At 46.5% G+C, this 57005-nt stretch carries 45 protein-coding genes and 1 other annotated feature; of the genes, 3 read left to right on the forward strand and 42 right to left on the reverse strand.

Annotation, left to right across the window (positions count from 1 at the left end):
* Nucleotides 1-110: 110 nt before the first annotated feature.
* The 5 genes from ACKX14_RS10295 to ACKX14_RS10315 form a co-directional block, all read right to left on the reverse strand.
* Nucleotides 111-1619 carry a xylulokinase gene (locus tag ACKX14_RS10295; RefSeq protein ID WP_422447290.1) on the reverse strand — a complete coding sequence of 503 codons (1509 nt, stop codon included), beginning with the start codon at nt 1617-1619 and terminating at the stop codon, nt 111-113.
* A gap of 27 nt (nt 1620-1646) precedes the next feature.
* Nucleotides 1647-2696 (reverse strand): alcohol dehydrogenase catalytic domain-containing protein, encoded by a 1050-nt coding sequence (locus ACKX14_RS10300; RefSeq protein WP_422447292.1) that lies wholly within the window; start codon nt 2694-2696, stop codon nt 1647-1649.
* A 12-nt stretch (nt 2697-2708) separates the two neighbouring features.
* Entirely contained in the window at nt 2709-3326 is a 618-nt protein-coding gene (locus ACKX14_RS10305; RefSeq protein ID WP_422447294.1) for a class II aldolase/adducin family protein, read from the reverse strand.
* 147 nt (nt 3327-3473) lie between these two features.
* Nucleotides 3474-4619: a glycerate kinase gene (locus ACKX14_RS10310; RefSeq protein WP_422447296.1), complete on the reverse strand. Its 1146-nt coding sequence runs from the start codon at nt 4617-4619 to the stop codon at nt 3474-3476.
* 315 nt (nt 4620-4934) lie between these two features.
* Nucleotides 4935-5900: a polyprenyl synthetase family protein gene (locus ACKX14_RS10315; protein WP_422447298.1), complete on the reverse strand. Its 966-nt coding sequence runs from the start codon at nt 5898-5900 to the stop codon at nt 4935-4937.
* 335 nt (nt 5901-6235) lie between these two features.
* On the opposite strand from ACKX14_RS10315, the gene ACKX14_RS10320 reads away from it, so the two are divergent.
* The 3 genes from ACKX14_RS10320 to ACKX14_RS10330 are packed head-to-tail and all read left to right on the forward strand — an operon-like array spanning nt 6236 to nt 10047.
* Nucleotides 6236-6925 (forward strand): ABC transporter ATP-binding protein, encoded by a 690-nt coding sequence (locus tag ACKX14_RS10320; RefSeq protein WP_422447300.1) that lies wholly within the window; start codon nt 6236-6238, stop codon nt 6923-6925.
* A gap of 31 nt (nt 6926-6956) precedes the next feature.
* Nucleotides 6957-8681: an efflux RND transporter periplasmic adaptor subunit gene (locus ACKX14_RS10325; RefSeq protein ID WP_422447302.1), complete on the forward strand. Its 1725-nt coding sequence runs from the start codon at nt 6957-6959 to the stop codon at nt 8679-8681.
* Nucleotides 8682-8694: 13 nt separating this feature from the next.
* The gene (locus tag ACKX14_RS10330) at nt 8695-10047 is read left to right on the forward strand and encodes an ABC transporter permease (RefSeq protein WP_422447304.1); all 1353 of its coding nucleotides are present in this window, start codon (nt 8695-8697) and stop codon (nt 10045-10047) included.
* Between the two features lie 96 nt (nt 10048-10143).
* Here ACKX14_RS10330 and ACKX14_RS10335 read toward each other — a convergent pair whose 3' ends face one another.
* The 37 genes from ACKX14_RS10335 to ACKX14_RS10515 form a co-directional block, all read right to left on the reverse strand.
* A complete protein-coding gene (locus tag ACKX14_RS10335) occupies nt 10144-10428 on the reverse strand; it encodes a DUF2508 family protein (protein ID WP_422447306.1) in 285 nt (94 codons plus the stop codon).
* Between the two features lie 66 nt (nt 10429-10494).
* The gene (locus ACKX14_RS10340) at nt 10495-11886 is read right to left on the reverse strand and encodes a bifunctional folylpolyglutamate synthase/dihydrofolate synthase (RefSeq protein WP_422447308.1); all 1392 of its coding nucleotides are present in this window, start codon (nt 11884-11886) and stop codon (nt 10495-10497) included.
* Nucleotides 11887-11919: 33 nt separating this feature from the next.
* Nucleotides 11920-14565 (reverse strand): valine--tRNA ligase, encoded by a 2646-nt coding sequence (locus ACKX14_RS10345; protein ID WP_422447310.1) that lies wholly within the window; start codon nt 14563-14565, stop codon nt 11920-11922.
* Nucleotides 14566-14605: 40 nt separating this feature from the next.
* Nucleotides 14606-14813, reverse strand: a binding site (T-box leader).
* Between the two features lie 67 nt (nt 14814-14880).
* Nucleotides 14881-15690, reverse strand: a complete 810-nt coding sequence (locus ACKX14_RS10350; RefSeq protein ID WP_422447312.1) for an undecaprenyl-diphosphate phosphatase — start codon at nt 15688-15690, stop codon at nt 14881-14883.
* A gap of 27 nt (nt 15691-15717) precedes the next feature.
* The gene (locus ACKX14_RS10355) at nt 15718-16692 is read right to left on the reverse strand and encodes a 2-hydroxyacid dehydrogenase (RefSeq protein ID WP_422447314.1); all 975 of its coding nucleotides are present in this window, start codon (nt 16690-16692) and stop codon (nt 15718-15720) included.
* Nucleotides 16682-17251, reverse strand: coding sequence for an SGNH/GDSL hydrolase family protein (locus ACKX14_RS10360; protein ID WP_422447316.1), 570 nt, complete (start codon nt 17249-17251; stop codon nt 16682-16684). Before ACKX14_RS10360 ends, ACKX14_RS10355 begins: the two co-directional genes overlap by 11 nt.
* Before the next feature lie 101 nt (nt 17252-17352).
* Nucleotides 17353-18639, reverse strand: a complete 1287-nt coding sequence (locus ACKX14_RS10365) for a [Fe-Fe] hydrogenase large subunit C-terminal domain-containing protein (RefSeq protein ID WP_422447318.1) — start codon at nt 18637-18639, stop codon at nt 17353-17355.
* A 226-nt stretch (nt 18640-18865) separates the two neighbouring features.
* Nucleotides 18866-19036 (reverse strand): hypothetical protein, encoded by a 171-nt coding sequence (locus tag ACKX14_RS10370; RefSeq protein ID WP_422447320.1) that lies wholly within the window; start codon nt 19034-19036, stop codon nt 18866-18868.
* A 154-nt stretch (nt 19037-19190) separates the two neighbouring features.
* Nucleotides 19191-19388: a sulfur carrier protein ThiS gene (thiS, locus tag ACKX14_RS10375; RefSeq protein WP_422447322.1), complete on the reverse strand. Its 198-nt coding sequence runs from the start codon at nt 19386-19388 to the stop codon at nt 19191-19193.
* A 25-nt stretch (nt 19389-19413) separates the two neighbouring features.
* Entirely contained in the window at nt 19414-21573 is a 2160-nt protein-coding gene (locus ACKX14_RS10380) for an aldehyde ferredoxin oxidoreductase family protein (RefSeq protein ID WP_422447324.1), read from the reverse strand.
* Between the two features lie 25 nt (nt 21574-21598).
* Entirely contained in the window at nt 21599-21994 is a 396-nt protein-coding gene (locus ACKX14_RS10385) for a 4Fe-4S binding protein (protein WP_422447326.1), read from the reverse strand.
* Between the two features lie 524 nt (nt 21995-22518).
* The gene (locus tag ACKX14_RS10390) at nt 22519-23154 is read right to left on the reverse strand and encodes a cyclodeaminase/cyclohydrolase family protein (protein ID WP_422447328.1); all 636 of its coding nucleotides are present in this window, start codon (nt 23152-23154) and stop codon (nt 22519-22521) included.
* Between the two features lie 48 nt (nt 23155-23202).
* The gene (locus tag ACKX14_RS10395) at nt 23203-24876 is read right to left on the reverse strand and encodes a formate--tetrahydrofolate ligase (protein ID WP_422447330.1); all 1674 of its coding nucleotides are present in this window, start codon (nt 24874-24876) and stop codon (nt 23203-23205) included.
* 3 nt (nt 24877-24879) lie between these two features.
* Nucleotides 24880-26151 (reverse strand): imidazolonepropionase, encoded by a 1272-nt coding sequence (gene hutI / locus ACKX14_RS10400; protein WP_422447332.1) that lies wholly within the window; start codon nt 26149-26151, stop codon nt 24880-24882.
* Nucleotides 26152-26437: 286 nt separating this feature from the next.
* A complete protein-coding gene (gene ftcD / locus ACKX14_RS10405) occupies nt 26438-27340 on the reverse strand; it encodes a glutamate formimidoyltransferase (protein WP_422447334.1) in 903 nt (300 codons plus the stop codon).
* Between the two features lie 110 nt (nt 27341-27450).
* Complete coding sequence (locus ACKX14_RS10410; RefSeq protein WP_422447336.1) at nt 27451-29484, reverse strand: urocanate hydratase; 2034 nt, start codon at nt 29482-29484, stop codon at nt 27451-27453.
* Between the two features lie 75 nt (nt 29485-29559).
* Nucleotides 29560-31206, reverse strand: a complete 1647-nt coding sequence (gene hutU / locus ACKX14_RS10415) for a urocanate hydratase (RefSeq protein ID WP_422447338.1) — start codon at nt 31204-31206, stop codon at nt 29560-29562.
* A 78-nt stretch (nt 31207-31284) separates the two neighbouring features.
* Nucleotides 31285-32529, reverse strand: a complete 1245-nt coding sequence (locus ACKX14_RS10420; RefSeq protein ID WP_422447340.1) for a helix-turn-helix domain-containing protein — start codon at nt 32527-32529, stop codon at nt 31285-31287.
* A 12-nt stretch (nt 32530-32541) separates the two neighbouring features.
* Nucleotides 32542-34185, reverse strand: a complete 1644-nt coding sequence (gene hutU, locus ACKX14_RS10425; RefSeq protein ID WP_422447342.1) for a urocanate hydratase — start codon at nt 34183-34185, stop codon at nt 32542-32544.
* Between the two features lie 29 nt (nt 34186-34214).
* On the reverse strand, nt 34215-35501 hold the full coding sequence (locus tag ACKX14_RS10430; RefSeq protein ID WP_422447344.1) for a YjiH family protein: 1287 nt from the start codon (nt 35499-35501) through the stop codon (nt 34215-34217).
* A 154-nt stretch (nt 35502-35655) separates the two neighbouring features.
* The gene (locus tag ACKX14_RS10435; protein ID WP_422447346.1) at nt 35656-36450 is read right to left on the reverse strand and encodes a histidine racemase CntK family protein; all 795 of its coding nucleotides are present in this window, start codon (nt 36448-36450) and stop codon (nt 35656-35658) included.
* Nucleotides 36451-36498: 48 nt separating this feature from the next.
* The gene (hutH, locus tag ACKX14_RS10440; protein WP_422447348.1) at nt 36499-38034 is read right to left on the reverse strand and encodes a histidine ammonia-lyase; all 1536 of its coding nucleotides are present in this window, start codon (nt 38032-38034) and stop codon (nt 36499-36501) included.
* Nucleotides 38035-38260: 226 nt separating this feature from the next.
* Complete coding sequence (locus ACKX14_RS10445) at nt 38261-39664, reverse strand: sodium:solute symporter family protein (RefSeq protein ID WP_422447350.1); 1404 nt, start codon at nt 39662-39664, stop codon at nt 38261-38263.
* Between the two features lie 252 nt (nt 39665-39916).
* On the reverse strand, nt 39917-40582 hold the full coding sequence (locus tag ACKX14_RS10450) for an AroM family protein (RefSeq protein ID WP_422447352.1): 666 nt from the start codon (nt 40580-40582) through the stop codon (nt 39917-39919).
* A gap of 100 nt (nt 40583-40682) precedes the next feature.
* Nucleotides 40683-41630 carry an aminopeptidase gene (locus tag ACKX14_RS10455; protein ID WP_422447378.1) on the reverse strand — a complete coding sequence of 316 codons (948 nt, stop codon included), beginning with the start codon at nt 41628-41630 and terminating at the stop codon, nt 40683-40685.
* Entirely contained in the window at nt 41630-42568 is a 939-nt protein-coding gene (locus ACKX14_RS10460; protein ID WP_422447354.1) for a DUF1177 domain-containing protein, read from the reverse strand. Before ACKX14_RS10460 ends, ACKX14_RS10455 begins: the two co-directional genes overlap by 1 nt.
* Before the next feature lie 22 nt (nt 42569-42590).
* The gene (locus tag ACKX14_RS10465; RefSeq protein WP_422447356.1) at nt 42591-43667 is read right to left on the reverse strand and encodes a DUF917 domain-containing protein; all 1077 of its coding nucleotides are present in this window, start codon (nt 43665-43667) and stop codon (nt 42591-42593) included.
* Nucleotides 43668-43686: 19 nt separating this feature from the next.
* Nucleotides 43687-44334, reverse strand: coding sequence for an aspartate/glutamate racemase family protein (locus ACKX14_RS10470; protein ID WP_422447358.1), 648 nt, complete (start codon nt 44332-44334; stop codon nt 43687-43689).
* A 73-nt stretch (nt 44335-44407) separates the two neighbouring features.
* Nucleotides 44408-46072: an OPT/YSL family transporter gene (locus ACKX14_RS10475; protein ID WP_422447360.1), complete on the reverse strand. Its 1665-nt coding sequence runs from the start codon at nt 46070-46072 to the stop codon at nt 44408-44410.
* A gap of 173 nt (nt 46073-46245) precedes the next feature.
* Nucleotides 46246-47310: an aminopeptidase gene (locus tag ACKX14_RS10480; protein WP_422447362.1), complete on the reverse strand. Its 1065-nt coding sequence runs from the start codon at nt 47308-47310 to the stop codon at nt 46246-46248.
* A 127-nt stretch (nt 47311-47437) separates the two neighbouring features.
* Complete coding sequence (locus ACKX14_RS10485) at nt 47438-48502, reverse strand: aminopeptidase (protein WP_422447364.1); 1065 nt, start codon at nt 48500-48502, stop codon at nt 47438-47440.
* A 66-nt stretch (nt 48503-48568) separates the two neighbouring features.
* A complete protein-coding gene (pepV, locus tag ACKX14_RS10490) occupies nt 48569-49966 on the reverse strand; it encodes a dipeptidase PepV (RefSeq protein ID WP_422447366.1) in 1398 nt (465 codons plus the stop codon).
* 186 nt (nt 49967-50152) lie between these two features.
* On the reverse strand, nt 50153-51805 hold the full coding sequence (locus ACKX14_RS10495) for a PucR family transcriptional regulator (RefSeq protein WP_422447368.1): 1653 nt from the start codon (nt 51803-51805) through the stop codon (nt 50153-50155).
* Nucleotides 51806-51886: 81 nt separating this feature from the next.
* On the reverse strand, nt 51887-53512 hold the full coding sequence (locus ACKX14_RS10500; protein WP_422447370.1) for a putative manganese-dependent inorganic diphosphatase: 1626 nt from the start codon (nt 53510-53512) through the stop codon (nt 51887-51889).
* Between the two features lie 25 nt (nt 53513-53537).
* The gene (locus tag ACKX14_RS10505) at nt 53538-54971 is read right to left on the reverse strand and encodes an RtcB family protein (protein WP_422447372.1); all 1434 of its coding nucleotides are present in this window, start codon (nt 54969-54971) and stop codon (nt 53538-53540) included.
* Nucleotides 54972-55284: 313 nt separating this feature from the next.
* A complete protein-coding gene (locus ACKX14_RS10510) occupies nt 55285-56388 on the reverse strand; it encodes a sodium ion-translocating decarboxylase subunit beta (RefSeq protein ID WP_422447374.1) in 1104 nt (367 codons plus the stop codon).
* Nucleotides 56389-56647: 259 nt separating this feature from the next.
* The gene (locus ACKX14_RS10515; RefSeq protein ID WP_422447376.1) at nt 56648-56851 is read right to left on the reverse strand and encodes a hypothetical protein; all 204 of its coding nucleotides are present in this window, start codon (nt 56849-56851) and stop codon (nt 56648-56650) included.
* Nucleotides 56852-57005 lie beyond the last annotated feature (154 nt).

Consider the following 57005-nt stretch of genomic DNA (forward strand, 5'->3'; position numbering starts at 1 on the left):
CTTTCCAAAACATTCCTTATGAAATTTTCAAGGTTCGGGAAAAGAAGTAAAAAAGTAGGGTTTCTACACTAGAATCATTGACATTAATTTTATCAACTCCCTCTGCCTCCTTAATTTTTATAAATCCTTTCCCATATTTCTTTATACAACTTATAAAACCTTTGGTAATTCTTTGTTTTTTCTACATCAGGCTCTATTATCGTTTTATTTGAATCTATCATATTTTTCGCTGCACTCGATAGGTCTTCATAAAAACCTACTCCAACACTAGTAATAATAGCACTTCCCAACATTTCGCTTTCTACCACTTTAGGTATTATCAATTTCTTTCCCAATACATTTGCAATTATTTCACGCCAAATCCTGCTTAACATCCCCCCTCCACCAGAATATATTTCTTCAGAATTCAAGTTAAGAAAATTTTCTATTATATCTAAATTTAATTTCAGTGAGAAGGATACCCCTTCCATAATTGCTCTTATAAAATCACTTTTTTTTGTATTAATAGTAATTCCTGTAAATGTTCCTTTAACATCAGTTCTCCATATGGGCGATCTCTCTCCTGTCAGGTATGGGAAATACATCAGACCTTTGCTTCCTTCTGGTGCCAATTCGGCTTCCATATCCAAAAGTGAATATACATTCACTCCAGTATTATTAGATAAGGCTATTTCTTTTTCACAAAAGTTGTCCTTGAACCATCTCATGGAAAGGCCGCCCGCATTGACTGGTGCCATAATCAACCACGGAATCTCCCTCGTAAAACATACATTCATAAATCGTTTATCGAATTCCGGTATATCTATTGGGTAGCATATCCTCCCCACTGTACCAACTATCAAATATGGATTATTTTTTTGCTTTACTCCTAGCCCCAGCCCGGCTGAGACGGTATCCATACAGCCTGCTATAACTGGTGTTCCTTCTTTTAAGCCTGTGATCTTTGCAGCCTCTTTGCTTACAAATCCTACTATTTCCTCTGGAAAAAACAAATCCGGCAATTTATCAGCATCAATTCCTAAGGCATTGCATAGCTCTATGGACCAGTTGCGATTATAAATATCCATCAAAAGCGTTGTGCTGCCCCTTGTCACATCCATCGTAAACTTATTTGTAAGCTTATAAACCAAATAGCCGGTCGGTGTTAGGAACTTATAAATTTTTTTATATAAATCCGGGAAATTATTTTTTATCCATAATATTACCGGAGCTGAATAAGAACCAGGAAAAACCCTATTTCCGGTTATACTGAAAACCTTTTTTTCCCCTACAAGGTCTTTAATGTAATCTACTTCATTATTCGCTCGTCTGTCTAATTGCATTATCGCATTAAGAAGAGGCTTCCCTTCTTTATCAACGCAAACAGTGGCATTAGTACAACTAATCCCTATGCCTATTGGTGTCTTTGTGCTTACTAGCGATTCTCTGCAAGTTATCACTTCTCTTATTCCTTCCACTATATTTTGCCACCATTCTTCGGGATTCTGCTCAGCTTGTCCAGGTTCACGAGAAATAAGGTTATAGTTGCGATAACTTTGCTTAATCAATTTCCCGGTTGTATCGAACAGCCCTATTTTACAACCCGTTGTCCCAATATCAATTCCCAAAATTTTTTTCATAAAAACTCCTACTTTTAAATATTAGAATTATTGTAATTTTATAAGAGTTTTTAGGGCCAGGTAATTTTCTTTCATTTCAAAAGCTTTTTTCCAATCATCCAGGGATACCACTTCAGTTAGTAATCTCCTCGCATTTATTTTTTTCGAAGCAATCATATTCAGAACTTCTCTTTGTTCATCGGGAACAGCGGCGGAAGAACCGGTAAAATTAATTTCCCTGTAATGTATCCAATTGGGGTCAATGGATATTCTTGAGCTTTCAGGGGAACCAGCGAAAAGCAACAGTGTTCCACCTTTTTTTACACATGTCAGGGCTTCTTCTATAACGGTGGGGATACCAACGTCTACGATGGCCACATCAACCCCTTCACCGTTAGTAAAATCTAAAATTTCCTCTTTAGTGTGATTTAAGGTGGGATCGATTAGCAAGTCTGCTCCTAACTCTCTGGCCAGAACCCTTTTCTCTTCTTTAGGCTCAATCACAATAATGCTTTCAGGGCCAATCATACGTGCCAGTTGAATATGACAAAGCCCAATAAAACCGGCTCCAAAAATAGCCAGTTTTTGTCCCTTTTTTAAATTACTTCTCTTAATGCCGTGATATGCCGCAGTCACAGGCTCTGACAATGCTGCTTCCAGATAATCTATTTCTGCAGGCAATTTGATAACATTACCTTTTTCTATGGCGTCTTTTGGAACTTTCACATATTCCGCAAAGCCCCCATCGATTTCATACCCGATGGTCTTCCGGTTTACACATATATTTTTCCTGTCATCCCTACAGCAGTAGCATTGCCCACATGGTATCATTGGATAGACAGTTACCCGGTCTCCTGCTTGAAATTGTTGAACTCTTTCTCCAACTTGTACAACTTCACCGGAAAATTCATGGCCAATTATTTTCGGGCTAGGTATTCTTTTTGCCCCTTTATATATCCTTACATCGGTTCCGCAAACCCCGGCATATTTAACTTTAACCAGGATTTCTTCATCATTTATTTCAGGTACACACACTTCTTCTATCGATATATGACCTGGACCATGAAAAACCAGTGCTTTCATCTTTTTATTTAACACCATAAGTCACCCCTAATTTTTTACACCTAATAACTCTTTTATACTTTCCTCAGATAGAGGTTGCCCCTTACCATTGAGTAAAATATGCAGTTTTGCATTTGCCTCTACATCTTCCGCTATATTAAATGCTTCTTCTAAGTTTTGTCCAATAGTAATTAACCCGTGATTTTTCATTATAACAGCTTTCTTACCCTTAATGGTTTCTGAAACAGCATCCGCTAGTTCCTTTGAACCGGGTTTAAAATAAGGTACCAATGCCACCGGACCAACCTTACTCGCAAAACCAGGAGTGTAAAAAGGTATGATTTCACTATCTTTTTCGGTTAAGATGCCAACACATATGGAATATAATGAGTGGACATGAATTATGGCATTTACTGACGGCATCTTTTTATAAATGCTGAGGTGTAAACCAATTTCCTTAGAAGGTTTTTCTCCTTCGATTAAATTTCCATCTAAATCTACTACTGATATTTCATTTTCTCTAATTCTACCAAGCGAATACCCAGTTGGTGTAATTAAAACTCTTTCATTTACCCTTAAGCTTATATTTCCACCCGAACCTGTGACCATTCCCTTACTATATACATTTCGACAATATTCGACTAATTCTCTTTTTTCCACATTCATTTTAATGTTTCCTACCTCCGTATTTAATACATAATATATAATTCTAAAGTGTTGTATTTGACATTTCATTTGATAATTATTTCTCTTTTTTTGAAAAGATAACCTTGTATAATATATATAAATTTATTTAGAAAATAAAATTTTAAATTATGCATTTTGCATATTTATCAAAATTATTCTCATCACTCGCTCAGCAGCTCTTTCGACGAATATGTCTGCCTTTTTAAAAGCCTCTTCTAGTGACATAGGTTTTTCTATGATACACTCTATGCCATCTATTATTCCTTCATCGAAAAGTTCATAGGCATCATCGTGGATACTTCCAACAATGGCCACAACAGGTATTCCGTGTTTTTTGGCAATCTTCGATATACCATAAATAGTTTTGCCATTTAAAATCTGTTTATCAATACGTCCCTCACCGGTTATTAATAACGATGCGTCTTTAATGTACTTTTCAAATTGTGTAACATCAATAATTATGTCAATACCCCTTTTTAATTCGGCATTTAAAAAGGCCACAAGACCGGCTCCCAATCCTCCGGCGGCACCTGCTCCAGGAAAATCTATAATGTCTATACCCAAATTATCTTTAATTACATTAGCCAAATGTTCTAGATTTTTATCGAGTATTTCGATCATTTTTATATCTGCACCTTTTTGAGGACCGTAAATACATGATGCCCCGTTCGGGCCACACAACGGATTGCTGACATCACATGCTACTTCTATTTTTGTCGTTTTTATTCTTTTATCTAAGTTACTCATATCTATTCTGATAATTCTATTAAGTTGACCCCCACCAAAACCAATTTCTTCCCCTTTTTCGTCTAAGAATTTTATTCCCAACGCCTGAGCCATTCCGACTCCACCATCATTTGTAGCACTACCGCCCAGGCCGATAATAATCTTATCACATCCCAAATCTAGGGCTTTCTTTATCATCTGTCCCGTTCCATATGATGTAGTAATTAAAGGATTTCTTTTTTCAGGTGGAACCAATGCAAGTCCCGAAGCATTGGCCACTTCAATAATAGCTGTTTTCCCATCATCAAGAATTCCGAAAAACGAATTAACTTCTTCCCCCAAGGGACCGATAACTTTTGTTTCAATAATTTTCCCTCCGACCACTGAAATTAGCGTTTCTACAGTACCTTCTCCGCCGTCGGCCATGGGAATCTTGACAATTTCAACATTCTTTAATATTTTCCTGATTCCTCTTTCGATGGCATTGGCAACTTCCTTTGACGTAAGGCTTTCCTTGAAAGAATCAGGTGCAATTACTACCTTCATGAAAATAATCCTCCTAAAAAATTAAGCATTAAAAGTTTTAACTGAATGGCTTCAAACAAATATTAAGAAATCCAAATTTATTATATGTAGGTATGCACTTTTATGTAATTAATTAAATGCATAAAAAAATCTTTTTGTTAAAACTATTTTTTATGCACTTTTACACTTAATATTCTATTAATATCAAATGTTTATTCGCCTTTAAGAATTGATATAAAAAAAGACCTGCCAAAGGCAGGTTTTAAAAAGGGTATTTTAGTATTAAATTCACAACATCTCTTTTAAACAAATTAGTGAAAAATTTCGCTTAGAAAATTAATGATTTTTACTATATATAAAATCCGCGACATCAAAAAGAAGTTTTTTCATTCCTATTTCCGGCAGTTTCTCTATAGCCTTTTTCGCCTTTTCTATATACCGCTTCGCCACCCGCTCGGCAAACTCCACTCCCCCGGACTCTTTTATTATGCTCAATGCCAGGTTTACTTCTTCCCTGTCCAGACTGCCCTTATCTAAAATGCGTTTGAGCTCGCCCCTTCGTGGGGAATGATTTAGCGCAAAAATCGCCGGGAGGGTTATAACCCCTTCTCTGATGTCCACTCCAGCTGGTTTGCCCAGCTTTTCTTTATCTCCGGTCACATCCAGCAGGTCGTCGATTATCTGGAAAGCGGTGCCGAGTCTAATACCGTATTGATAAAGGGTGCTGACCACCTTCTCCGGAGCTTTCGCCGCCATGGCTCCCAGCTTGCAACTCAGGGCGAACAAAAGAGCGGTCTTTCTCTGGATCCTGTAGAGGTAATTCCTTACGGTTATGCCGGTATTGAAAAGGTCTTCCCTCTGTTTTATCTCTCCCTCGCAAATTCTGTACACCACTTTTGACGTGCTTTGAAGTATATCAAAATCCTTAAATGACGCCAGCAGCTCAAAAACCCGGCAAAAAATAAAATCCCCCGCGAAGACCGCTACATCTTTTCCCAGCCGGGACTGAATACTGGGAACCCCTCTGCGCAGAGGGGAGTCGTCAATAATATCGTCGTGCACCAGTGTGGCTGTATGGATCAACTCTATCGCCACCGCCAGTGGCTTAACCTTTTCAAAATCGTAGTCCCCAAATCTTGCCGCTGCCAGCACCATCGCCGGCCTCAACCTTTTCCCTCCGGAGTTTATCATGTCTTCCAGAGGTTTTTTTATAAGGCTTACGCGGGTATAAACCGCCTTTTTTAAATCTTCATCCAATATCGAAAGTTCTTCTTCCAGTTCCCCCAGTATTTCTCTATTCACCTTATCACCAACCTTAAAATTTCGCAAAAGACACTTTTTATATCATAAGTATAAACATTTTGTTTAAAAAAGTCTACATTTTTTAAAGAACATGCGGATGTTCGTGCATTTGTCTCGTTTAAATGTCTATCATTCAATATATCATGCTCAATTTTTAATACAGTAACAAACTTGATGCGGCAATGCACAAAAAAGGATATCCCGGGACCGATGAAGAAATAAATATAAAAATATAAATCATTTTTAATAAATTTTTATTATAAAATATGGAACTTTTTTAAAAAAAATACGTCCAGGTAATGTGAACTTCATTTACAAAGACAGGGGGTGTTTGTTTGCCGCTTTTGGAATTAAAAGGCATATCCAGGGTGTACAGAAACGGGCAGGTGATGATTGAAGCCCTTAAGAATGTTGATTTGTGTATTGAAGAAGGGGACTTCATCTCCATAATGGGGCCGTCTGGCTCTGGAAAGTCCACCCTTCTCAATATAATGGGCTGCCTGGACCAGCCCACGGAGGGCACTTATGAAATCGCCGGCCGGAGGGTGGAAAAAATGAGCGACAGCCAGCTGGCCGATATCCGCAATCAGTTCATAGGGTTTGTATTTCAGGGATTCCACCTTCTGCCGGATCTGGACGCTCAGGCCAACGTAGAACTGCCGCTCATTTACCGGGGTGTAGGAGGCAAAGAACGCCGGCGCATGGCTATCCGGGCTCTGGAGTCCGTAGGTCTTGAAGACAGGCTCCATCACCTGCCATCCCAGCTTTCGGGCGGAGAACAACAGAGGGTGGCCATCGCCAGAGCCATAGTCGGAGAACCCAAAGTCCTTCTCGCCGACGAACCCACCGGCGCCCTTGATTCTCGCACCGGTGAAATCATCATGGCCATTTTCCGGCGATTGAACAGGGAAATGGGGATAACCATTGTCCAGGTAACCCATGAAGAAAACATCGCCCGGCATGGCAAACGGGTATTTCACCTCCTCGACGGTGAAATAGACCGTATTGAAGAGTTTGCTCAATAAACGACAGGGAATTCAGGGAGGTACATAAAAAATGATCCAACGCACCGTGATGATTGCCTTGATTATAGTAATCGTCCTGGGGGGAGGTTTCTATGCATACAGGGAACTGGTACCGCCACCGGAAGTAAAGGCCAAAGGTCCGGTTTACTCCACCAAACCGGTGATCCGTGGGGATATTACCGTGGGGGTTGAGGCAACGGGTCCATTAAATCCCTCCAGGAGCGGAGGAATACAGGCACCCGGAGGCTTTCGCGACTCGTCAACGACGTCCGTTCAATACACAATAAGCGAATACCTAGCGGAAGAAGGCAGTGAAGTTAAGCAGGGGCAGCTCATCGCCAGGCTTGAAGCGCCGGACCTTGAAATACAGATCGAAAATTTGAGAGACGAACTGGAGAGTGAAAAAAATTTTCTTGCCGATCTGACGGGTATTTCGCCGGAGAATTTATACGAAATCAACCCATCCCAGGGGGTAACCCTCAGAGCACCCATTGACGGCAGGGTTACGGGACTCGGCGTGAAGGAAGGCGATGAAATCAAACAGGGTCAGATTGTGGCACGGGTGGTGGACGACTCAAAATTCAAGATAAATGCAAAGCTGTACTCCAATGAGTTCAAACTGGTTAAAAAAGGCCAGAGGCTGGCTCTGCAGTTTTCCATATTTGACGGCGTTTACGACGGTTACATAACCGACATCAATCCCAACCCCGTTCCGGACGGCGGCGAAAACGGCCGGGCAACGGGATTTGTTTACTGGATTACCGTTGAGGGAAAAAATCCCGGCCTGGTAACCCCGGGAGTTGAAGTAAGCCTTGGCATACCGTCGGAAGACAATGACGATACAAAAGTGCGGTGGTTTGCAAACAATGCTAAAGTTGAAAGTTTTGTAAATGAAGAGCAGGTCCTGTCAACGGTGGAGGCCCTGGCCACCAGAGTTCACGTAAAAGAGATGGATGTTGTGAAAAAAGGAGACCCGCTTATCTCTCTGGCCGGCAGTGACGTCCAGCGGACCATTGAAGAAAAACTGGATAAGATACGCGACAAGGAATCGGAACTGATGCAGCTTTTATCCAGAGCCGGTCAGATGGAAGTTCGTGCGCCGATGGACGGCGTCGTGGCAAGATGGGAGAAGCAGCCCGGTGAAACGGTACGGCCCGGAGAATGGATGGGGTATATTTTCAATACGTCCGATATGGGAATGTGGGTGCAGGTCGACGACGTGGACGTACTGATGGTCAAACAGGGAGCCCCGGTAAGGATAACTGTGGACGCTCTCCCCGGAGAGGTCTTTGAAGGAGAAGTAATGCAGGTGGCCACTATGGGGCAGGATGTCAACGGGATTCCGCAGTTTGGCGTAGATATACGTGTCAAAGGCGGGCCAAAACTCAGGCCGGGCATGCAGGCCCACGCCTACATAGACGCCGGTAGCGCCAAAAACGTACTGCTGGTGCCGCTGGAAGCCATTTTTGAAGAAGACGGCACTCCAAAAGTGGAAATTCTCAACAAGGACGGGACCACAAAGGTGGTGGCCGTAAAACTCGGGCTTATGAACGACAGAGTAGCGGAAGTGAAAAGCGGGGTCAGCGAAGGAGAACTGGTTATTACGGGAAGCAGCGCAGACCTCCTGCCCAGTCAGCACATAGGCTCCCAGGACACCCTGCTGCCGCAGAACAATAATAAAGACGGCAGCGGTGCCGGTGAAGGCCAGAACAGCTCAAAACAAGGCGGCACCAGTCCCACCGCTCCATCCAATTAAGGAGGGGGTAACAATGTTTAATGCAAAATACATACACTCCTTCCTTATAAGATTCGTGTTTGCCGCAAAGATGGCTGCCCACGGCATTCTGGCCCACCCCCTGCGCTCAGCCCTGACCATACTGGGGGTTGCCATAGGCGTGACATCGGTGGTCAGCCTCATGGGAATCGGCGAAGGCGCCAGGCGGGCGGTGGTGGCTCAGTTTGAAAGCCTGGGGTCCAATGTGATAGCCATAAAGGCCAACGACCCTTCCGTGGTTTTTAAACCCGAAGAGGCGGCGGAACTGGTCGAGCGGGTGGAAGGTCTTGAGATGGCCACTCCCGTGGTCAATACCAAGGCGGTTATGAAGTGGAGAAGAGCCAGAGGTACCGTCAACATAGTGGGGGTTAACGGCGATTTTCCTTTGATCAGAGATCATGGCATAATTGCGGGGCATTTCTTTACAAAATGGCATGTCGATCAGCGCTCCCCCGTAGCCGTCCTGGGATATAACATGGGCACCGGTTTAATGGGAGGCCGCAGCCCCGTGGGCCAGACCATAACCTTAAACGGTGATACTTTCCGGATAATCGGCGTGCTTGCGGAAAAAGGACCCGGCAGGGCCGATGGCGTCGACGATAAAATCATCATCCCGTACACCACGGCGCTAAAAATAGCGGGCAAGAAGACGGTGGAAGAAATCTGGGCGAAGGCCGCTTCGCCTCAGGACGCGGACCTGGCGGTGGTCCAGCTGGGAAGGATTTTTAAGCGCAAGCTGGGCCTTGACCAGAACGCCCCTACCATTATTCCAACGGGCAACGGGGGTGACCGGCCGGCAGGCCCCATCGAGGGAGCCCCCCACACAAAAATGTCACAAAAGGTCGTCCCCGCCGGGACTCCTGGTGAAAACCCCCCGGATAAACCCGCAATTCCGGGCAGCGAAGCTTTAATCACCATCACCAGTTTAAACCAGCTGGTGAAAGAAGCGGACCGCGCCAACCGTGTGATGACACTCCTGCTGGGCGGAATTGCGGCGGTCTCTCTGCTGGTGGGTGGCCTCGGCATTATGAACATAATGCTGGTGGCGGTGACGGAGAGGACTGAAGAAATCGGGGTAAGAAGGGCGCTTGGCGCCAAGCAGAGCGACCTTTTGATACAATTTCTGCTGGAAGCCCTTTTTGTGAGCGGCATTGGCGCCGTAGCCGGTACGGCCGGAGGCATATGGGGTCTCAACATCTTTGAGCGCTACGGTTTTGAAACGGCGGTAAGCTTCCATGCCATAAAAATCGCAGTCATAGTCGCCCTCGGGTCGGGTCTTTTGTTTGGGATTTACCCGGCAATATCGGCATCATCAGTTCCGCCCATTCAGGCTTTAAGAAGGCAGTAATAGGGTTCATACCGGGCGTTACTATAAAACAGGGAAGGGATGTCAGAAATTCGGAGACATCCCTTCTCTTCCAGCTTTCAATTTCGGCTTTTATTTTCAATATTTGAAGTTCCATGAAATTTCATCTTTCTGTTTCAGCAATTTTTCATACATAGCCTTTTTGTCGACCGCAATTCCCATTTCCTTGGCCTGCTTAATCAGAAAATTGTAGCGATCTATGGCAGCCTCAATCCTGGAAACTGCCGCATCCACCGCGTCGGGGTCGTTTTTGACCCATTGAAAAGCTCTCTCGGCCAGATTTATTTCCTCCCGGGCCTTTTCTACCTCATCAATAAAACTTTCATTCCACTTGTTGTGGTTTCTGTCAAGACTTTCAGTCATGACAGCTCCCCTCCAGAAAAATCTATATAATATGTTTATGCAGCGAGGGGAGAAAAAATGTGAAGATTATTTCAGCAGTGTTCTCACACTTCCTATCATGTATAAAGATCCCGCAAAAACTATTACGTCTTCTGGCAAGGCCAGTTCAAAGGCGAGATTAACCGCGTCGGCTATTTTATCCCTTGAAAATATATTTATCTTATAGCTGCTTGAATCGGTTTCACCGACACACCTCTCCCTAAAGCCTTCGCGGTCGCCCCACCTCGACACCTGCCGCGATACCCTGGCCATAGCTTCAGCCAGTTCTTCCGCCGGGAGGGCTCTGGGGCTGTCCGGTAAGGTGGCAATGGCTGTATCAACATGTGGAATTATCTGTGCAATCATATCTTCGTAATCTTTATCTTTCAAGACACCCATGACCAGGATTTTTCTCCTGCCGTGAAAATATTTTTCCAGGGCGTACACCAGGGTTTTTACGCCGGCTATGTTGTGGGCACCGTCTATCAAAACCGTCGGCTCTCTTCTCAGAATCTCGAGCCTGCCGGGCCACCTTGCATCCCGCAGGCCGGAATAGACGGCTTCCCGGCTTATATGGACCCCGTAAAGGCTGAGAGCTTCAACGGCCCCTACCGCCGCCGCAGCATTGTCGAACTGGTGGGCGCCCATGAGTTTTATTTCAAGCCGTCTGTAAACGCTTTTTGGCGTCTCAAGGTCAAAAACAAGGCCGTCCTGTTCATCGCGCAGCACCTTATAGCTTATTTCATTACCGGTCTTTTCAATTCCCGGCTTAACCACCCTTACCAGCGAGCATCTTCGGGCTTTGCATGTTTCCTCTATAACCTCCATGGCCTCCGGTTCCTGTGGACCCGTCACCACGGGGACACCTTCTTTTATTATCCCGCATTTTTCCCGGGCAATGTCAGCCAGGGTGTTGCCCAGATACTGCTGGTGATCATAACTTATGGGGGTTATGACGCTCACCATGGGAGTGGCCACATTGGTGGCGTCCAGCCTGCCGCCCATCCCCACTTCCAGCACCAAAAAATCCACGGCCTGTTCTCTGAAATATAAAAAGCCTATGGCGGTGACCACCTCAAATTCCGTCGGAGAACCGATGCCCTGTTCTCTCATGTAGAAAACCGCATCCCGGACTTTCTCCGCAATCCTTACCAGATCCAGGTCGGTAATATTTTGCCCGTTGACCCTCATCCTTTCGTTAAAAACCTCAAGGTAGGGCGATGTGTAAAGCCCTACCTTGTATCCGGCCGCTCTCAGAATGGAGTCGAGCATGGCACAGGTGGAACCCTTGCCATTGGTCCCGGCCACATGGATTATGTTCATGCCCCTGTGGGGTTTGCCCAGTATGTCAAGAAGACTTGTGATGTTATCCAGCCCAAGTTTTACACCGAATTTATTCAGGCCATGAATGAAATTTAAAGCCTCTTCATAGTTTAACATATATATCCCTTCTGTAAATTTAAATTATCATATTTACCTTAATTCGCTCATCATCCGGAGCCTTTGCTCAACTTTTTGCAGCATATCCCTGTAGTCCCTTTGTTTCTGCCGTTCCTTGTCCACCACATCGGCCGGAGCCTTGGCCAGAAATCCCTGGTTGCCCAGCTTCTTTTCAACCCTTTCGATCTCCTTTTTAAGATTATCTTGCTCCTTTTTGAGTCTCGCGATCTCTGTTTCGATATCCACCAGGCCTTCCATGGGCACGAAGATTTCGGCGCCCTTAATGACACATGTCACCGCTTTATGAGGCGCCGGCGCATCCTGGGGTAAAAATTCCATGTTCTCCACTTTGGCAAGGCTGTAAATGACATTTACATTTTCCTTCAGGATATTCAACACCCCCGGATCGCCGACCCTGGCAAAAACCCTGGCTTTCTTTGCCGGGGGCACATTCATTTCCGCCCTGATGTTCCTGATACCCCTTACGGCGTCCATAATTATTTCCATATCCTTCGCATCTTCAAAATCCCAATCCGGATTGAATTTGGGCCAATCGGAAACCATTATGCTTTTGCCCAGATGGGGGATATTCTGCCATATCTCCTCGGTAATGAAAGGCATAAAGGGGTGCAGCAGCTTCAATGCCCTTTCAAGGGTGGTCCACAGCACCGCTCGGGTTCGCTGTTTTGCCTCTTCATCGCCGCCGTACAGGTCTATCTTGGCCATCTCGATGTACCAGTCGCAAAACTCGCTCCAGAAAAAGTCGTAAATTTTTTGAGCGGCCATACCTATTTCAAATTCATCGAGTGATTCTGTCACATCCCTGGTAACGTCATTTATCCTCTTCAAAATCCACCGGTCTTTCAATGTGAGCTGGGTTGTGTCTATTTCCCCGGACTCAAAACCCTCAAGGTTCATCATGACAAAACGGGAGGCGTTCCATATCTTGTTGGCAAAGTTGCGGCTTGACTCAACTTTCTCCCAGTAAAATCTCATATCGTTGCCGGGAGCATTGCCGGTGCTCAGGGTAAACCTAAGGGTATCGGCACCGTATTTATCGATAACCTCCAGGGGGTCTATGCCGTTGCCGAGGGATTTGCTCATCTTGCGGCCCAGGGCGTCTCTCACAAGGCCTGTTATGACCACATACTTGAAAGGCTCCCGCTTCATGAATTCCATGGCGGAGAATATCATCCTGGCCACCCAGAAAAATATTATGTCATAACCGGTGACCAGCACCGTGGTGGGATAAAAGTATTTGAGGTCCTCGGTATCGTCGGGCCATCCCAGGGTGGAGAAAGGCCACAGAGCCGAGCTGAACCAGGTATCCAGCACATCCGGGTCCTGCTCCAGGCGGTGACTGCCGCATTTCGGGCACACGGTCAGGTCTTGCCGGGAAACCGTCATTTCCCCGCAATCATTGCAGTACCATGCCGGAATCCTGTGCCCCCACCAGAGCTGGCGGGAGATGCACCAGTCGTGGATGTTTTCCAGCCAGTTCAGGTATATTTTCGTGAATCTCTCGGGTACAAATCTTACCCTGCCCTGCTTGACGACCTCTATGGCAGGCCCCGCCAGGGGCTTCATCCTGACAAACCACTGCTTGGAAACCATTGGCTCCACCGTGGTATGACATCTGTAACAATGGCCCACGCTGTGGGTCAAATCTTCTATCTTCTCCAGATGCCCTTTTTCATCCAGTTCTTTTATTATAAGTTTACGGCACTCATAGCGGTCCATGCCGGCATATTTTCCGGCATTTTCATTCATGCGGCCGTTCTCATCCATCACATTAATTACCGGAAGGTCGTGCCGCAGGCCCATTTCAAAGTCGTTGGGGTCATGGCCGGGCGTGACCTTCACAGCACCGGTGCCGAATTCCATGTCCACATAAGAATCGGCTATAACCGGGATCTCTCTGCCCACCACAGGAAGAATCAGGATTTTTCCGATAAGGTTCGCATAGCGCTCATCTTCGGGATTTACGGCGACGGCGGTGTCTCCCAGCATCGTTTCGGGGCGGGTGGTGGCCACCGTAAGATGCCCGGAGCCGTCTTTTAAGAAGTATTTTACATAATACAACTTACCGGTCTCTTCTTCGTGTTCCACCTCAATATCCGAAAGCGTGGTCTTGCATGTGGGGCACCAGTTGACGATATAGTCGCCCCTGTATATGAGCCCCTTCTCGTAAAGACGGACAAATACCTCCCTTACGGCGCGGCTCAAGCCTTCGTCCATGGTAAAGCGCAATCTGGACCAGTCGCAGGAGGCCCCCAGTTTTTTCAACTGTTTTATTATGGTTCCGCCGTATTTCTCTTTCCATGCCCACACCCTTTCAAGGAACTTTTCCCTGCCCACGTCGTATTTGGAAAGGCCCTCTTCCGCCAGCTGTTCTTTGACCTTTGCCTCTGTGGCAATTCCCGCATGATCGGTGCCCGGAAGCCACAGGGTTGAATAACCCTGCATTCTTTTAAACCTGATGAGAATATCCTGCAGGGTGTTGTTCAGGGCATGCCCCATGTGCAGCTGCCCCGTAACATTGGGCGGGGGAATTACTATGGTAAAAGGCTCTTTGTCGGGCGCCGCAGCGGCGTAGAAGAAATTTTCTTTTTCCCAGAATTCATACCATTTATCCTCTACATCCTTTGGGTTGTAAACAGAAGGAAGGTTTTTCTCCAACTGAAATCAACTCCTTTCATAATAAAAAAGCCGTTCGCCCAGAAAGGACGAAAGGCCTGCTTCCGCGGTACCACCTTAATTCTCCTGCGAGCGCTCCGGGCTTTAACGGGCTTATGCCGTCTCCGGCTACTATTTTCGCCGGAGAAGCTCAGGGGCGACCTTCAAAGTACCCTCCAGGAAGGCTTTCAGCCTTGGCCTCCCTCTCTGGATGGAGGATTGCTTCTACTCCTCCCCGTCAACGCTTTATAGAATTTTCCTGTCAATATTTTAAACTCAGGCGAAGCCGTTGTCAAGTTATGGGACCCGGAAGCCGGGTTAATTTACAATTCCTGAGGTAATCAGTAGTATCATGGCGACCCCTACCAGGATACGGTAATAAGCGAAGGGTTTTAAAGAGTTTTTTGTGAGGTATGACAGGAATTTGTCCACCGCCAGCAGGGCAACTATAAAAGACATCACAAACCCGATGCCTAGGGCCTGCCATTCGATGGCGCTCATGCTCGCAAATCCCTTTAACAGGGAATACGCGGTGGCGGCGAACATTGTAGGTATGGCCAGGAAAAATGAAAATTCCGCAGCCGCTTTAACGGAAAGACCGGCAGCCATACCGCCCATGATGGTGGACGCAGACCTTGACATGCCCGGAAAAAGCGACAGACACTGGGCCAGGCCGATAACAAAAGACTGTCCCAGGCCGGCCTCATCAATGTCGTCCACTCCATTTCGCCCAAAGGCTTTTTCCACTATGAGGATGAGAATTCCGCCGGCGATAAGCGCCAGGGCCACCGTAAAAGATGAAAAAAGGTATTTTTCGATGTAGTCGTTTAACAAAACGCCGAAAGCGGCCGACGGTAAAAATGCTATAAGCATTTTAAACCAGAGGTTAAAACCCCGCTGGCCGGGCAATATGTGGGCGAAGGAATCCACAATTTTTTTTCTGTAGTAGTATACCACAGCCAGGATGGCCCCCAGCTGTATCACTATCTCGAACATGGTGTGAAAACTTCCGCCTTTGAAACCGATTAAATCACCGGTGATTATGAGATGGCCGGTGGAGGATATGGGCAGAAATTCCGTAAGCCCTTCCACAACGCCCATAATAAAAGCTTTTGTCAGCAAACTCATTCCATATTCTCCTATCATAAAAAAATTTTATCTTTCGTAAACTTCGGGATTTACCACATGAAGCGGCCTTTTGCCTTCCAGAGCGGCCAGCAGGTTTTGGGCGGCAAGGCACGCCATTTGCGTCCTGGTCTCTATCGTGGAAGTGCCGATATGGGGGGTGAGGACGGTGTTTTCGAGTTCCATAAGCCGCGGGTGAATGCGCGGCTCTTTTTCGAAGACGTCGAGCCCGGCTCCGCCCAGATGGCCGCTCTCCAGGGCTTTCACCAGTGCCTCTTCGTCCAAAACGGGCCCCCGCGAGGTATTTATGAGGAAAGCCCCTTTTTTCATCAGGGCCAGTTCTTTTTCCCCTATCAGGTGAAACGTCTCTTCCGTCAACGGCACGTGAATGCTGACCACATCGGACTCCCTTAACAGCTCCTCCAGAGGTGTAAAATAGCACTCATCTTTTTGGTCCGATGAACCGGACCTGGGCTTTCTCTGAAAGTATTTCACTTTCATCCCAAAGGCCTTTGCCCTGCGGGCCACGGCCTGACCTATTCTCCCGAAACCGACAATCCCCAGGGTCTTACCCGTCAACTCCATTCCCAGCATGGCCATGGGTCCCCATCGATAGGGCTTTTTCAGGCGCAAAATCCGGTCGGCCTCCGCAATTCGCCGGGTCACGGCAAGCATTAGGCCGAAAGCCAGCTCCGCCGTGGCTTCAGTCACCACGTCCGGCGTGTTTGTCACCACGATCCCTCGGCGCGTAGCGGCAGCCACATCAATGTTATCATAGCCCACTCCGTAATTGCTGATAACCTTCAAGTTGGAAGCATGGGAAAGCAGGTCTTCATTGACCTTTACACCTACGGCAAGCAGCCCCTCTATCTCCTTAACTCTTTCATAAAGCTCTTCCCTGGGGATGGCCTCATTGGAGTCGTGATAATCCACACGGCATTTTGAAAAAAGTTCGGTCAAGCCCTCCCTGGGAATATTTCTTGTCACAAGTACTTTAAACTTCATTTTCCCACACCTCCTCTATGACCTTTGACGCTGCCTTCGCCATCGCCCTGTATCCCTCCCGGCTCGGATGAACCCCGTCAAAATCAAATTCCGGCTTTATGCGGCCGGAATCGCCGACCAGTGCCCTATAAAAATCTATGTAAGGTATGCCCTCTCTTAAGCAAAATTCTTTCAAAAAGCCCCGGAATTTTTCCAGCTTTTTCTCCACCACCGGATCATCGGCGGGTATGGGAATGCCTGTAACGGGCTTAATTCCCAGCGCCTTTGCTTTTTTTACAATCTTGCTCAAATTATTTTCCATTGACTCCAGGGAATATTCGTTAAAGGCGTCATTGGTGCCGCCCGTGACAATAAGCACTTCGGGCGAAAAGGATTGCACATCCCGTTCAAATCTTTCGAGCATTCCATCCAGTGTATCCCCGTTGACACCCTTATTAACGATATCCCAACCTCTTTCCCGGCGCAAAATGCCCACCCACGAATCCTCCGGAGTAAACGGATAACCTAGTGTTATTGAATCCCCCAGAGCCACAATTTTATGATTTTTTACAGGTTTCACTTCCATTCCCCTTCTTTCCGGAAAACATTGCCTACATGCCTGCCAGCCTGATATTTTATTCTGATATTTTTTTTGCCGGTGGGGATTGTCGAAATCCTTCCTCACATCTTGTGTGATTCTAATTTTACCCTGTCTCTGTGTTTCTGAAAGAGTATGTTTGCGGTTTCGTTTGATACGGCTTCCCTGACGCCGCTCTTTTGCGCGAAGGCGTCCACGGCCCTGGCCCCTTCTTCGGGATTGATCAGCCTTCCAGGACCTCCCACACATCCGCCCACGCATGCCATGCCCTCGACAAAATTGGCCTCCAGAGTGCCTTCCTCCACGGCGTCCAGTATCTGCTTGCATTCCTTTATGCCGTTGCCGTGGCGGGCTTTTACTATAGTGCCGGGCCGCATTTTTTTGATACTATTTACGATAGCCGTAGAAACTCCACCGGTGTGGGCGTAAATCCTGCCGTCATGGGAGGCGTCGGCTAAGGGGGTTTTCACCTCCAGACTCGCCGGATCCAGTTTGTAAGCCTCAAATATTGCCGCCAGTTCCTCGAAGGTGAGCACACAGTCCACCGCATCTTTGAGTTCGGGCAGTTTGGCTTCTGTCTTTTTGGCGATGCACGGCCCGATAAAAACCACTTTGGCGTTTTCATCTTCGGCCTTAATAAAACGGGCTATAGCCACCATAGGCGAGACCGAATCGGATACCATCCCGGCTATTTTCGGCCTGTAGCCCCTTGCCATCCTCACAAAAGGCGGGCAGCAGCAGGAGGTTATCATGAATTTATCGCCCCGGTCCATGCGCTTTAAAAACTCCTCCGCCTCTTTTACGGTAATCATGTCGGCGCCCAGAGCCACCTCGATTACGTCGTAAAATCCCAGCATCAGGAGAGCCGTCTTTACCTGTTCCTCGCCAACCTCCGGTCCAAACTGCCCGGCAAAGGCCGGCGCCAGCACGGCGTAAACCCGCCTGTGCTTTTTTATGAGATTTATGGTCTGGGCGATTTCCGCCTTATCGGTGATGGCCCCCTCGGGACACGCAACGATGCAGAGCCCGCAGGAAAGACACTTGTCCATATCCACCGCAGGCCCGCCCTTTTCATTCATGCGGAAGGCTCCGTGCGCGCAGGAGACTTTGCAACCGCAATTGTCTTTGTAATCACGGCATGCCTTTTCTATCACCGAAATAAAGGGAAAATCCACCTCTTCGGGGATTGGGCCTTTTTCAAAAGTGCCCAGCGCCGCTCTCACCCGGGCTTCGGCTTCCTCGCGACTTATCTCTTCACTTATAGAATCCATCACAGCGGTATATACGTCCTGCAGGTTGTCCAGGGTCCTGGCGTGTTCGGCCACCAGCCGGTAAATCTTTCTTCTGAGTTTAACTTTATCTTCCCTCATATAGATACCTCACATTAAAATGTTTAGAATTAATATTGAATGCGCGATGGAAAAACATTTTGCAGCAAAGTAACGGTTATCTGTTATATGGGTTTTAACGATTTTCTGTTATCTAAATCAATGTTAACCTATAAAAATATAATTTACAAGATGCTCAACCGCCGGTATGCAAAAAAAAAAGAAGATCCTCCGGATCTTCATTAAGCTAATGTAAAACATATGTCTATTATTCGTCTTCCAGGAATGTTAAGTGCTGCCACCCGTATTCTGAAAAAAGAAACTTTAACTCCTTTTCTCCGGGTTCCAGCCTTTTTAAAACCTCATTATCCACATACACTTCTATACTTTCTTCTATAATAAACTTTGTAAAATCTTTTTCTTTTTCAGGCTTTCCCATCAAACCTGACGGGGCGTAAAAGGCATTTCATCAGCCGTGGATATTCAGGCGTCTGGTGATATTCATCACCCCGCCGTGCTCCCGGATGTAGTTTTTCAGCCATGAAGACGTATCCGCTCTCACAGCCCTCTCCCCCTAAAGGCGATATGGAAAATCAGCCTCCGCTCATGATGTGGATGACATCAATATCATCCCCATCTTTTATCCTGTAAGTTGAATACTTATCTTTAGGCACCACTTCACCGTTTACAATCACCGTAATCATCCGGAAGGTGTATTTCTTTTTTTGAAGGACATCTTCAACGGTCATTCCCTCTTCGTATTCCATATCTTCTTTATTGACTTTTATCACAGTTCCACCTCCCCGCTTTAATACCCTACTGATACTTGCTTATCAGTTCCACCACATCGGGAAAATCTATACCCAGGCGCTTCACCGTCTCCAGTGTGGGCACGCCGTTTGAATTCCAGCCCCTGCGCTTATACACCGCATCGCAGAGCTTCTGATACTGGGACTCCCTGTATTCCCGCAGCATCTTTATCTTCTCCTGGGTCGTCTTTCCTTCTATGTCATAACCCAGTTCCTTCAGCTGCCTGTCGTACCTTTCCGCCCTGGACTCGTATTCTTCTTTTGTGACCGGTCCCACTGAACGATACGGCGGCATGTCATGCTCCCGGGTCCCGTAGCCCATCTTGAGGTTGAAGATCCGCTGGAAGTTGTAAACCCTTTCGGACTGCAAAATAAGTTCTTCTTTTGTGATGTTCTTGCCGGTAACGCCGTTGAATAGATCCACGTAATTCCTGACGTGCTCGGGGACTTTGGCGGGTTCGTCGGTCCTGCCGTTGTCCTCGGGTTCTATATCGTTCCACGGCAGTTTGCACAGCCCGTTTAAGCCAAACCAGGTCCTGAACATCGGGAAATAATACAGCGCCTCGGCTTTATCTTCAAAGGTAGGAATCTGTTTGTTGACCATATCCATAAAGATGAGCCATGCCTCGTCATGCTGGGGGCCTTTATTGGTCAGGGCATATCCTCCCTGCTGGGCCAGAGACTCTTTGCTCATGTACTGAGAATATTCAAGGCCTTTGACTTCCATGCCGATATCATTGAGGAAATCAGCATCCGCTCCGTACTCTTCGACAAAAATCTTTTTCATGCGCCTGATGCCCTGTCCCGCTATTTTGCCGAAACCGGTACCGTTTCCCATCTGGTGGATAAGTTCCAATGCAGCCGCGGCATTGCCAAACTTCAGCTCGAGGCCGCCGGTTATTTCTTTGTTTATAATTCCCCTTTCATAACATTCCATGACAAATGCTATTATTGTCCCTGTGGAAATGGTATCTAATCCATACGTGTCGCAATAGAAATTGGCTTCGACCACATATTCCGGGTCAAAAATGCCGCAGTTGGCTCCGAGGCCGGCTATGGTCTCATATTCGGCCGCATCCACGCATACCTTTTGCCCCTTATACGGGCCGGTCTTCAATATGAAATTGTCCACCGCCTTTGCACAGGCCATGGAGCAACCGTACCAGCAGCCGTCGGGCATACCCTGAGTGAAATATTTCTCCTTAAATACATCCGAGCTCAGCTTAACGGCATCCGGATGGGAACCGTACTGGTAATTCATTACGGGGAGCAAATCGTAATCGTTCATTATCTCTGTGAGGTGCGCAGTCCCCACTTCTCTCATGCGGTTTTGCAGTTTGTCAAGGTCATGGATTTCCTTATGGAGCCTTAAACCGGCTTTTATAATTTTTCCCTTGTCTGCAGGGCCGTTGGTATCTCCCTTTACCCCTGCGTATTTTACCACAAGGGCTTTTATCTTCTTGTCTCTGAACACGGTCCCCATGCCGCCGCGGCCGGCCTGTTTTAACCTCGGCACCCCCCGCTTTACGTCAAAGAATGAAAAATTCAATATTCCTATAAGTGTGTTTTCCGCTCCGCGCCCCGCCGATACCACCGCCACGTTTCTTTTGTCCTCTTCGGAGTCGGCATACATGGCGGTAAACTGTTCCGCCGCCAGGTGGGAGTCCACGTCTTCCTCCGGCGCTTCTTCAATAGTGACATATCCGTTATTGCCATCTATATATATTATGACGTCCCTTTCGGCTTTGCCCTGGATTTCAATGGCGTCCCATCCGGCGAATTTCAGCAGGGGACCGAAATATCCTCCCACATTGGAATCCATCACGGAGCCGGTCAAAGGCGACAGGCTCACCACCAGTGACTTGCCTGCTCCCGGATACTGGGTTATCCCGCCTATGGGACCTGTGGAAATAATTATTTCATTTTCCGGGTCGTTCCACTTTGTATTGGAAGAAACGGCGTTCCACAACAGCCACAGGCCGAACCCTCTTCCGCCGATGAAAATATCTTTCATCTGCTGCGTTACCGGTTTTGATTTTATCGTGTTATCCGATAGGTTTACATAAAGGATCCGGTTCGTATAGCCTTTTTCCACTTTTCCAAGCTCATAGTCCATTCTAGCCAGCAGTTTATGAGCTTTTTTCATCTCAATAACATTCGCAGCCATATTCAGCACCTCCGTTTTTCATATATTACTCTTTTTCTTCCATATAAATGGCCCCGGTGGGGCACACCCTTGTGCAGGCCCCGCAGGCAATGCATTTTATGGGTTCATTGATATCCTGGTGCACAAAAAGGCAGTCGTTGGGGCAAAATCCCACGCAAATGTAACAACCCACACACTTTTTTTCATCAACTCTCACTGCGCCGTTCTTCGCTTGATACATCGCCTCAACATTGCAAACTGGTATGCATTCTCCGCAGTGATTGCACACTAAAATTTCGTAACTCCCCGGTTTTTCCGCCCTTTCCCTGATCCTTATGGCCGATTTTTCCGGGTCCTCAACCTTGTATAGGACCTTTGAACACGCCGTCATACATGCACCGCACCCGCTGCACAGCTCGGGCTTTGTCTTAACGATTTTCATAAAAGTCACCCCCGATAGATTTTTATGCTCAATTTCTATATTTAATGTCCGTTTTTACATCCCCGGCGCTTGCACCGGTCAGGAAATTCCGAAATTATTTTGAATATAAAGATTAGGGTACTCAGTAGCCCAATAAAAACATATGGATAAATAATCCTAGTTTATACTATTCTGCACTTTTTTAATTTTTCCTTCCACTTTATAAAATTTTTTTAATTAACAAAGCGGAGATACCCCTCTTTAACACTCATTAATAAAGATTTAATTTTATTTTATCATAAAACCCGGTCATTCCGCCAGCATGAATTTCAGTCGCACACTCGGCATTTATACGCGGCCGGTGGGTTGCTTACATTGACCATACGTCTATTACGGCGGGGCGGACACCGCCATCGGCGTGGCGGTGCTGCAGATGGAGAACATAAAATTTGGACAAAAATTGGCCGCATGAAGCGGCAAAGATGTTAAACATGCATTATAAAATTGCAGCTGATAAAGCCTCTGAATGATCTTCAATAGATTATTTAAGACGCCCCCATTATTTTCAAAACCCGTTCAAAAATTTTATCGGCCAGCGCTGAGCCTTCTTTCAATAATTCACCGCTTTTTTCGTCGAATTCCTCCACGAATGCTCTATCTTTTATGCCGTTTAAATTTATCTTTATATTCAGCCATGCTCCCTGGAGAGCCGCCTTAAGGCAGAGTGCTCCTACGCCGATATCGCTGACCGCCGCGGCAGCGGTGTTCCCAACGGCCTTTTCATGGAGGCGCAATGCCGCCACGGCGTCTTCCATGACCGAAAGCGGAACAAGGGCGGCATTTTTTAAAGCCCTTTCCATGGCTTTTTTCCTTTCCTCTTTTTGCTCGTCGGTCTCCCTCGGCATTTTAAAGACCTTTGACACCCCGTTAAATGCTTCGGTGTCTTTATCTATCAACGATGTCAGAGATTCCTGCAATTTGCAGCTTTCCTGGAGGATTTCTCTTAAAAAGGACTCTTTTTCTTTAAACTTTTCTTTACCCGAAGTGAGGTTTGCCACCATGGAACAGAGAGCCGTTCCAACGGCACCCACTAGAGCGGATGCGGCCCCGCCTCCCGGGGCGGGCTCTCCGGACGCAAGTAAAGATAAAAAATCCTCTATGGCATATTCTGATAATTGCATGTTTATCTCCTTTCCAACAGACTCAAAATTAAACCAACAAACTTAAAATTAAAACAGCCCCGTTATCCTGCCGTTTTCATCCACATCTATTTTTTCCGCCGCCGGCTCTTTGGGCAGTCCGGGCATGGTCATTATGGACCCGGTCATGGCCACCACAAAACCGGCACCGGCCGATACTTTTACCTGCCTCACGGTTATCCTGAAACCTTCGGGCCTTCCAAGGAGCCTGGGGTCGTCGGACAGGGAGTACTGGGTTTTTGCCATGCACACAGGAAGATCGCCGAAACCCAGGGATTCCAGAGTGGCCAATTCCTTTCTGGCCTCGCCGGTGAAATCAACGCCGTCGGCTCCGTATATTTTTTTTGCTATGGTTTCTATTTTTTCCCTGATGCTCATTTCCAACGGGTAGACATATTTGAAATTATTTTGCCCCTCCCGAATGATATTCAGGACATTTTCAGCCAGCGCCAGACCTCCTTCGGAGCCTTTTGAATACACGTCGGAAACCGCAGCCGAAACATTCATGCCTTTGCACGCCTCAAAAATCATATCCAGTTCCGCCCGGGTGTCCGTGGGAAATCGGTTTATTGCCACCGTGACCGGGAGGCCGTATATCTCTTTTATGTTCTGGATGTGTTTTATCATGTTGGGCAACCCTTTTTCCAATGCCGAAAGATTCTCCCGGGTCAGTTCCTGCTTCAAAGCCCCGCCGTGGAGTTTTAATGCGCGCACGCTGGCCACCAGAACCGCCGCATCGGGCCGAAGTTGTCCGGTACGGCATTTAATGTCGATGAATTTTTCGGCCCCCAGGTCCGCGCCGAAACCGGCCTCGGTTACCACATAGTCCGCAAGTTTTAAAGCCAATTTCGTTGCGATGAGGCTGTTGCAGCCGTGAGCTATATTGGCAAAGGGCCCTCCGTGGATGAATGCCGGCGTGCCTTCCAGCGTTTGTACCAGATTGGGATTTATGGCATCTTTCAAAAGGGCAGTCATGGCTCCCTGGGCCTTAAGGTCCCCGGCGGTGACAGGTGTTCCTTCATATGTATATCCTACGATGATTCTGGAAAGGCGGCTTTTTAAATCCGAAAGGTCCTGAGCCAGGCAGAAGGCGGCCATTACCTCCGAAGCCACGGTAATGTCAAAACCGTCCTCTCGAGGGACGCCGTTTGTCTTGCCTCCCAGGCCGTCCACGACGAATCGAAGCTGCCGGTCGTTCATATCCATGCATCGCCGCCAGGTTATCCTCCTCGGATCTACGTTAAGGGCATTGCCCTGGTATATATGGTTGTCCAGCAACGCCGCCAGAAGGTTGTTGGCCGTACCGATGGCATGGAAGTCGCCGGTAAAATGCAAATTTATGTCTTCCATCGGCGCCACCTGGGCGTAGCCGCCGCCGGCGGCGCCGCCTTTTACGCCAAACACCGGCCCCAGAGACGGTTCCCGGAGGGCGATTGCGGTTTTTTTCCCGAGTCTTCTGAGGGCATCTCCAAGGCCAACGGTGGTGGTGGTCTTCCCCTCGCCGGCGGGCGTGGGGTTGATGGCGGTAACCAGAATCAGCCTGCCGTCTTTTTTGTCCCTCATTTTGTTTAAGAGCCTGTGGTCCACTTTGGCTTTGTAACGGCCGTAGTATGAAATATCATCCTCCGAAAGGCCTATAGATTCCGCAATTTCTTTAATTGGTCTGAGACTTGCCTCCCGGGCTATTTCGATGTCGCTTTTCACGGATTAAAACTCCTCCTCTCCCCATATTTTAGACAGCACAATCTTACCCTTTTTTATAACCGTATTTACCAAATTGGTCCCGAAATGATATACGATAAAATCAAGGTCCTCAGCATCCCATATTACTATATCCGCCTGTTTTCCCACTTCCAGGGTTCCGATTTTCTTCGACCTTTTTATGGCGGCCGAGGCGTTAAGGGTCGCCGCAGTAAGGACCTCCTCAGGTGTCATCCTGTATTTTATGCAGGCAAGGTTCATTATTAGCTGCATGGATTCTGTGGGGCACGAGCCGGGATTAAAGTCTGTGGCCAGGGCCACGGGAATTTCCATATTTATCATGTCCCTTGCCCGGGCAAAGGGCTCGCCCAAAAAAAACGACGTGCCCGGTAAAAGCACCGCTATGACGCCCTTGGTCGCCATGGCTTCAAGCCCTTTGTCGGTGGCGTGGATGAGGTGGTCCGCCGAAATGGCGCACACTTCCGCCGCCAGGGCTGCTCCTCCCAGGGGTGTCATCTCATCGGCGTGGACTTTGGGCAATAACCCGTACTTTTTGCCGCACTCCAGTATTTCCCGGGATTCTTCCACATTAAAAACCCCTTCTTCACAAAACACATCACAGAATTCAGCCAGATTGTCCCGGGCCACCACGGGTATCATTTCTTCATTTATTAATTTTATATAATCTCCGACTTTTCCTCTGTATTCCTCTGGCACAGCATGCGCCCCCAGGAATGTGGGCACCAGTTCCACGGATTGAATCTTGTTAAGCTCTTTGACAGCCATCAGGGATTTTATTTCGTCTTCCACATTCAGGCCGTAACCGCTTTTTGCCTCACAGGTGGTGGTGCCGTGAGAAAGCATCCTGTCCAGGGCTTTTTTGCCGTTCGTGACCAGTTCTTCCAGACTTGCCCTTCTCGTATTTCTTACGGTGTTTAAAATCCCGCCGCCCATTTTCAGGATTTCGAGATAGCTCACGCCTTTGAGCTTAAGTGAAAGCTCCTTCTGCCTCCAGCCGGAAAAAACAAGGTGGGTGTGCGGGTCTACAAGACCGGGTGTCACGAGGCGGCCTCCGGCGTCTATCGCCCGGGCATTTTCATCCACCGTTAAATAATCGCTTTCTTTACCTATACCAACGATGGTTTCTCCTTTTACGGCAATATATGCATTTTCAATAAATGTTATTTTCCCCTGTTCTTTGCCTTTTAAAGCTGAATTTCCTTCAGGCGTGGCCAGAAGGCCGATATTTTTTATTATAAGGTCAGGATAAACTACCACATAAACACCTTCTTAAATCAAAAAATTTATACTGATTAAGCCGTGAATAATAATCTTGGCCTTACTTGGCCTTAACTGGCGCCGATATAGTTTTGTCCGAAACAAATGGTGAAGCTAATTAGAGGCTCTTGGCGAAGCGGAGGAAAGGCGAATTCACTGTCCGAGCGAGCATAGCGAGCGAGTTTGAATTCGCCCGCAGCGAGCCTAAAGCCTCTTATTAGCGGAACAAAAGTGTGAAGGGCAAAAGCTATAATCGGCGTGTTAAAATCTTAAGCAAGAATAAATTCTACTCCTGTATAAGATAATTTTCCAGTACCTGTTTGCTTTCATCGAAGTTTTCAAGCTGCAGGTAGTATTTTGCCACATCTATCAATGCGTTCATGGGCGTAAGGCCGACGATTTCGCTGCCCACAATGTTCACACCGTATCTTTGCGCCTCAACCCGTATAAGTTCAAAGGCCCTGTAAAGAGATGTTTTTTCGTAGTTGGTCATATTCATGGATACCTGGGCAAGATTTCTATCTTCCAGCATAACTCCTATAGCCTTGCAGTTTCTCAAACCTCCGCCGCTCTCCCGGATGACCTTTGCTATTTTCTTTGCAATATTTATGTCCGAAGTGCCCAAATTCACATTGAAAGCTATGAGAGGCATGCGTGCGCCCACCGCCACAACTCCCGCCGTGGGGTGTATTTCGGGTTTGCCGAAATCCGGCGCCCACTCTGGTTGTTTTATTTTTTGGGCCATTCCTTCGAATTCACCGCGCCTTATGTCGGCAAGGTTCCTGCGTTCCGGTCGTGTGGCGGATTCTTCGTATAAAAATACCGGAATGGAAAGCTCAGAGGCTATCCTTTCCCCCAGCTCTCGGGAAAGCCTCACGCATTCTGCCATGGTAATGCCCCTTACCGGCACGAAAGGTATTACATCCACGGCCCCCATCCTGGGGTGTTCTCCACTGTGTTTGGTCATATCGATAAGCTCAGCGGCTTTTTCAGCCGACAAAAAGGCCGCCTCTTTAACGGCTTCCGGTTCTCCGATAAATGTAAGAACACTCCTGTTGTGATTACGGTCGGAAGAACAATCCAGCAAACGGACACCTTCAATGGATCTTATGGCTTCAGCAATGGCTTGAATCACCTCTTTTCTGCGGCCCTCGCTGAAATTTGGAATGCACTCTACAACGGATTTCAAAATTATTCCTCCATTCTTTTTTATAAATTTGTGGCGCTACTTCTGGCGCGGGCAAAGGTGTGACACCGTTGCCCGCACTCCAGAGGTTTTCTTTAAAAACCGCATACTGATTACTTCATATTTTTGTAAGCATGTTCGACTACCTCATCGATCAGTTTTTGGTCGGGAATGTAGGGAAGTGTGATATGGCCTTTGCCGGCGTATTTCTGGTTGAACTCTATGCTTGTTTCGATAGAGTGTTCATTTCTCGCCCAGGAACGCCTTGCCACACCCCCCATTACATCCCAGAGCAGCGCCGATTTTATGATGTTGTCCACTCTTTCACTGCCGTCAAGAAGCAAACCAAAACCGCCGTTTATGGCCTTGCCTATGCCCACACCGCCTCCGTTGTGTAAAGCCACAAGAGTCATCCCTCTGGCGGCGTTTCCGGCAAAACACTGGGTGGCCATATCGGCCATCACGTTGCTCCCGTCCTTTATATTGGCGGTTTCCCTGAAGGGCGAATCGGCTCCGCTGACATCGTGATGGTCTCTGCCCAGCATAACCGGGCCTATCTCGCCGTTTCTTACCATTTCATTGAATTTAAGCGCAATCTTAATCCTGCCTTCGGCGTCCTGGTATAGAATTCTCGCCTGAGTCCCGACCACCAGGTTGTTTTTTTCAGCATCTCTTATCCAGATGTAGTTGTCTCTATCCTGACCGCGCCGGTTTGGATCAATGCACTCCATGGCGGCCCGGTCGGTCTTAATCAGGTCTTCATGTTTCCCGCTCAAACAAACCCAGCGGAAAGGGCCGTAACCATAATCGAACAATTCCGGCCCCATAATATCTTCCACATAGGAGGGGAATATGAATCCGTCTCTTTCATCCACGCCGTTTTTTGAAATTTCCTTTACTCCGGCATCGAAAACCGCCTTCATAAAGGAATTGCCGTAATCAAAGAAGTAAGTGCCTCTTTCGACAAGAGTTTTGATCAACTCAAAATGACGTCTTAAACTTCTGTTTACGAGCTCTCTGAACTTTTCCCTGTCTGTAGAAAGCAGCCTCGTCCTCTCTTCGAAAGTAATGCCCTGCGGGCAGTATCCTCCGTCATAAGGGACATGACAGGAAGTCTGGTCTGAAAGCAGATCGACTTTTATGTTGTTTTTTACGATGTATTCCAGAAGGTCTACCACATTCCCGTAGTATGCAATGGAAATGGGCTCTTTTTTACGCAAATATTCATCGGCAATCCGGAATACCTCGGAAAGATCCGACGATATCTTGCTCACCCATCCCTGCTCATGGCGGGTTTTGATTCTTGAGTAATCAACTTCGGCTATAATTCCTACACCGCGGGCGATTTCGATGGCCTTCGCCTGAGCGCCGCTCATCCCGCCAAGGCCTGAGGAGACGAAAAGGCGACCGCGCAGATCTCCGTCTTTGGGTATGCCGAGTTTCAGCCTTCCGGCGTTTAATAGTGTATTGTAAGTGCCGTGGACTATGCCCTGGGGCCCGATGTACATCCATCCGCCCGCCGTCATCTGCCCGTAATTTGCCACCCCCATCTCTTCCGCAATTTCCCAGTCGTCAGGATTGTCAAACATGCCCACCATCAAGGCATTGGTAATGATAACTCTTGGAGCGTCGGGCTTTGACGGAAAAAGCCCAACCGGATGCCCGGATTCGACAACCAGAGTCTGTTCTTCGGTAAGGGCTTCAAGATACTTCTTTATCAATCGATACTGAAGCCAGTTCTGACATACACTTCCTGTCTCACCGTATGTTACCAGTTCATAGGGGTACAGGGCCACTTCAAAGTCCAGGTTGTTATCTATCATAACCTGAAGGGCTTTTCCCGCAAGGCAGTTGCCCTTATACTCATCAATCGGTTTACCGTATATCCTCCCTTCAGGGCGATAGCGGTAAGCGTAAATTCTGCCCCGGGTCAATAACTCGTTTAAAAACTCAGGCGCAAGTTTTTCATGCAGCTCCTCCGGCACATAGCGCAGCGCATTTTTCAGTGCAATCTTTGTCTGCTCTTTTGTAAGCCGGAACCCCCTGCTGGGCGCCCTCCTGATTCCCTCCACAAATTTGGGCATATCGGGATACTCGGCGTCCAGCTTAATTGTCATCGCCTTTGAAATGTCATAATTGCTTATCAATTTAAACTCCCCCTCTTTTCACTATAGATTTAACCAATACTTCACTTTTTAGTAAATGTTCTTTTTAAAGCCACTTTATAACATGGGTATTTTTATTCCTTTTTCTTTTGCCGTCTTAACGGCCATCTCATAACCTGCATCGGCATGGCGCACGACTCCACAGGCCGGGTCGTTGTTCAGCACCTTTTCAATTCTCCTGGATGCATCGTCTGTGCCGTCGGCCACCACCACCACGCCGGCATGGACGGAGTAACCGATTCCCACACCGCCCCCGTGGTGCACAGAAACCCATGCGGCTCCGGACGCCACATTTAAAAGGGCATTCAGGATGGGCCAGTCGGCTATTGCATCGCTGCCGTCCTTCATGGCCTCGGTCTCGCGATATGGAGACGCCCCCGAGCCTGTATCGAGATGGTCCCTGCCAATGACAATGGGTGCGGAAAGCTCGCCCTTTTTCACCATTTCATTTACGGCGAGGCCAAATTTCGCCCTCTCGCCGCAGCGCAGCCAGCATACCCTGGCGGGAAGGCCTTGAAAAGCCACGCGCTCCCTTGCCATTTTAATCCAGCGCTTCAGGTGCCTGTTTTCCGGGAACAGTTCCAGAACCTTCTCTTCGGTCCTGTAAATATCCTCGGGGTCACCGGATAATGCAACCCATCTGAGAGGCCCGCTGCCCTCGCAGAACAGGTCCCTTAAAAACTCCGACACGCATCCCGGGATGTCGAAGGCGTCTTTGACACCCCCGTCGTACGCCTGGCGGCGGATGTTGTTGCCGTAATCAAAGACTACGGCTCCCCTCTTTTTCATCTCCAGCATAGCCCTTACATGGGTGGCAATGCTCTCTTTGGCAAGAGAAACATATTTGCAGGGATCAGTCTTTCTGAGTTCCAGGGCCTCTTCAAGGCTCATGCCAGCCGGCACATAGCCGTTTAAGGGGTCGTGGGCGGAAGTCTGATCGGTAACCACATCGGGTATGATGCCCAGGCGCAGGATCTCCGGATAAATCTCCGCGGCATTCCCCACCAGGCCTATGGACAGCGGTCTTCCTTCTTCCCTGGCCTTCAGAGCCATGTTCAAGGCTCCGTCCAGGTTATCCGAGATTACATCACAGTATCCGGTACTTACCCTTCTTTCTATTCTCTTTCTGTCAACCTCAACTACCAGCGCCACGCCCTCGTTCATCGTGACGGCCAGCGGCTGGGCACCGCTCATGCCGCCAAGGCCGGCGCTCAAAACCATCCTGCCTTTCAGACTCCCGCCGAAGTACTTCCGGGCACATGCCCCGAAAGTCTCGTAAGTCTCCTGAAGGGCGCTCTGGGAGCCTATATATATCCAGCTTCCGGCGGTCATCTGCCAGTACACTGTAAGTCCCTTTTTTTCCAGTTCCCAGAAATTTTCCCACGTGGCCCAGGCCGGCACCAGCATTGCATTTGATATGAGCACCCGGGGAGCCATGGTATGAGTCTTAAAAACACCTGCGGGTTTGCCCGATTGGATAAGAAGAGTTTCGTCGTTTTCAAGACTCCTTAACAACTCTACTATTTTATCAAAGCACTCCCGGTTCCTGGCCGCTTTCCCTGCACCCCCGTAAACTATAAGGTCGTCGGGCTTTTCGGCCACCGCCGGGTCCAGACTGTTCATGAGCATCCGCAGGGCCGCTTCCTGCATCCAGCTTTTGCACGTAATTTCTCTGCCTCTTGGGGCACGAATCAATCCATACACATTTTTGCCCTCCAAGAAAATTCATATGTCTAATATTTCATAATGTCTAATAATAACCATATTCTATGCAGAATTCATTTAGCCTTCGGAAAATATCCGGTCTATATGGACTTTTTTGCTTACCTTGAATTTGCTCGGCGGCATCCCCACCACACTTTTGAAAACCCTTCCGAAATAGTTGGGGTCGCGGTACCCCACCTGCCTGCTTATCTGCCCGATACTTAAATCCGTAGTCAGCAACAGCTTTTTGGCCTCTTCTATTCTCAGTTTCGTAAGGTAATCGATAAAATTCATACCTGTAAAATTTTTAAAACCGTGGCTGAAATAATAGGGGCTGATGTAAACATGTTCGGCCACCTGTTCTAGAGTAATGGGTTTTCTGAAATTTTCCTGGATATAGGATACCGCTTTTTCAAAGACCTGCAGATTCATGCGCTTCCGGCCCAGGGAAACTTCTTCGATAATTCCCCGCAAAACTTCTCTCATCTGGTTTCTCAGTTCTGAAATGGTATCGCTCCGCAAAATTTCTTCCACTGAATGCCCACTCAATGCCGCAAGCTTTTCCTGGTCCGCTCCGGCTTCAAAGGCAATTTTTATGAGGGTGGTGATAATTTCGATAAGTCGTGTTTTCATTATGAGAGGATTAACCGACCGTTCCTGCACGGCATTGCCGAGCAATTCCTCAACTATGTTAAAAGCCCCTTCTTCATCACACCCCAGAACTTTAACCGATAACTGCGATTCCACCTCAATCGAAAAAAGGCCGAGTTCCTCGGTAAAGGGGATAACATTTTCGATGTGAATGACCTGACTCTTACCCAGAAAAAACTTGTGATGGCAGGCCGTAACGGCGTCTTTATACGACAGGTGCAAATCCAGTATATCCTTATACCGCCGGCCTATCCCGACAGAAACCGATATTCCCGTCTCTTCTTCAACAATATCTTTTATGAATCCGCCCAACTCTATCGCCCACTCCGCCTGAGATACGACGTCATTTTCAACCCTAAAGAGCACAGCATATAGGTTTTCATCCATGTCGACAGCCAGGGCGTTAAAACTTTTCGCACATTTCTCAAGGCTCTGTAAAACTTTTAAACGGAGATTTCGTTTCTGAATTTCGCTTTTATTGCAGGTCTCGGAATAATAATTATCAATCGTTACGGCCATTACGGCATTGGGCTGTGTGATGATGTTTAACTTTTTCTGTAAATTCCAGATATCTTTGGCGCTGGTGATGTTGTTAAAAAGCAAGTCCCGCAAAAATCCGCGCCGGGCATATACTTCTAACGGATCGTTCTCGCGGCAGGTACTTTTATTCATTGCCCGACCCCCTCATTCCACGGCCTTCGCGGGAAAAACAGGCGATTTTATAATATGTTTTGCCATTTCATATCCTGCATCGGCGTAGCGGATAACCCCCAGAGCCGGATCCGCCTTTAAAACAAGGTCAAGCCGTTTCTGAGCTTCTCCGGAGCCATCGGCTATAACAGTGACCCCGGAGTGTATGGAGTAGCCTATCCCCACGCCTCCACCGTGATACAGACCCACAAGGGAAGCGCCGGAAGCACAGTTCAGCAAAGCGTTTAAAACCGGCCAGTCGGCGACGGCGTCGCTGCCGTCATTCATGGCTTCGGTCTCTCTGAAAGGCGAAGCCACCGCCGCCGCGTCCATGTGATCCCTGGTGATGGCCACAGGCGCCTTTAGTTCGCCGAGTTTTACCATCTCATTTATGATATTTCCAAAAACCGATCTCTCCTTATAATTTAACCAGCACACCCTGGCCGGAAGGCCGTGAAAGGCAAATCTTCTCTCTACAAAATCAATCCATTCCCTGAGTCTCGCGTCCCCTTTGAATATCGAAAGGATTATTTCGTCGGTGCGGTATATGTCTTCCGGGTCACCGGAGAGCGCAATCCAGCGGAAAGGCCCCCTCCCCTCGCAAAACAACGGCCTTATATACTCCGATGCAAAACACGGAAAACAGAAAGCGTCTTTTACGCCTACTCTGTACCCCTGTTCCCGAAGATTGTTGCCGTAGTCAAATACCACCGAGCCTCGCTTTTTAAATTCGATCATAGCCTGGACATGGCGCTTTATGCTGTCTCTGGCTATTTCTTCATACTTTTCGGGATCGGTCTTTCTCAGTTCTCTTGCTTCCTCCGGTGAAAGACCTGATGGTATATAGCTTTTAAGGTCATGGGCGGGAGTCTGGTCTGTCACCACATCGGGTTTGATGTTATTAGATAAAATGGCCTCATAGGCATCGGCCGCATTGCCCGTAACCCCTATTGATATCGATTCGGCCCTTGAAACATACTCTTTGGCGATGTCACACGCTTCTTCAAGGGATGAAGCCATGATATCAATCATGCTGGAAATCAACCTTTTCTTCACTACGGCCCTATCCGCATCCACCACAATGGCCACTCCGCCATTGGCGGTTATGGCGACAGGCTGGGCGCTGCCCATTTCGCCAAGGCCCGACGTGAGTACCAGTTTACCTTTTAAACTGCCGCCAAAATGCCTTTTTGCCACCTGAGAAAAGGTTTCCCAGGTCCCCTGAAGAATGCCCTGGGTCCCGATATAGGCCCATGAACCGGCCGTAGACTGGCCGTAAGCGGTAAGGCCCTTTTCGGCAAGCTCCCGGAAATAATCCCAGTTAGCCCAGCGGGGGACCATTAAAGCCCCGGCCATTATGACCCTGGGCGCAAATTCGAACGTCCTGAAAATGCCCACTGGTTTTCCCGACTGTATCAACAGGGTTTCATCATTCTCCAGAGTCTTGAGTGCTTCGATTATGGCTTTAAGAGAGTTTACGTCTCTTGCCACCTTTCCCGTCCCGCCATAGGCCACCAGTTCTTCGGGATTTTTCGCTATGTCCGGGTTAAGGCAGTTGAGGAGGAGCCGTAATAGCCCCTCCTGCTGCCAGCCTTTACAGGATAATTTGTTTCCGGTAGGAGATTTAAATATTTCCATGAGCTGTCTTCCCTGCAGGTTTAGAATTTTTAAAGTAAGATTACCGCCAAAATGGCTGCAAATATGATTGAAAGTATAGTTCTCTCTATCCAGATTACCATTATTTCGCTTAAGCTAAGAGGAATCTCCGTAGAAAGAAGGCAGGGTATGGACGCTGAGAAAAACAGTATGGCCGATACGGAAACTACAGCAGCTACAAACCGTGTAACTAAAGGAGCATTTACTGTCAGCAGGGCCGGCAAAAACATCTCCGCCACTTCTACGGCAGCGGCTTTGGCTGCCAGGAAAGGTTCTGGAATCCGTAGAAGAGCCGTAAAGGGATAGTAAATCCATCCTATTAAGTCAAAAATTGGGGTGAATTTGGCGATTATAAGGCCGAAAAGACCTATAGACATTATTGTTGGCAAAATTGACGTTGCCATTTTAAAACCATCCCTGATGTTTTTAACAACGCTGTCCGGAATTCCCGGAGCTTCACCGGCCACCTGCAATGCTTCATCCCACGCCAGCTTCAATATGCTTCCTTTAACTTCCTTTTCCGGATCGGGCTCCCCCACATACTCGTTTGGCTTAGCTGAAATGGGCCATATCCGGGCAGTTACAGCTGTGACGGCAAAAGTAACCACAAGGGTCGCCCAGAAATAAGTATTCCATATATCCATTATTTTTAGAGTTTTTGCAACTATTATCATAAAAGTCGCTGATACAGTAGAAAAACCTGTTGCTATTATAGCCGCTTCTCTTATGGTGTATTTTCCTTCTTTGAAAACCTTGTTTGTTATCAGCAGGGCAATCGAGTAGCTTCCAACAAAAGAAGCCAGCGCATCTATGGCAGATCTGCCAGGCGTTTTCCATATTTTTCTCATTATGGGCCTAACCAAAGTCCCGACAAATTCCATCAAACCATAACCTACCAAAAAGGCAAGAAACGCTGAGCCGATAGGAACAATAAGCCCAACCGGCACCACCAGTTTGTTAAAAAGGAATGGGCCCATATTTGGATCCATCATCCAGGCAGGTCCAATTTTTAGATATACCATAAATGCTATAACAATTCCAGCAAGTTTAAATACCGAAAAAACGGTATCTACTTTTGATTTTTTCCAGCTGCCGTTAATCCAGGGCATTATACCGCCGATTGTCGTAACTATGAGGCCATAAAGCAAAGCTAAACCCGGAAAGTTTTGCCTTATACCCGTCACCAGATGGTCTAAAGGAATAGAAGAACTCCCTTGCCAGTTTATCGGGATAAAGAACATAAAAATACCTATAGCACTGCAAATCAAAAACCTCCAGACCTCATTGTGCTTTTCCATATGCATCACCTCGTTTTAAAATTTAATTAACAAGATATTTGGTATAAAATTAAATATTTTTATTTAATAACCTCTATACTAAACTTTTTGTTTCTAGCATTTTTTTGTTTTGTTATACTTTCGTGGTGTGCATATGGTGTAATCAAATTGTTTATTATTCCAATAAGATGCTCCCCTCACACGTAACCTTCACATCGGTGGAAATGTAAGTTATTTCACCCGTCTCCACCTTTATTATTCCGCCGGGCTGGCACACATTTAATTTTCCTGTAATATCTTTTTCTTTAAGATGCAGGCCCAGAGCCAGACTGCCTGAACCGCAGCCTTTTTCAAATATCCTGCTGTCGGTCTCTCTTACGTGAATGTAGGGTTTGATTTCGTACTCCAGCTCATTTATTTTTCTGTAAGGAACAACCCCCAAGGCACTTGCATTAATATGGTTTTTCAGCAATTCAAGAATATCATCAAAAAGCTGGACCTCGGGCCATAATTCAAATACGAAATGGCTTATGCCCTGTAGGTTTACTACGCTTCCAGTAACCTCCTGCTGTCCGACCCTAACGGTGAATTCCCGGATGTAAACAGGGGGAGGCATCTCGCACTTAGCGTTATAGACAAACCGGGATTTTTGCTCTACATAGCACCTTAAAGGGTGGTCCGCTCCCGAAACATCTATTAAAAATTCTTTGGCTTCGCAAATTCCTTTATACCTCGCGTAAGCCGCAGCCGAAAGGCTTGCATTGCCGCAAAATTCTCCGCCGGCCATCTTTAGCCCGATTACTGAATTTTCATTGCCCGGCGGAACTATAAAGCCCACCTGCTCGGCATGCAGGTATTCATACCCCATCACCTTCCTCGCAACCTCCACATACCGCTCCGGAGGACAGAAGCTGGTAATAAGCACCGTTGTGTTTTGAGAAGGGCTGGTTTTGACAAAATCGATTATCATTATTTTTCTCCTTTCAGCCAAAATCAACTCATCTAAAATTTTTCAATATTATTCCAACGCCCCAACCGCCTCTTCAACCCCCTTGACCAGCTCACCGCTCTTTATAATACCCGCAAGCCTTTTTACATCCGAGCTTAATAACCTGTCTTCTGAAATTTTTGACACCATGCCCCTTACAACTTTATAAGCTGCTTCGGTTCCTTTGCCCAGCCTGAGCGAGCGTTTTGCTTTTTCCATCCGGAAATCCAAAGCCTGAGCGGCACACAAAAGCTCAATGGCCAGGACATTGGCGGTGTTCTCTACGACCTTCAAAGCCTTCCGGGCCGCAATCGTACCCATGCTGACATGGTCTTCCTGATTGGCGGAAGAAGGTATGGAGTCAACGCTGGCCGGGAAAGACAGCGTCTTGTTCTCCGACACCAGCGCCGCAGCCGTGTACTGGCTGATCATCAGGCCGGAATTCAATCCGCCTCTTTCTGTCAAAAAGGCTGGCAGGCCTTCATTGAGCTGGGGATTTACAAGGCGCTCTATGCGGCGCTCCGAAATATTTGCCAGTTCCGAAACGGCTATACTGAGATAATCCATGTTTATGGCCACGGGCTCCCCGTGGAAATTGCCCCCCGAGATTACCCTTTCTTCGCCGGGAAATATAAGGGGGTTGTCCGTAGCCGAATTAATCTCAATTTCCAATACATTTTTTATGTGCCGTATGGCGTCTTTGGCGGCTCCGTGGACCTGGGGCATACACCTTAATGCATAGGCGTCCTGCACTTTAAGCTGCCCCTGCCTGGTAGTGAACTCGCTGCCCTGCAGCAGGCCCCTAAGATTCCTTGCACACGAATTTTGTCCGGGATGAGGCCTTAACGCCTGAACTCTTTCATCCAATGCGTCAATTATGCCGTTCAAAGCTTCAAAGCTCAAAGCCCCACAGATGTCGGCAACCTTCGATAGGTTTACAGCACCGGCGAGAGCAAGGCTTCCCACCGCCGACATGGCCTGGGTGCCGTTTATCAGTGCAAGGCCCTCTTTTGCCTCAAAAACTACAGGCTTTATACCGGCTCGTTCCAGGGCTTTTTTCCCGGGCAATATCTCACCCTCAAAAACCGCTTCGCCTTCCCCCATCATCACCAGAGCCATATGGGCGAGGGGAACCAGATCCCCGCTAGCCCCAAGCGAGCCCTGGCAGGGAACAAGAGGTGTAACTCCCTTATTTAGCATATCAATCAAAGTCATCAGGGTAGAAAGCCTTATTCCCGAATACCCCTTCGCAAGGGCGTTAATCCTTAAAAGCATCATGGCCCTTACCACTTCTTCGGGAAAGTAATCCCCGACTCCGACCGAATGGCTTCTTATAAGGTTTATCTGCAATTTTCTGGCATCTTCCCGGGAAATAACCACATTGCAAAATTTTCCAAACCCCGTAGTAACACCGTAGACAATCTCCCCTCTTTCTATTATACTTTCCACGTATTTTCTTGAACGGTCTATTCTATCGATGGATTCGGGCGAAAGTTCCACCGTCTCCCTTTTAATTGCCACTCTCGCCACATCTTCTACACTGAGATTTTCTCCACTTATTATCACATCCCTGCACCTCCGTAAAATTTTTTCTCTTTTTTAATGTGATGCTTTAACGTTATAAAAACTCCTTAAAAGTCAATTAAGGGAAACCACAGGTTTCCCTTAATTGACTGATAAAAAACCAATATTAGATTTAATTATCTTTAACTATCTGTTCAACAGACCCCCTATATACTTTGAAATAAATTAATCTCATGATTGCCATGTCTAATATGTATTTCTGTTGAATTTACTCTCCTGACTCAACAACCTGCCGTTTTTTCGTGGCCAGAGATACCAGCATAAATATTACAAGGGAGATGAGGGCCGCATATATTTCCGCCGGGGCGCCAAATATATCGGCCTTTGTCAATATTCCCCAGAGGGCCACTATAGACCCGCCGACCAGAGAAGCCAGGGCACCGGCTCTTGTGGCCGATTTCCATAGAACGCCGCCTATTACGGGGACAAATACACCGGCCGTGTACATTGTGTATGAATAAATCAGTGCATCAATTATCCCGGGAACAACGAGGGCGATAATGAGTGAAAGAATGCCTATTATAAATGTAAAATTTCTCGAGATATTGAGGAGCTTCTTTTCTTCCTTCACCTCATCCACATGGAAGGTTTCAATCCACAAGTCCTTAACAATATGGGAAGTTGCTGCGGTCAAGAGCGAATCGGCAGTAGACATGATGGCAGCCAGGATGGCGGCAAGGACGATACCCCCTAAGACAGGATTCATTAAGTTTTGAAGAACCCAGGGGACAGACATACCGCCTTTGTCTAAATCTGACAGCGCCCTGGCTCCCATTCCTATTATAGCCGGGAAAAAGCTGATAATCACCAGTACGATACCACCCAACAGAGATGCATTCCTGGCCACTTTTGAGTCTTTCGCCGCAAAAAGCCTCTGGTAAAAGTCCTGGCCTACCAGGGTGTACATAACAGTGGGGAGCAAAAGCCACATAATGCTGGAGGTTCCAAGGCCCCAGAAATTAAAATATCCCGGTTCAACGCCTTTCGCCGCAAGCGTTGATGTCAGACCGGCCATACCTCCGGTCTTTGCAAAAACCACAATGGTAGCCAGAACCACACCCAACGCAGCCAGGATAAGCTGGATAAAATCAGTTACGGTGGCAGCCCAGAGTCCGCCGGAAGTGGTATAGATTATAAAAACCAGTGTGGCCAGAACGGCACCGGTATTTCCTTTAATACCCAGTATGCCTAGAGCGCTCCTGGCTGAGAGGACCTGCGCTGCCAGAATGCCGATCAATGCAAAAAGAGAAAGCACAGCTCCCAAAACCCGAACCGACTTGCCGCCGTACCTTTGCTCAAGGTAGTCGGGCACCGTATATAGGGCCAGATCCCTGAATTTTCCGGCCGTCATAAACGCCAGAAAAAGCAGGCCGATGCCGCAGGATACGCCGTACCATGCCCCCGAAATGCCGTAATTAAACCCGTATTCGCCGCCGCCCATAACGGCACCGCCGCCGAAATGCGTGGCAGCAAGAGTGGCTGCACACAGCCACACACCGAGCCTTCTGCCCGCCAGTAAAAAGTCGGTCATGCCTTTAATGTAATACCTGTTGCACCACCAGCCCACCAACAACATCAAGGCCATATAAAGGATCACAATAAACAATATCATGCCCCTTACCCTCCCTTTCTTATTGCTAATTTTTTTATATTCATTTTATTTTATATATATTCGTTTTAAATGTTGTTTTTCCCTCTTGATTTTTTTGTCATAGCAGCATTATTTTGCTAATATTTATGAATTTTCTGTATTAATAGGTTAATATATTATCACTGCATCTTAATGAAATGTAAAACAGAAAAAGTTCCAAAATTACAAGAGAGAATCCATTTCACAATTGTGCAGATTCTCTCTCAGTTTAAATTATAACAATTCGCTTACCACTTTGGCTGCAAGAGATCGGGCCAGAATTACGGGCTTTTTAACATGCTGTAATACTATATTTTTCATCTGCAGTGTATATCCCATGCAGTCCATGACAACAATATCGACCCCTGATCTTGCCAGTAACTTTGCCGCTTTTTCTATGTTCTCTATTCCTGTGTACGGCGACCCCGGTTCTACAATTACCTTTACCGCCGTCGTAGACCACCGTTCTTTTGCCGAAGCCGCTTGACGCTCATCCGGTATGATTACTCCCAGCGTCAGACCTTCGGCCAGTGAACACACCACGTGGTGCAACACTTTCTGAGGGCGGACGATAAGGGAATTGCAATCAAAGGCGGGAAATTCTCCCGTGCAGGCGAGAAATATTGTTTTTATTCCTTCCAGTTCCAGATTTTTGATCTGATTTTTCAATCTGGGAAAGATCTCCCTTTCTGACACTTTGACCTCGGTCCCGTCGGCCATCCGGGTAACCAGAACCCCGTCATCTTCCCCGGGATAAAAGGCCTCCACTTCTTTCAGTGTCAATCCGTCAAGTGCTCCTTTTTCAACGATTTCCACATCATCACCCAATACCATTTTTATTTCCGGGACAAGGTCTACTCTGGGGGCCTGCCCGATTGTTACAAAACCCAACCTTTTCATAAAACTCACCACCGTTCTCCTCTTTGTAATCCGGCCAGAGATTCGCGGGTTTATCCCGAGCAATTTCTCGGCCATGCATGAAACGGTAGTCCCTGTACCCTCATACCACCAGCCTGCCTTTATCCAGTATCAACCTTCCATCTATATAAATCGTGGGATTCATAACTACGGCATCCAGATGTACTCCCGCGCTGACTCTTCCCCCAAAGGTATTGTTGCTCCCAAACGCCACATGGATTGTACCCAAAATCTTCTCATCTTCCAATATATTTCCGGATAATACGGCATTGGGGTTTGTCCCAATTCCAAACTCCGCCACATTTCTGGCGGCATCGGAGCTCCCCAGCATTTCCAGCCATTCTTTCGCGCCGTCTCCCCGGGCGTCCATTAAAAGCCCTTTTCTGATTTCAAGCAAAATGGGCGACTTCAGCCTTCCCAGACCCACAATACTTCCATCAACCAAAATTTTCCCCTCAGCCGAACCTTCTACAGGCGCAATATAGGCTTCTCCCGACGGCAAATTCCCCGATTGCCCTTTCTCAAGATACCTGCCGGTGCTTTCAATTCCTTTTCTTCCTTCAATGTTCATCTCGAGCTTATATTCATCTTTTTCTATGACAACCTTGCTGCCCTGAGTTAAAATTTCAGCTATTTTTTTCGTCAGTTTTTCCACTTTAGTATAATCCGCCGTAACGGCACCTCTTAGAAACATATCCTTTGTAATTCCCGGCATGGTGGCAATCCTTGCCCCTTTAGCCGCGGCATCTTTTTTAGCTCTGGTGTGGGTCAGCGAATGCTCCGTTATGCATACCACCACATCGGAATTTTTCATTGCCTCTGCCGCCGCGGCCGGTGGTTCTTCCCCGGATTTTCTTAAAACCGGTATTTTAAAAAGCATAGCCGTAAGACCCAGCTCTTTCCCGGCTTTATACAGGTGCGCAGCCAGTTTCTCCCTGCTATCATCGGTCAGTACCAGGTATTTTTCCTCAGGCTTTACCCCCAGGCAATCGAGAAGCAGTTTTTTTGATATACTTACCAGTTTATTCATCACATCTCTTTCCTTCCAAGGGTCTTCAAATGTTCCATGGAACCGTAGAGCCGCGTGATTAATTCAAACTCTTTTTCATCAAAAAATTCACACGCCTTCCTGCCGAAAGCCTTGGCAACTTCCAGGGCAAACCTTGCGGCAAGTTCTATATCTACTTCATGGGAAGCTCCCGTAGCGCATCCGGGCACCGCGGTTTCGGCGGTTATGGCCACCCCTACCACCGGACTGGAAGTGGCGGTGCACGGCTGGACCAGGCTGTTTATATGATGAAGACCGTTTCCATAGGGGGTGATATCCTGAGTCACTATGGGCAATACCACCGGCAGTTTCCCCGTTACTATCTGCATTAAGTCGAGCAGCGAATCGCTAACCTTCAGTATATAGCCGTCTTTAACGGTGGGTGTAATAGCAATCCCTCTCTGATTCAATATCCTGTTTCCCTTAGTTGTATCAATGGAAAGAATGGCGTCCATCTCAGGATCCACTTCCATTTTGTTCATCATCTGCATATCCACCGGCGAGCCCATGAAAGGCACTGGGTCATGCGGCTGCGTGGGTGCATCGGGGCATATGTGAGTGCTGATTATCACATCGCCGTCCAGAAAATCTCCTTTCGAATTCATGTCGGCCAGTTTCAGCGCCACCGAAAGGGCGGCAGCGGCCCCGTCGCCATCCGACACATATCCTATCATTTCCGGCCTTGCACCTATTCCACCGAGCCTGCCGATTACACCCAGCGTGGGTGCGTCGCCGCCCGAGGCCTTGCCCTTTTTACCTTTTACAAATATTTTTATAAAATCGGTTTTCCCGGCTTCACCGCTCACTTCTTCCACATGAATGTTTTCAAGACCTCTCCTTAACAAAAACTCCTTTACTTTTTCCCCGTTTACTCTCGCATCGTCTAATATGTCTAATATTTCCATGACCTGTTTTAACATTGATATCCCTCCATCTTTTGTTCTAAAATACATAAGCTATTATCTCTTTGCCTACCGCTTTTTCACATGCTTTAAAAAGCTCGGGGTCGTGCATACCCGCTCCCAATTTTATCTTCTCTTTTTCCACCTTTAAGATGGCGATTTTCTGGCGCTCTCTAATTTCGGCCGAGGTTACCGGGATTCCGGTGTCTGCATCCAGCGTCATTATAAGGTCGGGGAAAGTGGCAAGACGTTCCCCCGATTTTTCCAGAGTCATGTATTCGTTCCAGAAGGTAATTTCATAATCTTTTTCCATGACAACCTTCCCCACATCGAAACCACCTGTTGATTCCAGATAAACTTTTTCAACGGTGCCGGCAACTATCAGCTCACCCTTCAGATAATCACACGCCGCATATATGACCGCTTTTGAGCCCTTTTCTCTGGCTTTTATCATTTCTCGGCCTAAATTAATTGCCTGTTTTACGGCCCCGACAGCGGCATTGTCCCTTGCATACCGGCACGAGACCGGATTCCTCGCCACCGATACCAGACCGCCGGCCTGGACAGCGGCAGCCCTTACAATAGCCGCCGCTCTTTCCACTGAACCCATTGCCACGACTTCCGTAAAAGTCGCCTTTTCTCTGCTGCCTCCCACAGCGGCCTGTATTGATTTGTAATCTTTATTTTTATGCAACCCCATGGCACCCATTATGCCTGTAGGATGAGCCCGGCCGTTACATGGAGCGTCCACCACGGGTATGCCCAGCATTGCAGCCTGCAGCCACCCGTTCACTGTGGCGAGCCCCCCGGCCTCATTTGTAATAATTCCCGCAACTTTTACATCGGCAACTTTATTTATCAATTCCACCGCCCGAAGGTAATGCACCGGTTCGGAACAGGCATCCTTTGCGGAAGGCGCCCCTACGGCGGCCACGTTTATCAATATGGAATTTTCATCTATGTCCTCAATATCTATCAGCTCAGGAGATGATAGGTTGACAGCCAGCAGAGCCATTTTTCTTCCTTCATTCATAGAGCCCCCGCCACCGCCGCCGAGGACACATCCTCCGAGGACGGCGGCGTCAACAAGTTCAGCGGTCAATTTTAATCTGCTCATAAATCCGCCCTTTCCTTTTTTAAAATTGGAGGTATGAAATCACAAGGCCCGCCGCCAGTACGGGATCTACTACGCGAATTTTTAAATTTCGCTTTATCTCTTCATGTATATTTATAGTAGACATTCCTGTGCAGGCCAGTGCTATGGTGTCGCAGCCTTTTTCTTTTAACACGCCGGCCGCTTTCAACACGTTTTTTCTACCTTCATCTACAAATAAATCCAGGGTAGTGTTTACACCTTCCGGTTTGATATAGCCCGAAAATTTTTCTCCAAGTATTTTTGTCATTACCGCAGGTGCTTCTCCAGTTATACCGATTATACCCACACTTCCTCCCAAACTACAAGATATTGCTGCGCACGATGAACCGGCTCCTATAACCGGAACCTTTATGGAGCTACGGCATTCTTCCATGCCGGGATCTCCGGCGCAACTTATATATACCACATCTACTCCTTCATCTTCAAACTCTTTAGCCAGCTTAATAATTTTTGGAATAGCAGCCTTCTCTGTTTCATCGTCGTATATCCCCTCGTACTGGTCGGGAATGAATCTAGTTTTTATATCAAGATTTTTGAATTTACTGGCGAGCAGATGGGCATGGGCGTTTAAAAGCTTATCATTCATTAAAGTAACAACTCTGATAAGGCCGACTTTTATCTTCTCCATAAGGCAACCTCTTCTCTCTATTAAAGTTTAAGGAAAACCGATTTCTTAAATCGGTTTTCCCTGAAATAAACATTTATTTTTTCTTTACCAACAGACCCATAGTACTGGTAAAGAAACTGTATAAAGTCGAACCTGCTATAAATCCTGCAGCAGAAATATAGATAGGTGTTTGAGCCTTTTTACCGTAAGTTTTTTCAATTATTACTCTTATTATTATCGCGGCAACAACCGCAAAGCCCGCTCTAGGATTGAGTATCAGCAGGCCGGTGGCAAACAAAATACCAATTTGCCTCTCCGCACCTCCGATATATTGTATAATTGCCCCTACGATTCCCCACAAAATCAGGTACTTCCATATCCAGGGTTGTGCTCCGGCGTTAATGGTGGCGGCGAAAACCCTGTCAACGGGAGGAAACAAATTCTGAGAAAAATATTTTTGATAGCTCATAGCAACCATTATTATGGCTACTGCCGCTCCCAACAATTCAGCGACGTACTGCTGACTTCTACCAAACAATTCAAATTTCGCGTCCTTCGCCCTGCCTCTCAACAGCCATCCTGTCTTTAAATCATAACCCATATCGGCAAAAGCCGGACCTGTACAAGCAGTATATCCTACAAGAAGTCCCAAAGCCAGTGGAGGGAATTTCATCAGCATGCCCAACACGAGAAAAATTAGTGCTGTAGCAAAACCGGGAAACCATCCGGCATGCATCGCTGAAATACCCACCATAAGTTCCGAAACTAGTGCAGCAATTGCAGCATACAAAATCCACCAGATTAACATAGGAAGGCTCATTTTAGAGTAAATGCCGCCACTAGCAGCCAGAATGATACCGCCAATGATATAAAGGATAAAACCGTTTCTAAGTGAATTAATAATATCCTGGGGGTTTCTGGTTGTTTTATATATTTTATCTTCCTTTTCCTCTAATTTTTGTCTGGTGAGCCTTTTCCCTTTAATTATTAAAGTTATCTGTATCAAAGCAACAATTCCCGCCCCAATCATAATTCCATGCGGAATATATAAGTTGTTTATATCTATCCCAAATAGTACCGGTGAGTATGCTCTTATCAACAGACCGACGCCAAACATAAGCAAGGCCCATATATTTCCTATCCATGCTACACCAACAACATCCATAGGAATTTTTAATGATTGACCTATTGCACCTATTATGCCAGCACCTACTAGAATCAAAGCTCTTTTACCACCTTCTGCGGCGGCCAGTATGGTTTCGCTGGTGGCTATACCCGGAGGCCAGGCTTCATGAGCAGGAAATGCCGGAGTATCGAATAACCAGTACATCATTGTAATATCCACAAGCATTCCTATAGCTGCACCTATGAACATGGGGATTACAATATCCATTTTGTTAAGAAGCCAAATGGTTCCCATGGCAAGAAGCAGTGCATTACCTGCTCCAAAAGTGGCAGCTGAAATGGATGTTTCAACCAAATTTTGTCTGTGAATGTTTTTGAAGCCTGCAAAATGCTCACCCGGGATTAGGCCGACCAGGACAGCTATTAAGGCACCAATAATTGATGTGTTTGCTGTTATGCCCAGCCTTACAATTAGTTCCAAACCTATTATTGCTCCTAGAATAGATGTCAACAATATTATAATTAATGTTCCGGGTTCCAGTGTTCTGGGATGAGGCATTTTTAAATATTTCTCAATTATTGGATCATTTTCTCCGATTTCTGAGGAAAGATTCTGTTTTTCTGGTAAATCCATAATTTTAACCTCCTTTTTAATATTTTTTTGGAACATTTGTGATACTATTACAAATAGCTTTTTTCTCTAGTTCACCTCCTAAAATTTTTTTATAATTTAGTGTGCAAGCATCCTCCACTTGTGGGAATACTTGCACACTCAAATTTTTTTAAATTAGCTTCATATTTATTTATCTAATACCCGCTGACTCCCATTTCTTTACACAACTTTACAAGCTCTGGATGAACATATTTGCCTTCTTTTTCTATAATTTCTCCATCAAAAATTATCGTTGGATTTAACACAATTCCGTCGGTGTGAGAAGCGCTCTTCCATGTCTTGCCTTTTATCTGAGGCCCCTGGCTTCCCAGACCCATTTCAATGCACCCAAATACCCTTTCATCTTCGACTATCCTGCCGGTGGGTTTTGTTACTCCCGGATTAAATCCAAGGGAATAATGGGCCAGCCAGTACATGGTAGGATCGTTAAAGCTTGCGAGCCACCTTTCAAATATTTTCGCTTCTGTCCCCCCCTCGATCTTCTTCACCACTCCGTTTTCAAGAGTAAGCTCTACTGGTGAATGCAACAGACCTATTTCAGCAGGGGGCCACAAAGCGCCGTCGAATACCAGCTTGCCGTTGATGGTCTCTTCAACCGGACACCAGGATACCTGTCCGCCAAGCATTATGGGTTCGCCTTTGGTATCTGCCAGCTTACCCGACTGTCTTACTTTTCTTCCTCTGTTGTAAGCTTTTAAATTTGTTCCCGCGGGGCTTTGAATAATCACCTCATCAGCATTCTCGGCCAATTGCCGCAACTTTTCACCCAGCTCTAGCATTTTAGAATAATTAACCCTGCCGATAGTATTCACCATCATTAAAGCATCCATTCCGGTCAGGCAGATATAACGACAGCCTTCATCTAAAGCGCGTCTCCAGGCCTGGGTATGAAGTATATATGCGTACGAAAACTCTATCCACACATCCGCATTTTTTACTGCTCCCGCAACTGCCCTGGGAGGTTCTACTACAGCGGTAGGCCTTGTATCATACCATACTACTGTAGGTATAGCTCCCGCCGCGTACGCTGCCTTGGCCACTTCTTCTATAACTCGCCTATCTGAAGAAGTATCTCCTGTAATTACTACCTCTTCACCCTCTTTTACCAGCATTATGTCTTCCACTAATTTTCTTGCACTTTTTGCAAGTTCTAAGGATAAAAATTCACCTCTTGTTTCAATGCCTATGTTTAATTCCATAAAGATTACCTTCCTTTCATACATTAGTAAGATAAAATCTGACTTTAAAAATACATTCAGTATATTAATCGTCGCACTAAACCTATAACATTTTAATTATGTTAAGAAAGAACATTCTGAGATTGCCTCAATACCCCGGCACATTCAATTTTTTGCATATCTCCCTTGCTTCCGGCAGTTGATATACGCCGTTTTCTTCAAAAACCTTGCCGTCTAAAATAATTGTGGGTTTCAACAAGATGCCGTCGGTGTGCGAAGCGGCGGACCAGCATTCGCCCATGATTGACGCTCCCTGGCTGCCGATGCCGAATTCTATGCAGCCGAATACCCTCTCGTCTTCCACAATCCTGCCGGTGGGTCTTGTCACACCGGGATTGAAGCCCAGTGAATAGTGTGCAAGCCTGTACATGTTCGGGTCATTCAGCGATTTCAGCCAGTTTTCAAAGATCTTCGCTTCTACATCTCCGTCTATGCTCACCACCCGGCCTTCTTTTAATTCCAGTTTGACCGGATTCTTGAGTAACCCCAGCTCCAGCGGCGGCCATAATGCTCCATCAAAGACCAGTGTCCCGTTAATGGTGCTCTCTACCGGACACCAGCTTATCTGGCCGCCCAGCATAATGGGATAGCCCTTCTGAGTAGCCTTCTGCCCTGAATGGCGCACCCTCCTTCCACGATTATAGGCTGTCAGATAAGTACCGTTATCGCTTTTAACTATTATTTCATCCGCAGACTGGACCGTCTCCTTAAACAATTCTCCCAGTTCTATAAGCAGGTCGTAGTCTACCTTTGTAATCGTCTTCACCAGCATTTCAACATCCATGCCGGTAAGACAAATATACCTGCACCCGTTTTCCAGAGATTTTTTCCAGGATGGTGAATGCATGATATAAGAATAAGTGTATTCTATCCAGACATCCGCTTTCACAACCGCTCCTCCCACAGGAGCAGGCGGCTCAATACAGGCATTAGGCGCCGTGGGATAATATATGACCGTTGGCATCGCCCCTATGCTGTAAACTGCGTTGGCCGTAGCTTCCACCACCCTTCGATCGGAGGAGGTATCGGCCGTGATAACTACATTCTCTCCTTCTTTTACCAGCATTACGTCTTTCACCAGTTTTAGAGCACCTTTCGCGAGTTCGAAACTCAAATATTCTTTTGAAGGTTCTATCCCGATGTTCAACTCCACAGTGAATCATCCTTTCTTCAGAAATAATCAGTTTTTCAACAGAAAGTCTTAAAATTAACCAGATTTTTATTTTATTAACTCATATACCGCTTGAGCGTAAATTTTGGCTATTTTCCTCAGGTCTTCAAGGGCAATATACTCATCCTTCTGATGGGCCAGTTCTTTTTGGCCGGGGAAAACCGGACCGAAGGAAACGGTATTTTTCACATACCTGCAGTATGTTCCCCCTCCTATTGACAGGAGTTTCGGTTCGTCACCGGTCATCTCTCTATACACGACCCGCAGTTTTTTTATAAAATCGGCATCCGGGTCAACGTACAGCGGCAATTTATGCTGGTTTATCAAAAATTCCGCTCCCAAATCGCCTGCAATTTTTTTTAGCTTCTCAATTATTTCATTTCCATCAATCGTTACGGGATACCTTACGTCAAATTTAAGTTTCCCCAGTTTTTCGTCAAAATCCACTACGCCCACATTTATCGTCAAAGCCCCGGAAACGTCGTCACTACATGATATTCCGAGAGTTTTTCCATCTGACTCCATTTTCAACTTGTCAGCTACCGCTTCAATAAAAGCTTTTGCCTTTGGACAGCCAAAATCAATTCCTGCCAAAAAATTCAACAGTATTTGAACGGCGTTTTCCCCGTCCTCCGGATAACTGGCATGGGCTGAAATACCCTTCGCTTTTATAATGACGCCTTCCGGCGATTTCTCCATTTTTATCTTGCCTGCAAGCCCCCGTTCTTCAATTTTTGATTCTATTTCCCTGCTATCCGCATCTTCTATTACAGCTTCCGCACAGTCGGGCACCACATTCACACGGCTCCCGCCACGTATTCTTTTCAGATGCGCCCCGGATTTTGGTGCTTTGCCGAAGTTTTTCGTCAGTTCAAAGCGCAAAATCCCTTTTTCCGCATATATAATGGGGAACTCAGCATCCGGAGAAAAACCGCATACAGGCGGTTCTTCTTTTTCGAGATAGTGCTTTATGCACCTTGCACCGGTCTCCTCGTCGGTTCCTATGATAAGCCGCACCCTCCTTGAAACCGGCAGCCGGGAATCTTCTATCGCTTTTAAAGCATACAAAACGGCGATAGTCGGGCCTTTATCATCTACAGAGCCCCGCCCATACAGCTTACCTTCTTTAATCTGCCCGCCGAAAGGGTCCACCGACCAGCCGGTCCCCGCCGGGACTACATCTATATGGCCTAAAATTCCCACCATCTCATGACCGTTACCTATCTCAACATATCCTGCATACCCGTCCACATTTTTGGTTTTTAATCCCATCTCCTCCCCTTTTTTTAATATCCATCTCAGGGCTTCATCTATTTTCGGCCCGAAGGGAAATCTTTCATCCGACTTATCTTCATCCAAAATGCTTGGAATCTTTATGAATTCTTGAAGATTCTTTACCATCTCATCAAAATACTCATCCATTTTTATATTTAGAATGCCCTCCACGATATCGCTCCTTTAGCCTTGTATTTGATTTAAAACTTTTTGTAATATTGCTACCGCACTTTTGTTTATAATTTTAGCACAATATAATATGTTTAACCTATTGCATTAATTATAAAAAAATAGCTTCTTTATTGTTCAAAATGACCAATAAAGAAGCTAAACATTTAGAATATTAAAATAAGTTTTTTACAGTAAGTTCGCTATTTTCAAACCGATCTCGAGCCTCAGCCTGGTGGAGGGGTCATTCAGGTCACAATCGAGTATCTCCTTGATCTTGTTCAACCTGTAATTTAAGGTATTCCGGTGTATAAAAAGTTTTTCGGCGGCCAGATTATGTTTGCCCATGCAATCAAGATAAACTCTCAGGGTGTTTAAAAGATTTTCTTCCCTGTTTTTTAAATCGTATTCAATAAGTCTGAGAAGTCTTTTATCGCAGAATTTTTTCAGGTTTTCGCTTCTATTACAACTTAAAATAAAATCGTATACCCAGACATCTTTGTAAAATATTATATTGCCAGTGTTATTTTTTACCAGATCCATTAATTCCAGGGATCTCTTAGCCTCTCTGTACCCCTGCGATATGTTTGTCACATCATCATGGAAATCGCTTATACCAAATCTTATTTCTTTTATACCGCTTAAATTGCCTGAAATAACCTTGCATAGGGTGTTAATCTTATCATATCGTCCTATTGTGCCGCCGCCGGAGAAACTGCAGACTATGATTATATCTTCTCCTTTTCTCAATGTCACATGACCGTTTAGATTTGACGCCAGTATACTTTCCAGACCCTTAAAGTCTTCTTCCTCGACTTTCAAAGCATTCTCGTAATTCATATGGATAACTATAACGGCAATATTCCCTTTAAGACTCACGCCATAATATTTCAGCCTGCTCTTTATCTGCGAGGCATCCTTTATATTTCCCGCAAGGATATTTTCAAAAAACTCCCTTTTCGCTTTTCCTTCGGCCTGCTTTACCGCCTGCTTTTTCATGATTTCAAGGGCGGCAATAGTTGCAGCCTGTTCGGCGGCAATTAAGTCAAAATCTCCCAATCGGGAGTTGTTTTCAACTAAAGTGATATACCCGTAAACTTCATTTTTAATAATAATGGGCGCTATCACTCTGGCAAAACAATTGGGCCTGCTTTTTATATTTACTCTTACTGGCTTCTTATAAGTCTTAATCTTATTTAAAATTCCTTTCTTATCCAGTTCCTCAACCGCGTCAAGGGGAAGCCTGCCGGCTTTTATAATTTCCTGGCTCAACTCATCTCCGGTTCCGCGGTAATTTGAACACGACAATAGATTAAAACTTTCATCTTCTATGAAAACAGCGCAATCTAAAAGATATGAAAGGCCTCCGGCAATGGCGTCCAGACCTCCGCCGTGCAGCACCACTTTCATGAGTTCATCGTGGATTTCCTGGGAGCGCTTGATTATGCTCGCTTCTTTGTTCAGGATTTCAAGCAGGATTGGATTTACTATATCATGCCAGGAAACGTAGATGGGTAGTTCGATAAGGGGAAAGCTTTTTTCATCAGCGGCTTTTATCATGTGGAGCGGAATGGTATTTATAAAACGGCCGGGTTTTATGGCAAGGGCCGCGCAATTCTTCTCGACCAGATCGTAGATAAAAGTTTTTTCCATTTCAGGGTTATTCACAAAAACGTAGGCGGCTGTAAGCAGCAGTTCATTGCCCCTGATCCATTTGGCCGCATCGGGCACATCCATGGTTAGAACAAAATTCACTATCCTATCTAGGCCTTTTTCGCCCGCCACAACCTTCGCGTTTTTTAACTCTCCTATCTGAAGGGCCTCTCGCACCGTTATTCCCATTTCTCCCCACCCCGCTATATAATTACACCTTAGAACATCAATGACTAACGACGCGCTTGGGCTGTTGCATCCAGCTCTATCTTAAATTGAATTTATGGCAGCTATAATCCTCGGGATAACCTGCTTTTTCCTGGAAACCACATAAGGCAGGTAGAAGCTGTTGCCTCCAATATCCACATCAAAAGCCCTGCGGATTAATTCTCTGTGGTTCCCCACATATAAAAATTCGGAACCCTCGTTAATTATATCCGTCAGCATCAGCAGCAGGAGGTCGTATTCCCTGTCAGTCCTCAGCTTTTCCATAAATTCCACAAGGCGGCTTTTAAGATGGTCGGGGCTGCTGTTAAAAATATTCACCTGACTTATGCCGATTTTATATTCTCCGATTTTGAACTCCTTAAAATCGGTAAAAAATATTTCCTCTTCGGTTTTTCCCTGAAGAGAAGTTCCGGCCTCAAACATGGCCCTGGCGAATTTCTCAATTTCTATGCCCGCTATACCTGCAAGTTTTCTCGCCGCTCTTATATCTTCACCGGTGCAGGTAGGCGATTTGAAAACAAGGGTATCCGACAATATGGCCGCGCACATGAGGCCTGCTATTTTTTTTGAAGGGATCATTTTCTTCTCTTCAAAAAGGTTAAAGATAATCGTAGCCGTGCAACCCACGGGCCGGTTTATAAACACGATGGGCTGGCCGGTTTCCACGCAGCCTATCCTGTGGTGGTCGATGATTTCCAGGATATTTGCCTGTTCTATTCCTTCTACAGACTGAGATTTTTCATTGTGGTCCACCAGTATCACATTTTTCCTGGCATAATCCAGTATATGGCGCCTTGCCAGCATACCCACGGGTCGTTTCCGGCCGTCCAGAATGGGAAAGTTCCTGTACCTGTATTTGAGCATGGTTTCCGTCACATCGTCTATCGTATCTTCCAGGCCGAAGGTTACTAAATCCTCGGTTTTCATAATGTAGTGTATGGGTATGCTTTGATTTATCAATTTAACGGTATCAAAAGTGTCGTAGGGCACTTTTATGACTGTCACGCCGTTTGCCCGTGCCATCTCCAGCACATCGCCCGGCACTTCATGGCCCCCGGTGACTATCAGGACTTTTATTCCGTTTTGCACAGCCAGCAGTTGAACATCCTTCCTGTTGCCCACAATCAATAAATCGCCTTTTTTTATGCGGTCCAGGACATCCCTTACATTCATGGCGGCCACTATAATATTTCCGCTGAACACCTCATCTTTCAAAACAAGCGCTTCGCCTTTCAGGGTTTTTACAATGTTTTTTACAGGTACCGCATATCCGGACAATCCTGACGAAGATTTTAAGTAAACCTTTGCAATGTCGCCCAGCGTGGCAAGGCCGAGAAATTTTCCGTCGTCATCCACGATGTTAATCGTCCTTGCGTTATGCTGTATTACAATATCCCATGCCTCATACATGGAAGCCTCTTTTTTCACATTGACGGGTTTGTCAAAAGATATGTCGGACACCTGGGTGTAAACATTTTCGATCAATCGGGGCGCCGGGACATTAAAATAATTCAGGACAAATTGGGTTTCCCTGTTGACCGCCCCCAGTCTCACGGGAATGTAATTATGGTCTTTTTCAGTGAAATGCTTGAAATCACTGTAGCAAATAGCAGAACATATCGAATCGGTGTCGGGATTTCTATGTCCGATTACATATATGTCGCTCATAATTTCACCTCTTTCTAAACTCGTCTTATGCTTCTTCACCCTCTCCCTTTAAAACCGCCAGAGGTTTCAACTTTACTACTGGCTTTGTAAGCCCGGCTTCCACCAAAGTGAAAACCACTTCATCTATGTCTTTATAAGCCATCGGCGCTTCGTCCAGGATCGCACCTAAATTCTTTGATGCTACGACCACGTTCTTCAGCTGTTCCAGAAGCTCCTCCTTCGTAAATTCAAGCCTTGCCTTCTTGCGGGACATAACCCTTCCCGCCCCGTGGTTGACAGAACAGAAGGTCCTTTCAATTTCCGGAGTTCCAAGGACCACATAAGATGCCGTGCCCATGCTCCCCGGGATAATGGCGGGGTGGCCGGTCTCCCGGTAGCACGGCGGATTGGCTTTATGGCCCTCCGGCAGGGCCCGTGTGGCACCTTTCCGGTGCACCAGCAGCCATTTTTTTCCGTACTTTTCTTTTTTAGCGATATTATGAGCCACATCGTAAAGGAGGTCCAGGCCGAGGTCGGTTTCTGGCTTTTTCAGCACTTCCACAAAAGCCTCACGGACGAAATGGGTGATGAGCTGTCTGTTGGAAAAGGCATAATTGGCCGCACAGGCCATGGCTTTTAAGTAATTCTGGCCGTCCTCCGAAAAAATCGGCGCGCATGCAAGCCCTTTTACGGGTGCCCTGGTGCCGTTTCTTTCAGCGTGCTCCCACATGATGCGGGAAAAGTCGGTGCATATCTGGTGGCCGAAGCCGCGACTGCCGGTGTGTATTAAAACATAAAGGCGCTCGGGATAAAGACCGAATTTCCGGGCCACTTCCTCGTCAAACAGCCCGCTCACTTTGCCTATCTCAATAAAATGATTGCCGCCTCCTATGGTCGCCAGCTGGTCCGCCCGCTCCCGGGCCGCGGCAGGTATGCAGGAAGCATCGGCACCCCCTATACATCCCCCATCCTCAATTCTTTCCATATCCTCCTTCCGCCCAAAGCCCATCTTTATAAAATGACCCGCCCCCTCTGAAGCTATTGCCTCCAAAGGCGGTTTCCTCAGGGACTTTAACACACTGGACCTCCCCACACCGGAAGGCACCTTCCGTGAAATAGCGTCCAGGATTTTTGACAATTTATTTTTATCCAGTTCACCGGCTAAAATCTTTGTGGTAAGGAGTCTCACCCCGCAATTTATGTCCATTCCCACAGCTCCGGCGGACACCACACCATCTTCGTAATCGGTGGCCATCACGCCCCCTATGGGAAGGCCGTAGCCGGAGTGGATATCCGGCATACCGATGACGGGGCTTACGACTCCGGGCAGAAGGGATGCGTTGTACAGCTGTTCGATGGATTCATCTTCTACAAAACCTTCAAAAAGCCGCAGGCTTAAATAAACGTGTATCTCAACCCGGCTTTTTTTATTTATAAACATATAACAATTTGTCGAAATTTGTTTGAGCTGCTCTTTCATATTTGTCCTCCACCGGCGGCCGTTTCGTTTCTCAAGATATTTATAAAGATTTTAGCATAACCTGAATGAATTTGCCAGTTGTCTGTTAGCGTTTAAAAAAAAAACAGGGGTCTATTTGCAGGTCCCCTGTCATTTAAAAATTCCATTAGCTATAAAACGAAACTTAACGCCTTTAATTTGTCGCAGGAAAAGCATATATTATGAATTTAATAAGCATAAAGAAAATCGATGTGGCCAAAAATATCCCCGCCATCCCTATACCCATTAATCTCAGTGTCTCAACAAATATGTTCAAATCCATCACACCCCTTTTTTATTTTACAAGTGTCAAGATTAGCCCTCCTGCTATAATGGAACCCAGTTGCCCCGCTACATTGGCACCTACAGCCTGCATTAGTATGAAGTTCGACGCATCTTCCTTTTGAGCCATTTTCTGGACAACCCTGGCAGACATGGGAAATGCCGATATCCCGGCCGCCCCAATCATCGGGTTGATCTTATTTTTTAGGAATAGATTTAAAACCTTAGCAAAAATCACACCGCCTGCTGTGTCGAATATAAAGGCCACAAGACCCATTACTATTATCAATAGTGTGGCGGGATTTAAAAACTGTTCAGCCGTCATTGTTGAACCTATGGTTATTCCAAGAAGCAGAGTGACAAGATTGGCCAGTTCGTTCTGGGCGGCTTTAGAGAGCCTGTCCAAAACGCCGGAAACACGGATTAAATTTCCGAACATCAGAGAGCCCACAAGAGCCACACTTATAGGTGCCAGAACCCCTGCAACCACAGTCACAACTATGGGAAAAAGAATCAGCACTGTTTTCGAGATTTTTATGTCAAAATTGGGCTTCATATGTATTCTTCTCTCTGCAGGGGTGGTTAGAAGTCTGATTACCGGCGGCTGTATAATGGGGACGAGAGACATATACGAATAGGCCGCTACCGAAATGGGGGCCAGCAGGTGTCTTGCAAATCTGGTGGCTACATAAATTGAAGTGGGGCCGTCCGCCGCACCTATAATTCCTATGGACGCCGCCTCTTTAAGGTTAAAGCCAAATAAGACCGCCATAGCCATGGTAAAAAATATTCCAAACTGGGCCGCTGCCCCGAAAAAAAGCATTAAAGGTTGCTGCAGAAGAGGAGTAAAGTCAATCATCGCCCCCACGGCGATAAATATTAATACGGGAAATAGTTCCGTCAGAATTCCCGCTTTAAACAGCAAGTCCAAAAATCCTCCATCGCTAATCGCCGAAGAATAAGGTATGTTTGCCAGAATTGCTCCAAAACCAATCGGCAGCAGAAGCATCGGCTCGTATTCTTTTTTTATGGCAAGATAAATCAGGCCTCCTCCGATTAAAAACATTATTACCTGATAAATGCTGAGAGCTTTAATGCCATACAACAGTTGGTCCATTTTCTGCCTCCTCTATTTATTATCATTGTATACATTGTACAGCTTGGCTCATGTCTGAGCAAATGTTAATAAAATCGGTTAATGTGTATAGTTGCCGTTTTTCTTTAAATTTCATCATCATGTGAAGGGTTAAGAAACAATATTATAAACAAACACAAAATTTTATCAGGTTTTAGTCGTGGTGTATATTTTAAAAATACAAACCGGGGAAACCTTTTAATAACCCCGGTTCACATTTTTTAATTTTTATTTATTTATTTTAATATAGCGGACCTCCCGAATCCATGTGGCCGCCCATCATCATTTCCCTTATCATCCGCATCTCTTCCCTTTCCCGCGCCATCATCATCCTCAACATTCTCCTCATATGTTCGCCGGGAGCATATCGCATCATCTCATCCAAAAGGGCCAGTTCCTGCTCATCTATACGAAGAATTCGATTGAGACCGTCCATCCAGTCCATTTTTATCCCTCCCTTTACATGTGATGTAATGTCAAACTAAGACCTTAAATTTACATGCTTGCTACCTTAAAACTATTGAAACTAAAAGTTTTTCGGAAAAAAGGAGGATTCCCTCCCCTTGGTGTCGTAGGTAGTAGTTGCCAAAAACAATCAC

This window comes from Thermorhabdus hydrogeniformans (assembly GCF_049310025.1).
GTDB lineage: Bacteria > Bacillota > Thermosediminibacteria > Thermosediminibacterales > Tepidanaerobacteraceae > JBJYKD01.

Coding starts and splice junctions, on each gene's coding strand:
- ACKX14_RS10305 (WP_422447294.1), bottom strand. CDS start 3,326: ATGAATGTGGAAAAAAGAGAATTAGTCGAATATTGTCGAAATGTATAT.
- ACKX14_RS10385 (WP_422447326.1), bottom strand. CDS start 21,994: ATGAAAATCGTTAAGACAAAGCCCGAGCTGTGCAGCGGGTGCGGTGCA.
- ACKX14_RS10505 (WP_422447372.1), bottom strand. CDS start 54,971: ATGAAAGAGCAGCTCAAACAAATTTCGACAAATTGTTATATGTTTATA.
- hutU (WP_422447342.1), bottom strand. CDS start 34,185: ATGGAAATATTTAAATCTCCTACCGGAAACAAATTATCCTGTAAAGGC.
- ACKX14_RS10310 (WP_422447296.1), bottom strand. CDS start 4,619: ATGAAGGTAGTAATTGCACCTGATTCTTTCAAGGAAAGCCTTACGTCA.
- ACKX14_RS10435 (WP_422447346.1), bottom strand. CDS start 36,450: ATGATAATCGATTTTGTCAAAACCAGCCCTTCTCAAAACACAACGGTG.
- ACKX14_RS10350 (WP_422447312.1), bottom strand. CDS start 15,690: ATGAGTTTGCTGACAAAAGCTTTTATTATGGGCGTTGTGGAAGGGCTT.
- ACKX14_RS10330 (WP_422447304.1), top strand. CDS start 8,695: ATGTTTAATGCAAAATACATACACTCCTTCCTTATAAGATTCGTGTTT.
- ACKX14_RS10475 (WP_422447360.1), bottom strand. CDS start 46,072: ATGGATTTACCAGAAAAACAGAATCTTTCCTCAGAAATCGGAGAAAAT.
- ACKX14_RS10470 (WP_422447358.1), bottom strand. CDS start 44,334: ATGGAGAAGATAAAAGTCGGCCTTATCAGAGTTGTTACTTTAATGAAT.
- ACKX14_RS10495 (WP_422447368.1), bottom strand. CDS start 51,805: ATGGGAATAACGGTGCGAGAGGCCCTTCAGATAGGAGAGTTAAAAAAC.
- ACKX14_RS10500 (WP_422447370.1), bottom strand. CDS start 53,512: ATGAGCGACATATATGTAATCGGACATAGAAATCCCGACACCGATTCG.
- ACKX14_RS10325 (WP_422447302.1), top strand. CDS start 6,957: ATGATCCAACGCACCGTGATGATTGCCTTGATTATAGTAATCGTCCTG.
- ACKX14_RS10390 (WP_422447328.1), bottom strand. CDS start 23,154: ATGCAATTATCAGAATATGCCATAGAGGATTTTTTATCTTTACTTGCG.
- ACKX14_RS10365 (WP_422447318.1), bottom strand. CDS start 18,639: ATGAGGGAAGATAAAGTTAAACTCAGAAGAAAGATTTACCGGCTGGTG.
- ACKX14_RS10510 (WP_422447374.1), bottom strand. CDS start 56,388: ATGGACCAACTGTTGTATGGCATTAAAGCTCTCAGCATTTATCAGGTA.
- ACKX14_RS10445 (WP_422447350.1), bottom strand. CDS start 39,664: ATGATATTGTTTATTGTGATCCTTTATATGGCCTTGATGTTGTTGGTG.
- ACKX14_RS10295 (WP_422447290.1), bottom strand. CDS start 1,619: ATGAAAAAAATTTTGGGAATTGATATTGGGACAACGGGTTGTAAAATA.
- ACKX14_RS10450 (WP_422447352.1), bottom strand. CDS start 40,582: ATGAAAAGGTTGGGTTTTGTAACAATCGGGCAGGCCCCCAGAGTAGAC.
- ACKX14_RS10355 (WP_422447314.1), bottom strand. CDS start 16,692: ATGAAGTTTAAAGTACTTGTGACAAGAAATATTCCCAGGGAGGGCTTG.
- ACKX14_RS10420 (WP_422447340.1), bottom strand. CDS start 32,529: ATGAATAAAAGTACCTGCCGCGAGAACGATCCGTTAGAAGTATATGCC.
- ACKX14_RS10335 (WP_422447306.1), bottom strand. CDS start 10,428: ATGACTGAAAGTCTTGACAGAAACCACAACAAGTGGAATGAAAGTTTT.
- ACKX14_RS10340 (WP_422447308.1), bottom strand. CDS start 11,886: ATGTTAAACTATGAAGAGGCTTTAAATTTCATTCATGGCCTGAATAAA.
- ACKX14_RS10380 (WP_422447324.1), bottom strand. CDS start 21,573: ATGGCTGCGAATGTTATTGAGATGAAAAAAGCTCATAAACTGCTGGCT.
- ACKX14_RS10455 (WP_422447378.1), bottom strand. CDS start 41,630: ATGAATAAACTGGTAAGTATATCAAAAAAACTGCTTCTCGATTGCCTG.
- ACKX14_RS10465 (WP_422447356.1), bottom strand. CDS start 43,667: ATGAGCAGATTAAAATTGACCGCTGAACTTGTTGACGCCGCCGTCCTC.
- ACKX14_RS10430 (WP_422447344.1), bottom strand. CDS start 35,501: ATGGAAAAGCACAATGAGGTCTGGAGGTTTTTGATTTGCAGTGCTATA.
- ACKX14_RS10480 (WP_422447362.1), bottom strand. CDS start 47,310: ATGGAATTAAACATAGGCATTGAAACAAGAGGTGAATTTTTATCCTTA.
- ACKX14_RS10460 (WP_422447354.1), bottom strand. CDS start 42,568: ATGTTAAAACAGGTCATGGAAATATTAGACATATTAGACGATGCGAGA.
- ACKX14_RS10515 (WP_422447376.1), bottom strand. CDS start 56,851: ATGGACTGGATGGACGGTCTCAATCGAATTCTTCGTATAGATGAGCAG.
- ACKX14_RS10370 (WP_422447320.1), bottom strand. CDS start 19,036: ATGGGAAAGCCTGAAAAAGAAAAAGATTTTACAAAGTTTATTATAGAA.